Origin of the sequence: Sulfitobacter sp. TMED3 (genome assembly GCF_002167505.1) — a bacterium.
GTDB classification, from domain to species: Bacteria; Pseudomonadota; Alphaproteobacteria; order Rhodobacterales; family Rhodobacteraceae; genus Sulfitobacter; species Sulfitobacter pontiacus.
In genome coordinates this window covers 1-55392 of sequence record NZ_NHBI01000010.1, presented here as the reverse complement: position 1 = coordinate 55392, position 55392 = coordinate 1, and the positions used below count along the sequence as shown (strand labels likewise).

Below are 55392 nucleotides of genomic sequence, written 5' to 3'. Positions count from 1 at the left end.
CTGCGTGATGCCCTGCCGGGCAGTGGATATTGGCCAGCGTGACCAAATCAGACCGCTGCCTGCGGCTGGCTGGACGGCTACGATGCGCCCGCAAACCACGCGGGCTGACTGCCATAACCCGGCACATCAGATTGATGGAAAATGTTGTTCGGTGTTCTTCAATGAACTTAAACCTCACGGCTTTTGGCTCGCAAAGAACACCGTGGCCTTTTTTAACACTTCCCGCTCCTCCTTGAGAATGCGGTTCTCACGACGCAAACGGTCATTCTCTTCGGCAAGGCTAAGATCCTCTTTTGACACCACATCCGTGTCTCGATGTGCAGTGATCCATTTGTTCAGCGTCGACATGCCGACGCCCACCCTCTCGGGACATTGCTGCGCAATACNCTGCCGGGCAATGGATCATCAGCCACCTGTTTGCGCGTCAGTCCACTGGTTAGCGCGATACGCACCGCATCAGCGCGGAATTCATCTGTGCGTTTCAGTCCCATAGTTAGTCTCCTTTGTTGCAGTGGATGCTATCAAAGGAGCGGCATCAAACCGCGACAGGTCCACTGATCAGGATGCCTCAGCCCGCTCCCGTCTCCGGTGATCTGCGGGGGCCATAATCACCAGAACCCAATGAAAGGAACACATCATGACCACGAAAGAGCTCAAACCCGCCAAGATATGCAGGATGCTGCCACGGTACTGCACGGGTTGCTGCAAGGGCTGGAAATCTTGATCGATCAGACAACGGAATCCAGCCATCTGCACAACGCGATTTACACTCTCTGCGGTCAATCCGTGAAAGCCGCTGACGTCCTCGCCGGTGCGCTGGACAGCACGAATTTTGAACGGGGAGCCAACGCATGACACGTTCAATCTTAGACGCCGATTTGCCAGACACTCCAGACCGCCGCCTGCTAACGGGGATCAATAGCCTCTACTCTTTGGCCCGCGTGGGTATGGCAGCGAGCGATACGACAGTTGCCGTTGATTTGCAGAAGGTGGGCTACACCGAACTTTTCGGGGTGATGGGCAGTATTGCTGAAAGCCTATTTGATGATCTGGATAGGATTGAGCGTGCGGCAGGAGTTCGTGAGGTCTACGTTGATGCGGATAAAACAGTTGGCAGCCGCTTGGACCACTGGAAGGCTCTAAAAGGTCGGATCGCCAAGATTGAAGGTGACGACGACGCTGGCGAGTTCGCTGCGCTGGAAAGCGAGATTGAGGCCGTTGGCGTGGAGATTGCCAATAGCTACCCGTCTACCCACGAAGACGCCGCAGCAATGCTTGAGTGGGCCGAAATCGATAGCGCCGGTGGCGTTCAAAGTGAGCAATACACTCAGGCACGCCGAGCGGTTGCTGACTATCTGCGCAAGCGCAGCGAATACGTCGCTGCGAAGCCACGCGAAAGCTAACCTGAAATTTGAACCATACACTTTCGCCCGCGCTTCAATCACGAGGCGCGGGCATCGCGGTGGGGGCCGCAATGGAGACTGTGAAAGATGAACTGCTATGCCACCAACAGAAACTGGTCTGACAGGTTCTTGCCTGAAATAAAGCAGCTAATCGGCGGGCACCTCTTGGAAACCTCCCCAGATCCGTTTGACCACATGGAAGCCACGGACCTAATGATGCTGGATGCCCGTGACATGCGCGTAGCAGCCCGTGTGCGTCGTCCTGGCTATGCTCGCCGGTACCCCCATCAGTTCACCGTACGCTCGGCTGTAGCGTCTGGCAGACAGACCGAACTTTCCAAAATCGTGAACGGTAATGGCGACTGGATGTTTTACGGCCATTCAAGCGCTGATCAGTCATGCTTGGAACCGTGGTCACTGATCGACTTGAGGGCTTTTCGCGCTGGGCTTATTAGAAACAGCGCAAACCAAGCCCAGATTGTTATGGGTGATCAGAGGAACTCGGACGGGACAAGATTTAAGTGGTTTGATGTACGGTCGTTTCCCGCTGATCCACCTTTGGTGGTGGCCAGTTCTCCATAATTAATTTTTTCCGTCAGAAGATTTTCTTCGACAATAATGAAGCTGCAAGTACTTACAGAAAAGACTAAATCTTCATTTTCTAGCATGCTCGGCTAGCGGAGAAGTGTTGCAGATTTGACTCTTCCAATCTTGCTAGAATGGTGTGAAAACCTAAGTATCACCTCAATAGGGGTATAAATACTTCTGTAAAGTCAGCTGATAGGAGGCGAACCGATGACTGTGATTGACGGATTTATGGCCTTCTGGAACGGCCAGGCGCGGAAAAATGGCAAGCTGAAGTTTCGCAATCGAAGAGAGGCCTTTGAGTTTGTCCGTCGTGTCAAGAATCAAAGCGGTGGCCCAAACGCAAAAATCTTAGAGATGCGCCGAAACTATGAAGCTATTCAGAACTGCCGAAACCAAGCCGTTCAGGCTGGAGGCCGTGAGGCTTCACCCGTACAACTCTAAGTGTGTCGTAAACCGGTTTAACTGCGGGCAAGTTCCTCTCGACCGGTTTTTAAAGAATCGTGCTAAAAAGTCCGAAGCGCGATTGGAGCAGCGGGTAACCGTGGCAACAATTGATAGTTCGCCCAACTGCGTTGGTTACTTTGCCTTGCAGTTGGGTTCGGACACTGTGCCGAGTCTCCCGCGTGACAAGCTAAGGCATCTTCAAAACCACATCGCTTTTCCCGCGGTGCATCTTAGCTATTTAGCAGTCGACAAAACCTATCAGCGGCAAGGTCTTGGTCGCTATCTTTTGATGGAAGTCTTCGAAAAAGTTGCGCGCATTTCAGAACATGCTGGGTTCTATGCACTGACCCTCCAGTCGGTCGATAGTGAATCTACCGCTTTTTATAAAAGCTTGGGGTTCGAGGAATACTCAGAAGGCGGCAGTCAGCCCAAGATGCTCTATCCTATTGAGAATATCCTAGAAATCGTAAGGTCTTGAAGCTGGAAGTGTTGCGGCTTGCCGCGCACCCAAAGCCTAGCTAATTCCCCCTTAATCAGCCCAGTTGCGGTCGTGAGGTCAGTTTTAACCTAGCTAGCGTCGCTAGCTAGGCGCATCAGCCTAAGACAGATGTGTGACACACGGCGCGCGAATGCTCGGCGTCAGCTATGGCGAAGGTGCTGGTGCGGACGTAATGACACACTAACTCGCTGAACGATTTCCAAGCTGCAATCCCAACAATGAGCGCATATGCCGCGTCTAAAGGAGGCTGTGGGGTGGATTGCGGGGTGGATCTCTAATTGACTGATGTCAAAAAAACAAAATAGATCAAAGTCTTATCGGGGTTTAGTGGTGCCCAGGAGAGGACTCGAACCTCCACACCGTTGCCAGTACTAGCACCTGAAGCTAGCGCGTCTACCATTCCGCCACCTGGGCACAGGGGGGTTGTGAGGGAGCGTTTATTGTTGTGGGGCGGGGGTGTCAATTGGATTCTCGCAACAAAATGAAACGGCGTTAAAATAAATCCGGAAAACCGAGGTTTGGTGCGGTGGGTCGGGCTTTCGAGGNGATCTCTGCCGGAATTGCTGCTTGTTCCCGAGGGGGGCTGGATGTATCTGTAGCGCTAGATTTTCTGGTCAGGGGTATCATCATGGCAAAGCTGGTCACGGTTTACGGCGGCTCCGGGTTTGTGGGGCGGTATATCGTTCGTCGCATGGCGTTGGCGGGGTGGCGGGTGCGCGTCGCGGTGCGTCGCCCGAACGAGGCGCTGTTTGTGCGCACCTACGGCACTGTCGGCCAGGTCGAACCGGTCTTTTGCAACATCCGTGATGACGCTTCGGTACGCGATGCGCTGCAGGGCGCTGATGCGGTGGTGAACTGCGTCGGTATTCTGGCCGAGGCGGGGAAAAACACCTTTGACGCCATTCAGGCCGACGGCGCAGAACGCATTGCGCGCTTGGCCGCCGCCGAAGGGATCGCGCGTTTGGTGCAAATCTCTGCCATCGGGGCGGATGCCGAGGCGGATAGCGAATATGCCCAGACCAAGGCGATGGGGGAGGCCGGTGTGCTCAAGCATATGCCGCAGGCTGTTATCCTGCGCCCCTCGATCGTGTTCGGCCCCGAGGATGACTTCTTTAACCGTTTCGCCGGTATGACGCGGATCAGCCCCGCGATCCCTGCTGTGGGGGCGGATACGCTGTTCCAGCCCGTCTATGTAGATGACGTGGCCCACGCGGCGGAGCTTGCGGTGACAGGCAAGGCCCCTGCCGGTATTTACGAATTGGGTGGCCCCGAGGTCGAAAGCTTTCGCGGCCTGATGCAGCGTATGCTTGACGTGGTGAACCGTCGCCGCATGGTTGTCGCCTTGCCGACTTTCGTGGCGAAGGTGATCGCCTTTGGCCTTGATGTGTTGCAATCGGTGACGCTCGGCCTGGTCAAGAACAACACGCTGACCCGTGATCAGGTCAAGAACCTGGCGCATGATAATGTCGTGGGCGAGGGGGCGCAGGGCTTTGATGCTTTGGGGATCAGCCCCGTGTCCATGGGCTCCGTCCTGCCCGAGTACCTGTGGCGGTTCCGCCCCTCGGGCCAGTATGACGAGATCAAGCAATCCGCGAAGAACCTGCGGACCTAACGATTTCGATGTCGAATTTGGAAAGGCCCTGCCGGCGACGGCGGGGCCTTTTGCGTTAGCTGTAGGCGTATACCAACAGCGCTGCCCCCAGCAGGATGCGGTAGATCACATAAGGGGTGAAATTCACGCTGCGCAGCAGGCGCATCATCAGGAACAGTGCCAACAGTGCGGCGACGAAGGCGAAGCCCGCCGCGATCGACGCGTCGCGCGCGAGCTGGGCGTCGGCTTGCCCGATCACATCCAGTGACAAAAGCGCGCCAGAAGCGAGGATCGTGGGAATCGACATCAACATGGACAGCGTTGCGGCACTGGCGCGGTCATAGCCCAGTTTGCGGGCGGCGGTGATGGTGATGCCCGACCGCGATGTGCCGGGGATCAGCGCAAGCGCCTGCGCCAGACCCATCCAGACGGCACCTTTGATATCCCAGTCGCCAGTATCCCGATCGCTGCGCCCCGTGCGATCCGCCCAATAAAGCACGATACCGAAAAGCAGCATGGTCCAGCCGATCACCGCGACAGAGCGGAGCATTTCCTCAATCCCCAGCAGTTTGAACGCCAGCCCGACGACCAGCACCGGAAGTGTTGCGAGGATCAGCAGGGCGGCCAGCCTTGCGCCGGGGGTGTCCATCTTGCCGCGCAGCAGGCGACCAAGCCCGATTGTTGCTTCTGCGACCTCNGACCGGAAGTAGAGCACGACCGCAAGAAGCGTGCCCACATGCACCGCGACATCAATCGCAAGCCCCTGATCCGGCCCGCCGGTCAGCGTTGGCAGCAGGATCAAATGACCCGAGGAAGAGACAGGGAGAAACTCTGTCAGACCTTGAATGATTGCGACAAGCAGCAGTTGGAACAGGGTCATAAGGGGGGCGGCCTTTGGGTCATTGGCGATGGCATAGGCATATAACTTTGGCGGGCTGGAAGGGAAGCCCGTTGTTGGGTCCGAATCGGACATAAATATATGGTAAATTTGCGGAAATATCGGNGCTGATATGAAATAAACCGCATATAGGTCAGCAATNCTGCCTTTATAATCGTTTGGGGCCTGTGTATGAGGGGGCAGCAACGTGTTTCAGGCGGAGAGATCCAAGATGGCAAAGCAGCCAATGCTCAAGTTTACAACGGTNTCCCGGGATATGCCCGAAAAACGGATGCCGAATCTGCGTCGTGAAGACTTTAAAGAGATTTATGCGGANTACGCGGATGAGAAAGCGCAGGAGCAGTCCAGCCGCTGTAGCCAATGTGGCGTTCCCTATTGCCAGACCCATTGCCCGCTNCACAATAACATTCCTGACTGGCTGCGCCTGACCGCCGAAGGGCGTCTGCAAGAGGCCTATGAGGTCAGCCAGGCCACCAACACNTTCCCNGANATNTGCGGNCGNATCTGCCCGCAGGACCGTCTGTGCGAAGGNAACTGTGTGATNGAACANTCNGGCCACGGNACNGTGACCATNGGNTCGGTNGAGAAATACATCACCGATACCGCGTGGGAAAATGGCTGGGTGCAGCCGATCAAGCCCAAGACCGAACGCGCCGAATCCGTTGGCATCATCGGCGCGGGNCCCGGTGGTCTGGCCGCNGCNGACGTGCTGCGCCGCGCGGGTGTGCAGGTCACCATCTATGACCGCTATGACCGCGCGGGTGGTTTGCTGACCTACGGCATCCCCGGTTTNAAGCTGGAAAAAGATGTGGTCATGCGCCGCAACGACCAGCTGGCCGAAGGTGGCGTTAACTTTGAATTGAACTGCGATGTGGGCGTCGACATCAGCTTTGCCGATATCCGCGCCAAGCATGACGCCGTGATCATCGCGACGGGCGTCTATAAAACACGTGACATTCAGGCCCCCGGCGTGGGCGGCGTTGGCCTTGAGCGCGCGATTGATTTCCTGACCGTGAGCAACCGNAAAAGCTTTGGCGACAAGGTAGAGGAATTCGATTCCGGCCGTTTCAATGCCGAAGGGAAGCGTGTCGTCGTGATCGGCGGCGGNGATACCGCGATGGACTGTGTACGGACNTCGATCCGTCAGGGGGCGACCTCGGTCAAATGTCTGTACCGCCGTGACCGCGCCAACATGCCCGGCTCGCAACGCGAAGTGCAAAATGCCGAGGAAGANGGNGTGGTCTTCGAATGGCTGTCCGCGCCCAAAGGGTTCGTCGGTGATCCGGTCACCGGCGTCGTCGTGCAAAAGATGCGTCTTGGCGCGCCTGATGTCTCGGGTCGTCAGGCCCCCGAGGTGATCGAGGGTGCCGATTATGTCGAAGAGGCGGATCTTGTGATCATGGCGCTTGGCTTTGAACCCGAAGACCTGCCCACGCTGTGGAACACGCCCGAGCTGCCGGTCAACCGTTGGGGCACGGTCAAGGCCGACTATATCACNGGCGCGACCGAGCTGGATGGCGTCTATGCCGTGGGCGATATCGTGCGCGGTGCGTCGCTGGTGGTCTGGGCCATCAAGGACGGGCGCGACTGTGCGCAGGCGATCCTTGAAAAGATGGGGGCCAGCGTGGCCATCGCGGCCGAATAAGCGCCCCTTTCAACTGATATTTCGCGCCTCGGGCGCGCCCGATTTAGGAGATTCCAAATGACCAAATATGATGACGCCTGGGTAGCACGCGAAGAAGCAAAACGCGCCTTCATGGCAGAAAACGGTCTGTATTCCGAAGAAGAAGAGCATTCATCCTGCGGGGTGGGTCTTGTTGTGAACATCGACGGCTCCAGCAGCCGCGCGGTTGTCGAAAACGGGATCAAGGCGCTCAAGGCGATCTGGCACCGTGGTGCGGTGGATGCCGATGGCAAGACCGGCGACGGNGCGGGCATCCACGTGCAGATCCCCGTCAACTTTTTCTANGATCAGGTGCGTCGCACCGGTCACAGCCCCCGCGAAGGCGAATTGATCGCCATCGGTCAGGTCTTTCTGCCGCGCACCAACTTTGCCGCGCAGGAAACCTGCCGGACCATCGTTGAAACCGAAGTGCTGCGGATGGGCTACTATATCTACGGCTGGCGCCACGTGCCCGTNGANACCTCTGTTCTGGGGGAAAAGGCCAACGCGACCCGTCCCGAGATCGAACAAATCCTGATTTCCAACGCCAAGGGCGTGGACGAGGAAACATTCGAGCGCGANCTTTACGTCATCCGTCGCCGCATCGAGAAAGCCGCGCTGGCGGCTCAGGTGCCGACGCTTTACATCGCGTCGATGTCCTGCCGGTCGATCATCTACAAGGGCATGATGCTGGCGCAGGATGTTGCCAACTTCTACCCCGACCTGATGGACGAACGCTTTGAATCCGCGTTTGCGATCTATCACCAGCGCTATTCCACCAACACCTTCCCGCAGTGGTGGCTGGCGCAGCCCTTCCGCATGCTGGCCCANAACGGCGAGATCAACACGCTCAAGGGTAACGTCAACTGGATGAAAAGCCACGAGATCCGNATGGCCTCGGGCACCTTTGGCGACATGGCCGAAGATATCAAACCGATCGTCGCCGCGGGGTCGTCCGACTCTGCCGCGCTGGATTCGGTGTTCGAAGTCCTGGTGCGCGCGGGTCGTTCGGCCCCGATGGCGAAAACCATGCTGGTGCCTGAAAGCTGGTCAAAGCAGGCGGTCGAGCTGCCTCAGGCATGGCGCGACATGTATTCCTATTGCAACTCGGTGATGGAGCCTTGGGATGGTCCCGCAGCGCTGGCCATGACCGATGGCCGCTGGGTCTGCGCCGGTCTTGACCGGAACGGCCTGCGCCCCATGCGTTTCGTCGTCACCGGTGACGGCATGCTGATCGCGGGTTCCGAGGCGGGGATGGTCCCGCAGGACGAGGCGAATGTCGTGCGNAAAGGCGCGCTTGGCCCCGGTCAGCTGCTGGCGGTCGACATCGAAGAAGGCAAGATGTTCGGCGACACCGAGATCAAGGACAAGCTTGCCGCGTCGCGTCCCTTTGGTGAATGGGTCGGCAAGATCAACGAGCTGGACAAAGCGCTTGGCGATGTCGAGGAAAAGGCCCTGTTCTCGGGCGATGAGCTGCGNCGCCGTCAGGTGGCAGCGGGCTATACCATCGAAGACCTCGAGCAGATCCTCGCACCGATGGCCGAAGATGCGAAAGAGCCCTTGGCNTCCATGGGCGATGACACCCCGTCGGCGGTTCTGTCGAACCAGTACCGCCCGCTCAGCCACTTCTTCCGCCAGAACTTCAGCCAGGTCACCAACCCNCCCATCGACAGCCTGCGCGAATTCCGCGTCATGAGCCTGAAAACGCGGTTCGGGAACCTCAAGAACGTGCTGGATGAATCCAGCGCCCAGACCGAGATCCTCGTGCTCGACAGCCCGTTCCTCGCGAACGCGCAGTTCGATCAGNTGATGACCGAATTCAACGCGAATTCCGTCACCATCGACTGTACGTTCGAGCCGGGCGGCAACAACCTGAGCGAAAACCTGCGCCGCATCCGGGACGAGGCAGAAGACGCCGTGCGCTCNGGNGCTGGTCACATCGTGCTGACCGACCAGTTCAGCGATGCGACCCGCGTGGCGATGCCGATGATNCTTGCGACATCTGCCGTGCACAGCCAGCTGACCCGCAAGGGCCTGCGGACCTTTACCTCGCTCAANGTGCGCTCGGCCGAATGTGTGGACCCGCATTANTTTGCCGTNCTGATCGGCTGTGGTGCCACCGTGGTGAACGCNTNNCNTGCCGAGGATTCGCTGGCNGATCGTATCGGGCGTGGTCTGCTGGACATGNCNCTGACCACCGCAATGGCCCGCTACCGCGAGGCGATTGATCAGGGCCTGCTGAAAATCATGGCGAAGATGGGCATCAGCGTCATGTCCTCCTACCGTGGCGGCCTGAACTTCGAAGCCGTAGGGCTGAGCCGTGCGATGTGCGCGGAATACTTCCCCGGCATGACCAGCCGTATCAGCGGGATCGGTGTGACCGGTATCCAACGCAAGGCCGAAGCGGTCCACGACCGTGGTTGGCAGGGGGATGGCGTCGTCATGCCCATCGGCGGCTTCTACAAGGCGCGCAAATCCGGCGAGACCCACGCATGGGAAGCATCGTCGATGCACATGTTGCAAATGGCCTGCAACAAAGCGTCCTACCAGATGTGGAAGCAATATAGCGCCAAGATGCAAAGCAACCCGCCGATCCATCTGCGCGACCTGCTGGATATCAAGCCGCTGGGGGCTCCAGTGCCCATCGAAGAGGTCGAATCCATCACCTCTATCCGCAAGCGTTTCGTGACGCCGGGCATGTCCCTTGGCGCGCTGTCGCCCGAGGCACACAAGACCCTGAACGTCGCGATGAACCGCATCGGGGCCAAGTCCGACTCTGGCGANGGNGGCGAAGATCCGGCGCACTTCGTGCCCGAGGCCAACGGTGATAACCCGTCGGCCAAGATCAAACAGGTGGCGTCGGGNCGTTTCGGTGTGACTGCCGAATACCTGAACCAGTGTGAAGAGCTTGAAATCAAGGTCGCNCAAGGGGCCAAGCCNGGCGAGGGTGGTCAGCTTCCGGGCATGAAGGTCACCGACCTGATCGCCCGTCTGCGCCATTCGACCAAGGGCGTGACCCTGATCTCGCCCCCGCCGCACCACGATATNTANTCNATCGAAGACCTTGCGCAGCTGATCTATGACCTCAAGCAGATCAACCCGCGCTGNAAGGTGACCGTGAAGCTGGTGGCGTCCTCGGGCGTTGGCACGATTGCGGCCGGTGTGGCGAAAGCCAAGGCGGATATCATTCTGATCTCGGGCCACAATGGCGGCACGGGCGCATCGCCTGCGACCTCGATCAAATATGCGGGTCTGCCGTGGGAGATGGGCCTGACCGAAGCGCATCAGGTTCTGGCNATGAACAACCTGCGNGACCGCGTNACCNTGCGGACCGACGGNGGTTTGCGCACNGGGCGTGACATCGTGATGGCCGCGATGATGGGAGCCGAGGAATACGGNATCGGNACNGCCGCGCTNATCGCNATGGGTTGTATCATGGTGCGTCAGTGCCAGTCGAACACCTGCCCCGTCGGNGTCTGCACCCAAGACGAAGCGCTGCGTGGCAAGTTCACCGGCAANGCGGATAAGGTCGTGAACCTGATCACCTTCTACGCCACCGAAGTGCGCGAATTGCTCGCCTCCATCGGGGCGCGTAGCCTGGATGACGTGATTGGCCGTGCNGANCTNNTGGCNCAGGTCAGCCGTGGGTCTGCGCATCTTGACGATCTGGATCTCAACCCGCTGCTGATCACCGTCGATGGCGCGGCAGAGATNGTNTATGACCGCAACAAGCCACGCAACGCTGTGCTGGACACGCTGGACTCTGAAATCGTGCGCGACGCCGCGCGTTTCCTTGANGATGGCGAGAAGATGCAGCTCAGCTATGCGGTGCAGAACACGCACCGTACCGTGGGCACCCGCGTCTCAAGCCACATCATCCGCAACTTNGGCATGAACAACCAGCTGCAGCCCGATCACCTGACGGTCAAGCTGACCGGTTCGGCAGGGCAGTCGNTGGGGGCCTTCGCGGCACCGGGGCTCAAGCTTGAAGTGTCNGGCGATGCGAATGACTATGTCGGCAAGGGNCTGTCGGGCGGCACCATCGTCGTNCGNCCGTCTATGGCCAGCACCATCGTCGCCTCTGACAACACCATCATCGGNAACACGGTGCTTTATGGTGCGACCAAGGGNTTTTTGTTCGCAGCNGGCCGTGCCGGTGAACGTTTCGGCGTTCGGAACTCGGGCGCGCATGTGGTGATCGAAGGCTGCGGCAGCAACGGGTGTGAATACATGACCGGCGGTGTGGCCGTGATCCTGGGCGAGATCGGCGCGAACTTTGGCGCGGGTATGACGGGCGGTATGGCCTATCTCTACAACCCCGATGGCAAGGCCGACAAAATGCTGAACCGCGAAACGCTGGTGACCTGCCCTGTCACGGTCGAGCATTGGGAAAACCAGCTGAAGGGTCTGATTGAACGGCACCTGCAGGAAACCAACAGCCGCAAGGCCGAAGACATCCTGCAGCACTGGGACATTGAAAAGGATAACTTCCTGCAGATCTGCCCCAAAGAGATGCTGGTCCATCTGCCCGCCCCGCTGAGCGTCGAAGAACACGCGATCCCGGCGGAGTAAGCAAAACGGATAGATCGGGCGCGGGGGNAACCTCGCGCCCGATTTCTTTTGTGCGTCGCCCACGCTTTACCGGGGCCGCAACCGGCCTATAGTTACGGGATGATCANAACACTTACCTCTCGCGTCCGGCTGATGGCGCTTTTGCTGGTGGGGCTCGCGCTTGCGGCCTGTACNGATGCTGCGCCCAAGGGCGGCGGCGATATTCTGGTGATTGGCGATTCCGTCATGGCGTGGAACGGATCAAGCGATCAGGCGATCCCCGATGCGATGGCAGCNAGCCTNGGNCGCNANGTGGTCAGCAAGGCCGTCCCCGGTGCACAGTTCAGCAATGACAGCACGCTTTTATCCGCTGTCGGTTTCGATATTCAGGATCAGTACCCCGGCGGGCGGTGGAACTGGATCGTGGTGAACGGCGGGGCCAATGATCTGGGGNTCAACGACTGCAAATGCGCGGCCTGCACGCCTGTNGTCGACACGCTGATCGCNGCNGATGCCGCCACTGGGGAAATCCCCGCCTTCCTGNCGNGTTTGCGCAGCACGGGCGCGCAGGTGATGTGGATGGGGTATTACGCNGGCAANGGCAAAGGGTCATTCGAAGGCTGTCGCGATGATCTGGTGCTGCTGGAACGCCGTATCGCGCGGTTTGCGGCACAAACCCCGGGGGTGACATTCCTTGATTCAGAANCCGTCATCGACCGTCAGGATCCCAGCCTGTTTGCCAGCGATAACACCCACCCGTCNCCCAAGGCCTCTGCGCTGATCGGGGCCTATCTTGCAAAAGGGATTTCCGCCCGCAGTGCCCGTTCACAATAAGCCATTGCCACGATATAGCTGATGGCTATGGCAAAACGCGCATCCTCCAAATCCAAGGGCAAAGCCAAGTCCAAGACCCCGTCCCCTGCCGCGCAGCTGCGGTCGCTCAAGCGGCGTGTGGTTCGGGGCGCGTTCAAGNTGGTGCTCGCCGTGCTTGGCCTGTTGATCGCCCTGGTGTTGCTGTTCGCGGTGATCAACCCGCCGACGACCCCCTATATGTTCAGCGAAGGCCGCAGGCTGGGGGGCGTGGACCAGCAATGGGTCGCGCTGGAAGACNTGGCCCCTGTCATGGCGCGGTCTGTCGTGGCGGCGGAAGATGCGAATTTCTGCGANCACTGGGGCTTTGATCTGGCCGCGATCAAACGCGCCATCGCCGAAGGNTCAAACCGCGGGGCATCCACCCTGTCGCAGCAGACGGTCAAGAACGTCTATCTCTGGCATGGCCGCACATGGTTGCGCAAAGCGCTTGAGGCCGGGATCACGCCGCTGGTTGAAACCGTCTGGACCAAGCGGCGCATCATCGAGGTCTATCTGAATGTGGCCGAGTTCGANGAAGGCATCTTTGGTGTCGACGCCGCGGCGCAACATTACTTTGGGGTGATTCCCGCCAAGCTGACCGCAACCCAAGCGGCGCGGCTGGCCGCGATCCTGCCGTCGCCGAAAACCCGTTCGGCCGCGCGCCCCTCTGCCGCGGTGCGCAAGCGCAGTGCCCAGATCCGCGATGGTGCGGCGACAATCAGCAAGGACGGACGGGCAGCCTGTTTCGAGAGTTGAAAAACCCAACCAAGACGGGCATGAGGATGAAACCCCTGTTTGTTAGTACCGGAACCCCTTATGGCTCGCCTGTTTCACGTCCCGCTTTCGCCGTTCTGCCGCAAAGTCCGGCTGAGCCTCGCNGAAAAGAAGATCGAGGTTGAACGCGTCGAAGAGCGGTATTGGGAGCAAGACCCAGATTTCATGCGTCGCAATCCGGCGGGCAAGGTGCCCGTGTTGCAGCTTGACGGNATCATCATGTCCGAAAGCGCCGCGATCTGCGAATATATCGAAGAGACCCGCCCCGAACCGTCGCTGATGCCCTCTGATCCGGTCCAGCGGCTTGAAGTGCGTCGTCTGGTCAGCTGGTTCGACGACAAGTTCCACGACGAGGTNACCTCGAAGCTGCTNTANGAACGGGTCAACAAAAAGGTGATGAAGCAGGGNTTNCCNGACAGCCGCAANGTCAAGGACGGGGCCAAGGCGATCAAGTATCACATCGACTATATGGCATGGCTGCTGGACCACCGGCGCTGGCTGGCAGGCGACGTGATGACGCTGGCCGATTTCGCGGCGGCGGCGCATCTGTCCTCGCTCGATTATATCTCGGATGTGGACTGGAACCGGTCCGANGTGGTNAAGGACTGGTACGCCAAGATCAAGTCCCGCCCCGCGTTCCGGTCGTTGCTGGCCGATCAGGTGCCGGGTTTCCCGCCGCCGAAGCATTACAATGACCTTGATTTCTGATCCACGCCGCGCCCGATGTCTGTGACACCGGCTGCCGATACGGACNCCCTGCGGGGCCGGTTGGTGNCGCAGGCNCTGGACGAAGGCTTTGTCTCNTGCCGGATCTGCCGCCCCGACGCGGTGCCTGATGTGCCCGAACGGCTGCAGGCTTTCGTCGATGCAGGCTATCATGGGCAGATGGCGTGGATGGCCGACCGTATGGCGTGGCGCGGCAACCCTGCCGCCCTTTGGCCCGAGGCGCGGTCGGTGATCATGNTGGCCGAAAGCTACACCCCCGAATACGACCCGACCGAGGTGCTGAACCACCCCGACAAGGCGGGNGTGTCNGTCTATGCGCAGGGGCGNGANTACCACGACATCGTNAAGAAACGGCTNAAGCGGGTGGCGCGTTGGCTGGTGGCGCAGGAACCCTGCGAGGTGAAAGTCTTTGTCGNCACGGCCCCCGTGCCGGAAAAGGCGCTCGGGCAGGCGGCGGGGCTGGGCTGGCAGGGCAAGCACACCAATCTGCTAAGCCGCGACTGGGGGAACTGGGCCTTTCTGGGCGCGATTTTCACCACGTTGGATTTCACCCCCGACACGGCAGAGGTGGATCACTGCGGGTCGTGCCGGTCCTGCCTCACGGCNTGCCCGACCAATGCCTTCCCCGCGCCCTANCAGCTGGATGCGCGGCGCTGCATTTCNTATCTGACNATCGAACACAACGGGCCGGTCGACCTAGAGCTGCGCAGCAAGATGGGCAACCGCATCTACGGCTGTGANGATTGCCTTGCCGCCTGCCCGTGGAACAAATTCGCCGTCGCGGCGAGCGATTTGCGCTATCACGGCGGTGTCGGAGCCCCCGATCTGGCAGAGNTGGCGACGNTNGATGATGCGGCNTTTCGTCTGCGGTTCAGCGGGTCTCCGATCAAGCGGATCGGGCGCAACCGGTTCATTCGCAATGTGCTTTATGCCATNGNNAANTCCGGTCAGGCGCGNCTGACCCCTGTGGCNCAGGGNCTGTTGGACGATCCNGACGCGACTGTCGCCGACGCGGCGCAATGGGCCGTGGCCCGTCTGCGCGAAAACCANGGCTGACAGGGCTGGACCGCTGCGCCGGAACAGGTAAACCCTAGGAAAACGGTGCAAGGATAGTTGAATGGCGCTTTTGCTTGGGGTCGATACGGGCGGCACCTATACGGATGCGGTGCTGATCCGCGATGAAACCACGGTGATCGCATCGGCCAAGGCGCTGACCACCCGCGCCGATCTGGCCCTTGGTGTGGGGCAGGCCGTGCGCCGCGTGCTGGCGGCGGCNGATGTTTCAGCGGGTCAGGTGGCGATGGCGTCGCTGTCGACCACGCTGGCAACCAATGCGCTGGTCGAAGGGCAGGGCGGGCGCGTCGCGTTGATCTATGTCGGCTTCAAGGAACGGGATCTTGANACGCACGGGCTGGCAGGGGCGCTGAACGGTGACCCNTATCTGATCCTTGGCGGGGGGCATGACCACGCNGGCGCAGAGCGTGCCCCGCTGGACGAAGCCGCGCTGATCTCCTTTTTGACCGAGCAGCGTGAACAGGTCAGCGGTTTTGCNGTCGCCAGNCAGTTCGCCACGCGCAACCCCGCCCATGAACAACGCGTCGCCGCNTTGGTGACGCAGGTGACGGGGCGGCCCGTGTCGGCCTCGCATCAGCTNTCGGCCAAGCTCAACGGGCCGAAACGGGCGCTGACNGCGGTGCTGAACGCGCGGCTGATCGGGATGATCGACCGGTTGATCGGGCGGGCCGAGGATGTNTTGACCGACATTGGCNTCACNGCCCCGCTGATGGTGGTGCGGGGGGACGGGGCGCTGATCTCTGCCGCGCAGGCACGGGAACGGCCGATTGAAACGATCCTCAGCGGACCTGCGGCATCGATCGTGGGGGCGCGGTGGATGACCGGTGCGGCGCGTGCGTTGGTCAGCGATATTGGCGGCACCACCACCGATGTGGCCCTGTTACGCGATGGCCGGCCCGCGATCGATCCCGCAGGGGCCCGCGTCGGCAGCTACCGCACGATGGTAGAGGCCGTTGCCATGCGCACCACTGGTCTGGGGGGCGACAGCGAGGTGCATTTCCTGACCGAAGGCTTGCAGGGGGGTGTGACGCTGGGGCCCAAGCGGGTCTTGCCCATTGCCCTCATCGCGACGGAGGCANCCGAGGTGGTNCATGCCGCGCTTGATGCGCAGCTGCGCAGCACCACCCCCGGCGAATATGACGNNCGCTTTGTGCGTGCCGTGGCAGGTCAACCGCGCGAGGGGATCTCGGCGCGTGAACAAATGCTGCTGGACCGTATTGGTGACGGGCTGCACCCGATGGCCGACNTCCTGCGCGCACGNATAGAGACAGGCGCGCTGAAACGTCTGGTAGAGCGTGGCTTGNTNCAGCTGGCCGGCGTTACGCCATCGGACGCAAGCCATGTGCTGGGACGGGTNGCGNCGTGGGACGCAGAGGCCGCAGGCAAGGCGCTGCGGTTGTTTGGACGGCGACGCACNGGCGCGGGGCAGATGCTGGCCCCTGATCCCGNCGCTATGGCNCAGATCATNGTGGATCAACTGACCGAACAGACCGCGCTGGCCATGCTGGAAGCGGCGCTGGCGGAAGAAGAGCCNGCCTTTGATACAGAACCCGAAACGCTGGCCCGCCACGAGCTNTTGCAGCGCGGGTTGCGCGGGCACGCGGGGCTTGTGCGGATCGAGGCGGCGTTGAACNTGCCGGTGATCGGGCTGGGGGCCTCTGCCGCGGCCTATTATCCGGCGGTGGGGGAACGGCTNGGNACGCAGATGATCCTGCCCGAACACGCCGCAGTGGCCAATGCCATNGGTGCGGTNGTNGGGCGNGTGACNATGCGNGAAAGCGGCACGGTGACCTCGCCNGCAGAGGGGCGGTTCAGGGTGTATCTGGCCGNCGGNCCGCAGGATTTCACGGATCAGNCNNANGCGCTGGGCGCGCTTGAGGNAACCCTGCGCGACAAGGCAGAGGCGGCGGCGCGGGCGGCGGGGGTGGTCGATGTGCAGATCGACGTGCANCGCGACATCCGCCACGCNGAGGTCGAAAGNCGCAAGGTCTTTATCGAAGCGCTGCTGACGGTCGAAGCGACAGGCAGGCCAAGGGTCGCATCGGCCTGACGCCGCCCAAAAGAAAACGGCNCAAACCCGAAGGGGCTGCGCCGTTTTGCGTTTATTCNGCTGCCGCGCGTTTGGGCAGGACCCAATCGGGGCGCGGGAAGTGGCAGGTATAGCCGTTTGGAATACGCTCCAGATAATCCTGATGCTCGGGCTCTGCTTCCCAGAAATCGCTGACGGGTTCTACCTCTGTCACGACTTTGCCNGGCCAGATGCCCGATGCNTCNACATCGGCAATCGTGTCCAGCGCCGTGGCTTTCTGGTCNTCGTCGACATAGTAGATCGCCGAACGATAGCTCAGCCCGCGNTCATTGCCCTGACGGTTCAGCGTTGTCGGGTCGTGGATCTGGAAAAACAGCTCCAGCAGGTCACGATAGCTGATGACGTCGTCGTCAAACATCACCTCGATCGCCTCGGCATGGGTGCCGTGGTCGCGGTAGGTGGCATTGGGCACATCGCCGCCCGAATAGCCCACGCGGGTCGATAGAACCCCCTCGCGTTTGCGGATCAGGTCCTGCATGCCCCAAAAGCATCCTCCGGCCAGTACTGCGCGTTGTTCGCTCATGCTACATCCTCCACTTGGTTGATATAATCGCCATAGCCTGCGTCTTGCATGTCGTCACGATGAATNAAGCGCAANGAGGCGGAATTGATGCAATAGCGCAGCCCGCCACGATCCGCNGGACCNTCGGGGAANACGTGGCCCAGATGGCTGTCCCCATGGGCGCTGCGCACCTCGGTGCGGATCATCCCCAGCGACGCGTCACGCAGTTCGGCGACATGGGCCGGTTCGATGGGTTTGGTAAAGCTCGGCCAGCCGCAGCCGGANTCNTATTTGTCCGAGGACGCGAACAGCGGCTCGCCAGANACGATGTCTACGTAGATGCCTGGCTCTTTGTTATCGAGCAGCTTGCCCGTGCCCGGCCGTTCGGTGCCGTTCTGCTGGGTGACACGGAATTCTTCGGGGGACAGAGCGTTAATGGCGGCGTCGGTCTTTTCATAGGTCGGCATGCGAGGCTCCTTTGCGGTTTGATACATTAAATGGGGCCTGCGCGGGTTTTTCAAAGGGGTAATGCANCGACGCACCNATCTGTGACCGCCCGCCTNTCGNCCAACCCCTTGGCTTGCNGGTCAGGNCCTGCGCTGCCGCGAGACCTGAACCGCAAGAATACCCANGGCAATCACGGCGACNCCGATGATATCCTGAACCCCCAGCGGTTCNCCCAGCAACAGCCAGGCAATCGCCACCCCGAAAAACGGGTTGAGGAAATGGAAGGTCGCGGCGCGGGTGGCTCCGATACGGTTGACCAGCCAGAACCANACCACCGTCGCCAGCAGCCCCGGCACNAGACAGGTATAAAGGAACGCCAGCGCCAGCGGCCAGCTTGGGCTGATGTGCGGCGTCTCGAACAGCAAGGTCGCAATCGACAGCGCCACGCAGCCNACAAGCATCTGCAAGCCCACCACCATCAGGAAGTTCCCGCCAGAGGTCGCACCGCGCACCAGCAGGGTCGCCGCNGANAGCGCGACCACACCGACGCCGCANAGCAGCAGCCCNGTCAGATCGACGCCGCCGCTGATCCTTGCNCCCATAATGATGGCCACCCCGATCACACCNGCGATCAGCCCTNCAATGCCCAACGGCTTGAGCTTTTCCCCCAGAAACAGCCATGTCGCCAGACCGACCAGCAACGGCATGGTCGAGGCGATGATCGCCGCCAGTGACGCCTGTACGGTCTGCATCGCGACAAAGTTCATCCCCAGATAGACCGCGTTTTGCAGCACGCCGAAAATGATCGTNGCNCGCCATTGCGCNNGCGTCAGCCGCCACGTCTGNCCAAGCGCCAGCGCGACCCCCACGCCGATCAGGCCAGAGATCAGATACCGCGCCGACAAAGCCATCAAGGGGGACGCATCCGCGACGATAATCCGTGCCGATGTAAAGGCAGAGGACCACATGACGGCGAAGGCCAGCCCCATGAGAATTGCACGTATATCCATGAGGGGGCCTTTCAGGTTTTCCAGTGGGCGGAGACTTCCGCAGTTGCCCGACAGGGGCAAGCGCATTCAGCGCAACGNAGACCTGCGCCAAACGCAAAGGGCCGCCCGTGGGCGACCCTTTGTCAGAACAGACTGTGATCAGTCTTATTCGTTAACGCTGTCTTTCAGCGCTTTCGCGATGGTCATCTTAACAACCTTGTCCGCGTCTTTCTTGAACTGTTCGCCGGTGGCAGGGTTGCGCACCATACGCTCGGGGCGTTCGCGGCAGTAGATTTTGCCAATGCCGGGGAGTGTCACAGCGCCACCGCCGGAGACTTCTTTGGTGATCAACGCGCAAACCGCGTCCAGTGCCGCGCTTGCTGTTTTCTTGTCTTCGCCCATTTCCTCAGCCAAAGCCGCGACGAGCTGGGTTTTTGTCATTGGTTTAGTTGCCATCTTGTTTTTCTCCTTCGTCCGCCCGGATTAGGGCCTCACGCGCAGAATGTAACGGTATGTTGTGGCTGAACACAACGAATAGGTCGCAAGAAACCGCGAAAACATGCCATTTTCAGCCGATTTCGGCCTTTAGAGAAAGGCAGTTTCGTCAAACGAGCGCAATTTTCGGCTATGCAACCGCTCTAGCGGCATATCGCGCAGCTGTTCCATCGCGCGAATACCGATCATCAAGTGTCGTGCGACCTGCGTTTTGTAGAAATCGGACGCCATACCGGGCAGCTTCAATTCACCATGCAGGGGTTTGTCCGACACGCATAGAAGCGTGCCGTAAGGCACCCGGAAGCGGTAGCCGTTGGCCGCAATCGTTGCGCTTTCCATATCCAGCGCCACGGCGCGCGACTGGCTGAGCCGNTGCACCGGACCGGATTGATCGCGCAATTCCCAGTTGCGGTTGTCGATGGTGGCAACAGTGCCCGTGCGCATGATCCGCTTCAACTCGTAGCCTTCAAGCTGGGTGACCTGTTCAACGGCGTCCTCCAGCGCGATCTGGATCTCGGCCAGCGCGGGGATCGGAACCCAGACCGGCAGGTCGTCGTCCAGCACGTGNTCCTCGCGCAGATAGCCATGCGCCAGCACGAAATCNCCAAGCGCCTGTGTGTTGCGCAAACCGGCACAGTGGCCGACCATCAGCCACGCATGGGGCCGCAGCACGGCGATGTGGTCGGTCGCGGTTTTCGCGTTGGACGGACCGACGCCGATGTTGACCAGCGTGATCCCGGACCCGTTCGCGCGCTTGAGGTGGTAGGTCGGCATCTGCGGAGTCTTGACCGACGCAGGCAGCGGCGCGTCGCCGTCCGAAATCTCGACATTGCCGGTAGAGACGAAGGACGTGTAGCCGCTATCGGGGTCACGCAACATAGCGCGGGCGTATTCCTCGAACTCGGTGACGTAGAACTGGTAGTTGGTGAACAGCACGTGGCTTTGGAAATGTTCGGGATCGGTTGCGGTGTAATGCGTCAGCCGTGCCAGCGAATAATCGACGCGCTGCGCGGTGAAGGGGGCCAGCGGGCGCACGTTGTCCAGCGGCAGATAGGTGCCGTTNACGATGTCGTCATTGGTTGTGCTCAGGTCCGGCACGTCAAACACATCGCGCAGGGTGAAATCCGCGGCACCTTCCTGCGGGATCGTCACGCTGTCGTCATTGCTGACCGCGAAATGCACGGGGATCGGCGTGTCGGATACCGCGATGGTCACGGGCTGGCCGTGGTTTTCGATCAGCAGACGGATTTGTTGTGTCAGGTAATGTTTGAACAATTCCGGCCGCGTGATCGTGGCCGAGAAGGTGCCGGGGGACGACACATGGCCGAACGACAGCCGTGAATCCACCTGCGCATAGCTGGAGGTGGTAAACCGGATCTCGGGGTAGAAGGCTCTGATCCGCGTTTCCGGGGCGGCGCTGTCCATCGCCTTCTGGAAATGCGCGCTCAGGAAGCCTGTCGCTTGGCTGTATANCTCTATCAGCCGNGCAACGGCGGCAGCAGCATCGGTGAACTGTTCGGCGGGGCGGGCGTCTGGGGTCAGGATTCTGGTCATGAAACAGGCTCTAACAAAGGAATAAATTCAAAACTGCGCACATCAACCAAGCCGAGGTCAGAGATGCGCAATTCGGGAATGACAACAAGCGCNANNAGTGAATGCTGCATATAGGCGTTGTTCAGCGTGCAGCCACAGTCGCGCATCGCCTGCATCATGGCTTCGGTCTTGGCGGCGACGTCGGAGGCGGGGTTGTCGGACATCAGGCCAGCGATCGGCAGCTCGACCATGGCCAGCTCTGCCCCGTCCTTGAAGATGGTGATCCCGCCGCCAACCTCGCGCANNCGGTTCGCGGCCATCGCCATATGCTCGGTATCGGTGCCCACCACGATCATGTGGTGACTGTCATGCGCCACGGTGGACGCCATCGCCATCGGCCCCTGATAGCCAAAGCCAGACACCAGCGCGTTGACGACAGTGCCGGTNCCGCGGTGCCGTTCGACCAGNGCGATCTGGCACACTTCGCCCGTGGACTGCACGCGCCCTTCGGTCACCGGCAGCTCGAATTTCAGCGCGCGGGTGGGGGCCTGATTCTCGACCACGCCGATGACATTCGCGGTGACGGCATTGGCCCCCGCAGGTGCGGTGATCTGGAAATCATCCGCGCCAAGGGCTTTGCCCATGTTGACGGTCTGCCGCGCATGGGGCGGCCAATCGTAATGCGGGCAGTCTACCAGACACGCGCCATCCTCNGCCACGATCTGCCCCCGCGCGATCACCGTCTCGATGGGGAGCGTCTTAAGGTCAGAGGTCAGGATCACATCGGCCCGCCGCCCGGGCGTCAGCGACCCGATCTCGCGTTCCAGCCCAAAGTGGGTCGCGGTGTTGATCGTCGCCATTTGCAGCGCGACCAAAGGGTCGCAGCCGCAGTCGATGGCATGGCGCACCACGCGGTTCATATGACCGTCATTCACCAAGGTGCCGGAATGGCAGTCATCGGTGCACAGGATCATNTTGCGCGAATCCANNCCTTTTTCGGTGATCGCGGTGATCTGNGTTTCAACGTCATACCACGCGGACCCCAGCCGGATCATCGACCGCATCCCCTGACGCATCCGCGCAATGGCATCCGCCTCGCAGGTGCCCTCGTGATCATCCGCAGGGCCGCCCGCCACATAGGCCGCNAANGCGGGCCCCAGATCGGGGGAGGCATANTGCCCGCCCACGGTCTTGCCCGCGCGTTGCGTTGCGGCAATCTCGGCCAGCATCTTGGGGTCGCCCGCGGTCACACCGGGGAAGTTCATCATCTCGCCCAGACCGATGATACCGGGCCAGTGCATGGCCTCGGCGACATCCTCTGCCGTGATTTCAAAGCCGGTGGTTTCCAGACCGGGGGCGGATGGCGCACAGGACGGCATCTGGGTGAAGATGTTCACCGGCTGCATCAGGGCTTCGTCATGCATCATGCGCACGCCTTCCAGCCCCAGCACATTGGCGATCTCATGCGGGTCGGTGAACATCGACGTGGTGCCATGGGGGATCACNGCGCGGGCAAATTCCGCCGGCGTCAGCATNCCGCTTTCGATGTGCATATGCCCGTCACACAGGCCGGGNATCATATAGCGGCCCTTNGCCTCGATCACCTTGGTCGTGTNGCCTTTGCAATGGCTGGCGTCCGGCCCGACAAAGGCAATGCGCCCCGCCTTGATCGCGATATCATGGTCCGGCAGGGTTTCGCGCGTGTGNACGTTGACCCAGATACCGCCGGTGATAATCGTATCCGCAGCNCTGCGTCCTGCCGCAACAGCGACCAGTTGATCGGCCACATCGGGCCACGAGGGGAATGTGTGTTCTTTCATACCTGACGTTGACACGAAGATCGCCCGAGGTTCAAGCCAGAGCCGTCCAGCGCCGTGGCGTTTGCACTGTCCGTGCCGACTGGGCTAACTGTCTGCAACCGANAGGACATAAGGCGACCCCATGAAGATCATGTTTGTGCACCAGAATATGCCCGGCCAATACCGCGAGCTGGTGCAATGGCTGGCCGATCAACGCACACACCAGATCTATTTCCTGACCCAACGCAAAAATCCGCCCCGTTTTGATGGCGTCGAGACACGGGTCTACAAGGCGCATCACAGACCGGCAGAGACTGCCTATGGGCTGTCGAAGAACTGGGAGGAATCTACCGGCAACGGCTTGGGGGCCGCCCGCGCGGCCAAACAGATCGAGACCCGCGAAGGGTTCAANCCCNATATCGTGGTGGGGCATGTGGGCTGGGGGGAGCTGACGTTTTTCAAGCAGATCTGGCCCGATGTCCCGATCATCGGCTTCTTCGAGTATTACTACAGCGATACCGGCGGCCCTGTGGGGTTCGACCCCGAAGACCCCGTGACCGAGAATACCCCCTTTCTGTTGCACGCGCGCAATGCCGTGCCGCTGGCCAATATCGAAACCGTCGATGTCGGGCTCAGNCCGACCTACTGGCAGCGCGACCGTTTTCCGCAAAGCTTTCANCGCAAGCTNTATGTNTGTCACGACGGGATACGCACAGACCAGCTGCGCCCCGATCCGGCGGTGACGCTCAAACTGGGGCGGATGGATCGCGCCCTGACCAAGGATGACGAGGTGCTGACCTTTGTGTCNCGCAACCTTGAACGCACGCGGGGCTTTCATGTGTTTATGCGCGCATTGCCACGCATNCTGAAGCAACGCCCCNATGCGCGGGTGTTGGTGGTAGGGGGCAACGACACCTCTTATGGCGGCAAAAGCAAACACCCCGGGGGCCTCCGCGCCGAGATGGAGGCAGAGGTGGGCAAGCACGTCGATTGGTCGCGGGTGCATTTTCTGGGCAAGCTGTCCTACGAGGATTACCAGAAGGTGATACAGATCAGCCGCTGCCACCTTTATCTGACGATGCCATTTGTGCTGTCGTGGTCCCTGCTCGAGGCGATGGCGATGGGCGCGACGATTGTCGGCTCTGACGNGGCCCCCGTGCGCGAGGCGATTACCCATGGCGAAACCGGTCTGCTGTGCGATTTCTTCGATCCCGATGCGCTGGGCGATCAGGTGGCGGANGTNNTGGGCAATCCGGCGGCCTATGCGCATCTGGGNCCGGCGGCGCGGGCNCATGTGGTCAAAACCTATGACTTCCTGACCAAATGCCTGCCGGAACATATCGCGCAGATGAATGCATTGGTCCCCGAGGGGCAGCGGATCGCCTTGCCCCGGACCCCCACCACATAGAAAGGACGCCTCATGGAGAAAACGCTGCTGTCGATCGGGCATGGCTTTAGCGCGCGCGCCCTTGCCGCACGGCTGGTGCCGCAGGGCTGGCGCATCGTCGGCACCACGCGCAGTCCCGACAAGGCAGATGCCATCGCGGACACAGGCGTTGAACCCGTCGTCTGGCCGGGGGCCGATCTGGGGGCGTTGATCGCGCAGTTTCCCAATGTGCTCGTCTCGGCNGGNCCGGACAGCGCAGGCGATCCGGTNTTGAATGCGGTCGAGGATGCNGTCANNCGCGCCGCGCCCGATCTGCGGTGGGTCGGCTACCTGTCGACAACAGGGGTTTACGGCGACCACGACGGCGATTGGGTGGACGAGGACACGCCGCTGACGCCATCGACCAAACGCGGACGCGCCCGTGTCACGGCAGAGGCACGGTGGCAGGCGATCCCCGATCTGCCGCTGCATATCTTTCGCCTCGCAGGGATCTATGGCCCCGGACGCGGCCCCTTTGCCAAGGTGCGGGCCGGAACGGCGCGGCGGATCATCAAGCCGGGGCAGGTCTTCTCTCGTATCCATGTCGAGGATATTGCCCAAGCGCTTGAGCTGTCCTTGCAGCGGCCCGACCCGGGCGCGGTCTATAATCTGTGCGACGATGACCCCGCGCCACCGCAAGACGTGATCGCCCACGCGGCAGAGCTGCTTGGCCTGCCCGTGCCCCCCGCGATCTCCTTTGATCAGGCCGATATGACCCCCATGGCCCGCAGCTTTTACGCGGAAAGCAAGAAGGTTCGGAACGACCGTATCAAGCAGGCGTTAGGCTGGGCACCGCAGTTCCCCACCTATCGGGCCGGGCTGGCGGCATTGCTTGCACAAGACAGCTGACCTTTGGGGGGTATATGCACAATATCGAGGAGCGTAGCCTCACCCATCTGCTGGACGGGATGGAGCAAGCGGCCAGCCGCGAGACGGTCACGATCAACGATGTGCTGAACGAATTCGGAGAGCGGTCCCTGCTCCCGTTCATTCTGCTGGCCGCGCTGCTGTTGGTGTCGCCGCTGTCCGGTGTCTTTGGTGTGTCCAGTTTCATGGCGATGGTGATCATCGTGCTGTCGGCGCAGGCGGTCTATGGGCGCAAACGTCTGTGGTTGCCGCAGTTCCTGCTGCGCCGCGAGGTCAAGTCATCCCGGTTGCTGTTCTGCGTAAGGTGGCTGCGTAAGCCCGCGGCGTTCTTTGATCGCCACTCGGGCAAAAGGCTCCAGTTTCTAACGACAGGCCCGATGCGTCTGCTGACGTTGGTGACCTGCGTGATCCTGCCTGTGGGCTGGCCCTTGCTTGAATTCGTGCCCTTCGCGTCGTCCTTCGGGGGCGGAACGGTGGCGCTGTTTGCCTTTGGTCTGTTCACCCGCGACGGGCTTTATGTGCTGCTGGGATATCTGACGATCCTGCTGACATCGCTGACCTTTTACGCCATCATTTTCTGATTACCCCAGATAGGCGCGCAGCGCGTCGGGCGGGTTGTCCATCAGCGCTGCGGCAGGCTGCGGCGGATGCGCGGTGCCGCCTTCGACAAAGATCACCTGATCCGCGATGCGGCGCACGTCCTCGGGGGCATGGGTGACCATGATCAACGCGGCTTTGGTCTCTGCGGCGAGGGCGGCCACCAGATCCAGCATGTCGTTGCGCAGAGCGGGGCCAAGTGCGGCAAAGGGTTCGTCGAGCAGGACAAGCGGGCGGGCTTGCACCAGCACCCGTGCGAGGGCCACACGGCTTTGCTGCCCGCCGGAAAGCTCGGAGGGTTTGCGCCCGGCCATCCCCTGCAGCCCGACGCGATCGAGCGCCTCGTGTACACGGGTTTGTTCCGCAGGGCCGAGCCGCAGGTCGGGGCGCAGCCCCAGCCCCACATTCTGCATCACGCTGAGATGGGGAAAGAGGTTGTTGTCCTGAAAAAGCATCGTCATCGACCGCGCACCGGGGGCGGCTTGGGTGATGTCTTTGCCCTGCCACAGCAGCCTGCCGGACCTGAGCGGAATGAACCCGCAAAGCGCCCCCAGCAGGGTGGACTTCCCCGCACCCGAAGGGCCGATCACCGCATAGGTCTGCGCGGGCGCAAGAGTCAGGTCGGCGTGCAGGGTAAAGCTGCCTTGGGTGATCTGCGCGGTCTCAAGCGTCAGCATGCCAGCGCCCTCCCTTGTCGAATATCCAGAAAATCCCAAGCGACAGCGCCAGCAGGATCAGGGCCGCACCGGCCGCGGCCTCCATCCGGTAGGCCCCCATCAACCGGTACATCTGCAGTGGCAGGGTGGCACTGTCGGGGTCGGCAAACAAGGCGATGACCCCCAGATCCCCCATCGACAGGGCACCGGTCAGCCCCGCGGCAAAGCCGATCTGCGGGCGCAAGCGTGGCAGGATCAGCCAGCGCCAAAGCGGCCATCCGGTCAGCCCCAGCATCTGCGCCTGCCGGCCATAGATCTGCACCGTGTCGCGCAGCCGCGGCACCAGAATACGCAGGGCAAAGGGCAGGGCCATCAGCGCATTGACCAGCGCCGTGACGGGCAGGGCCAGCGCAAAGGGGCTGGCGACAGGGTTGATCAGAATGAACCAGCCGGTGCCGATCATCAGCGGAGAGGCCGCAAGCCCCAAGAGACCCACGGCCTCTACCCCGCCGCGGGCGCGGGTCGCAATCCATCCGGCAAGGGGCAGGGCCAAGGCCAGCAATACCACCACGCTGATCAGCGCCACGATGAGTGAGGTGCCCGCCGCCTGCCACACGCTGGCGGGCATTTGCGGCAGGCCGATCACCCCGCGCAGCACGACCGAGGGCAGGGGCAGCAGCAGAAACCCCGCTGCCAACGTGATGAACAGCGCGTCGAGCCACCGTTGCAGCCCACCACGTGCGTCCCAGCGGTGCAGGGGGCGGTCCTGCCCGCCGCCCAGACTGATCGCGGGGATGATCCACAGCGCCAGCGCGGCGGTGCTGCCGGCAAGCCCAAGCTGCACCAGCGACAGCAGCGCTGCACGGTTCAGGTCAAAGTCGAAACGGAACGCCTGATAGATCGCAAGCTCGATCGTCGTGGCGCGGGGACCGCCGCCGAGGGTCAGCGCCACGGCAAAGCTGGTCAGGCAGATCACAAAGATCAACGCCGCGGTGCCGGGCAGGATTTGCCGCAGGAGGGGAAGCTCGATGCTGCGGAATNCCGCGCGCGGGGTCAGGNCAAGCTGNGCGGCCAGCCGGAACCGTTCCGCGGGCACGGTCTGCCACGCCTGCAACAACAGCCGNGTGGCCAGCGGGAGGTTAAAGAAGACATGCGCCAGCACCACNCCGTGCAGCCCGTAGATCGTGATGCCGGGCAANCCGACCGCCGNCAGCGCCGNATTGAGCCAGCCNGCGCGGCCAAAGACCGCAAGCACCCCCAGCACGGCGACAATCACCGGCAGGATGAACGGTGCCCCCAGCAGCGTGACCAGCAGCCCGCGCCCGACAAAGCGCCGTCGCGCTAAGGCGCGGGCGACAGGGATCGCCAGCACGGTAGACAGCAGGGCGGAAAGCGCGGCCTGTAGNACGGTAAACCGGATCGCGGACCAATCGGCCGGGCCAAGCCCGCTGCCGAACTCGGCCCGCCACAGCACCGCCCCCACCGCNGCAAGGATCAGCGCNGCAACCAGAATGGCGGCGCTGATGCCGGATTTCGTGCTTATTGCGACAGCGCGGAGAGCCATTCGGCCAATGCTTCCTCGCGCAGGGCGGGCACGTCATCGTTCGGGATCAGCAACGCCTTGCCCGGTTCGATCAANTGTTCAAAGCCTTCGGGCAGCCCGCCTTGGGGCGTGACGGCAGGGTACATCCAGTTGGTCGTGGGCAGCACCGATTGCGCCGCGTCCGATACCATGAACTGCATGAACTGATCNGCCAGCTCGGGCTGGTCGCTGCCCGCCAGTTTGCCGACCACTTCGATCTGCATGTANTGGCCTTCGTCAAAGGCGGCGGCGGCTTTGGTCGCGTCCTCTTCGGCGATCAGGTGGTAAGCGGGGGATGTGGTATAGCTCAGCACCATGTCGGCCTCGCCCTCAAGAAACAGGCCGTAGGCTTCGGACCAGCCCTTGGTCACGGTCACGACGTTATCCGCCAGACCTTCCCAGATCGCAGGGGCCTCGTCGCCATAAGCGTCCTTGACCCACATCAGCAGGCCCAGNCCGGGGGTAGAGGACCGCGGGTCCTGGATCACGATCTTGAGGTCACTGTCGGCCAGAGCGCGAAAATTCGCGGGCGGGGTCAGATCGGCGTTATGGACAAAGGCGAAATAGCCCCAGTCATAGGGGGCAAAGCTGTCGTCTTCCCATGTGACCGGCAGGTCATAATCCGCGTTCACTGTGGCGGGCGCGAACAACCCTGTCTCCTTGGCCGCCGCGATCAGGCTGGTATCAAGCCCCAGCACCAGATCGGCGTCAGACCGCGCGCCCTCGAGCTTGAGCCGCGCCAGCAGCGCCGCGCCATCGCCCATACCGACGAATTTCAGATCGCAGGCGCATTCGGCCTCGAAGGCCGCTTCGATCACCGGGCCGGGGCCCCATTCGGCGACAAAGCTGTCGTAGGTATAGACCACCAGTTCGGGCGTCTCGGCCCATGCCTGCGTGGCGAAAAGCGTGGTGGCAGCAAGTGTAAGATACTTCATGGCATCCTCCAAAATGCGGCGTCAGAAAGCGTTGGAGGTGTATCCAGACCTTCCCTCCGCCGGTGTTAACCGGTTCAGGTTCAACGGGTCCGTGCGCGCACATCTCAGCCTGTCAGGCCCCCCGAGGTATCTTATCGGTAGAACGCCTGTCGTCCGCGCGCAAGGTGAAACCCCTTGAGGCATGGTGCAGCCCCCGTTAAGGATCACCGCCAAAGGAGCACCGCCCATGTCGATCAACAGCTTTGGCCATCTTTTCCGCGTGACCACCTGGGGCGAAAGCCACGGGCCTGCTTTGGGGGCCACGGTGGACGGCTGCCCTCCCGGTGTGACGATCACCGAAGAGATGATCCAGCACTGGATGGACAANCGCAANCCCGGCCAGAACAAATACACCACGCAGCGCCGCGAGGCGGATGAGGTGCGGATCCTGTCGGGCGTGTTNGAAGGTGTCACCACCGGCACGCCGATCCAGCTGATGATCGAGAACACCGACCAGCGGTCGAAGGACTACGGNGACATCAAGGACAAGTTCCGCCCCGGTCACGCCGACATCACCTATTTCCAGAAATACGGCATCCGCGATTATCGCGGGGGCGGGCGGTCCTCGGCACGTGAAACCGCGTCGCGTGTGGCGGCGGGNGGNCTTNNGCNCGAAGNGATCAAGGCGATTGCGCCGAATGTGCAGATCACCGGCTACATGGTGCAGATGGGCCCGCACAAGATCGACCGCGATGCGTTCGATTGGGACCAGATCGAACAGAACCCGTTCTGGGTGCCCGACGCCAAAGCGGCAGANGANTGGGCGGCGTATCTGGACGGNCTGCGCAAATCCGGATCNTCCGTCGGTGCGATCATCGAGGTGACAGCGCGCGGCGTGCCCGCCGGCCTTGGCGCGCCGGTCTATGGCAAGCTCGACACCGATCTTGCCGCCGCGATGATGAGCATCAACGCCGTCAAAGGCGTGGAGATNGGCGAAGGCATGTCCGCNGCCATGCTGACCGGAGAGCTGAACGCGGACGAGATCAGCATGGGCCCCGACGGCCCTGTCTATTCGTCGAACCACGCGGGCGGTATTCTGGGCGGCATCAGCACNGGTCAGGACATCGTGCTGCGTTTNGCGGTCAAGCCAACGTCAAGCATCCTGACCACGCGCAAGACAATCACCAAGACCGGCGAAGATACGCAGATCATCACCAAAGGCCGCCATGACCCCTGCGTCGGCATCCGCGCCGTGCCGGTGGGCGAAGCGATGATGGCCTGCGTCCTGCTTGACCATATGCTGCTGCACCGCGGTCAGGTCGGCGAAAACCGCGGCATCATCGGCTAAGTCACGCGGAACGCTTGGATTTTCCGCATGTTGGCGGGAATACGACGCGCAAGTTGACGCGGGGTCTTGCAACTTGAAACCTGCGGGCGCAAGCATGCGCCATGCAAAGCACCACGACAGAGCACCGCCCCGGCCGGGCCATCGCCCTTAAACTGGGGGCGGTCTTTCTGTTCTCGGTCATGGCGGCCCTCATCAAGATCGCGACGGCCACCGTGCCCGCCGCCCANGCCGTGTTNTACCGNTCGTTCTTTGCCTTCCCGATGATCATCCTGTGGCTATGGCAAAGCGGCGACCTGCGCNACGGGCTGAAGCCCAGCAATCTGATGGGCCACGTCTGGCGCGGCGTTTTCGGGACCACGGCGATGGCGCTGACCTTTGCCGGGCTTGGCCTGCTGCCCCTGCCAGAGGTCACCGCGATCGGCTATGCCACGCCGCTTTTCACGGTAATCTTCGCCGCGATATTTCTGGGCGAACAGGTGCGTGTGTTCCGNCTGTCNGCNGTGGCNNTNGGGNTGATCGGNGTGNTGATCGTTCTNTANCCCCGCTTTACCGTAGGCGGGGATAGCGTGTCGCAGCTTGCCATGCTGGGGGCGATGATGGTNGTTGCCGCGTCNATCATGCGCGCGCTTGTCCAGATCCACGTGCGCCGATTGGTGCAAACCGACAGCACGGCGGCCATCGTGTTCTATTTCTCGCTCACCGCGACCTGCCTGTCGTTCCTCACGCTGCCCGCAGGCATGGTGATCAACTGGGAGCCGCTTTGGTGGGTGAACCCCGGNTGGCAAGTCTCGGCACTATTGATCCTGTCGGGNATGATCGGCGGGGTATCACAGATCANGATCACGGCCTCTTACCGNTTTGGCCCGGTGTCAATGCTCGCNCCGTTCGACTATGCCTCTATGCTGTTCGCGGTGTTGATCGGCTGGGTGCTTTTCAGCGAAATCCCGACGCCTGCAATCCTGATCGGTGCCGGTCTGGTCATCGCCGGCGGTGCCGCGATCATCTGGNGGGAACGGCAGTTGGGNCTGGATCGNTCCAAATCCAAGGCCAGCAGCACGCCACAGGGGACGCCCAGCTGATCGGTTGAAATTACGTGCCCTGATTGAATTTCATGTTAGCCTAACCCTCTAGGGTGTGGAGCAGCGGNTATCCCGTCGGTGCTGCACCCTGTTTTCTGGGAGGGAAGAAAGATGAAATTTACCAAGATTATCGCAACTGCCNTGTCCATCGGTGTCGGGGCATCTGCNGCATGGGCGCAAGACTGTGACCATTCGCATTGGGGCCCTGACGACCAGCTGGGATCGGCGAACCTGATCTCGACCGAGCGCACGTTGGAGGCCGCCAAGCTGATCAAGCAGGGNAAATCGATGCCGCTCGGGATCGTGATCGGGCCGGATACACCNGCCTTCCCGCCCCGTTCGCTGAGCCTTCAGGTGGTNCAGCCGAACCAGCACGGCGGCCAAAAGCTGTCGTCCTTTGGCTANGANGGCAATTATAACGACGATCTGCTGCAAACCTGGATCGGTATCGGGTCGCAGTTGGACGGGCTTGGGCANNTGGGCGAAGACGGGATGTATTATAACTGCCTGGACGAAAAGGAAATCTCGGCGATCAGCGGCCTGACCAAATTGGGGACGCATGCCGTGCCGCCCTTGGTCGGGCGTGCCGTGATCATCGATATGGCCAAGCACATGGGCAANGATGTNTTGGCCGCCGGAGAGCATTTTGGCGAGGCAGAGATTACCGCCGCGATGGAGGCGCAGCAGATCACGGTAAACGAAGGNGATATCGTGCTGTTTCACACGGGCTGGACCGACGGCATGATGGAAAGCGACCCGACGGCCTGGGGGTCCACCGAACCGGGGCTGAACAACGAAGGCGCGGTGTTTATGGCGTCGATGAACCCGATGGCCGTGGGNGCAGANACATGGGGCCTAGAAGCGATTCCACCGAANGAGGGGGACAAGGTGTTCTATGGCCANGTCACGCTGCTCAAGGANAACGGCATCTATATTCTGGAGACGATGAACACAGGACCGCTGGTCGCTGAAGGCGTGCAAGAGTTCATGTTNGTGCTCGGGCAGCCGCTGATCAANGGCACGGTACAGGCGATGATCAATCCGGTCGCGCTTTACTAACACGACGTGCTGCACCGCAGGCGCGGGCACGAAAACGGCGCGGGGGGGAACCCCTCGCGCCGTTTGTTTTGATTGGGCAGTTCAGGACCGGACGAGCTTTTCGTAGTCTTCCGAAATCTCGCGGGTGAGCGCGCCGACCTCGAAGGTGTAGTCGCCGATCTGTCCGACGGGTGTGACCTCGGCCGCGGTGCCGGTCAGCCAGCATTGCTCGAAGCCTTCCAGCTCTTCCGGCATGATGTGGCGTTCGTGCACGGTCAGGCCCTTTTCCTTGAGCATCCCGATNACGGTCTGACGGGTCAGCCCGTTCAGGAAGCAATCGGCCAGTGGCGTNTGCACTTCGCCGTCCTTGACGAAAAAGATGTTCGCGCCGGTCGCTTCGGCCACATAGCCACGGTAGTCCATGAACAGCGCGTCGGAACAGCCNTTGGCCTCNGCCGCGTGTTTGGAGGTGGTGCAGATCATATACAGGCCCGCNGCTTTGGCGTGCACGGGGATCGTTTCGGGCGACGGGCGCTTCCACTTCGAGATGTCGAGCTTGGCGCCCTTCATCTTGGCGTCNCCGTAATAGTTGCCCCATTCCCAGCCCGCGATGGCCAGACGCACAGGGTTGCGCGCCGCCGAGACACCCATGTCGGGGCCGGCACCACGCCACGCGACCGCACGGACATAGGCATCGGTCCAGCCGTTCGCCTTGAGCATTTCGTATTTCGCGGCTTCGATCTCGTCCACGGAATACGGGATTTCGAAGTCGAGGTATTGCGCCGATTTGCGCAGCCGTTCCGAATGCTCGCGGCCTTTGAAAATCTTGCCATTGTAGCAGCGTTCGCCCTCGAACACCGATGACGCATAGTGCATGGCGTGGGTCAGGATGTGGACATTGGCGTCGCGCCAATCGACCATTTTACCGTCCAACCAGATTTTGCCGTCGCGATCGTCGTATGCGCCGTCCATGATGTATCCTTCCTCAAAGCACCTCGGGATTTATGAAAATTGCGTGAAACCCGCTGCGTGCAGACATATAATTACGCAAAACATGGGATTCGATAGCCTTTGACTCTTGGAAAGTCAATAACGCTGACGTAAGCTCTTGGCGCAGCAAGGGGAGAGTATAATGGCAGACGGACGCGGCCCATCATCACACACGGGCGAGAACCTGCTGTTCCTGACGGATGAACAGCTGCGGCAGGGGATCGAGGCGATGTTCTTTGCCTACCGCGGTTTTACAGCCGACCCTGACAAGATCCTTGTGGATATGGCCTATGGCCGTGCGCACCACCGTGCGATCCACTTTATCAACCGGGCNCCGGGCACGACGGTAAACAANCTTCTGGGGATTTTGGGTGTTACAAAACAATCCCTTAATCGTGTATTGCGCACGCTGATCGCCGATGGTCTTGTCAAAAGCCAAGTGGGAAAAGCAGACAAGCGGGAGCGGCACTTGTATCTGACTGACGCCGGGCGCGCGCTCGAACAGACATTGTCTGATGCACAACGGATGCGGATGCGCAGTGCGTTCCGCGACGCGGGCCCCGAGGCGGTCGCCGGTTTNCGCACCGTGCTAGAGGCGATGATGGACCCCGAAATGCACCATTGNTACACCCGTCTGAAGGAAAACGGCGCGTGAACGAGGCCGACGCACACCTGCTGATCGTCGATGACGACGAACGTATTCGCACGCTGCTGCAGAAGTTCCTGATGCGGCACGGGTTCCTTGTGACCTCGGCCCGCGATGCCGCCCATGCGCGGCGTATTCTGGCGGGGCTGGATTTTGACCTGATCGTGCTGGATGTGATGATGCCGGGCGAGGATGGTCTAAGCCTGACCCGCAGCCTGCGCGAAGACATGCAAACGCCGATCCTGCTGCTGACCGCCAAGGGCGAGACGGGCAACCGGATCGAAGGGCTGGAAGCGGGGGCGGATGATTACCTTGCCAAACCGTTTGAACCCAAAGAGCTGCTGTTGCGGATCAACGCGATCCTGCGGCGTATGCCCGACACCCGCGTGGCTGATACCGCGCCCAAGGTGCTGTCGATGGGGCCGATCCGCTATGACATCGAACGCGGAGAGCTGTGGCAGGGCGACGATCTGGTGCGGCTGACCGCCACCGAAATCCAGCTGATGCGCATTTTCGCGGCCCAACCGGGTGCCGCGCTGAGCCGGTCAAAACTGGTGGAGGAACTGGGCCGTGACCGCGGGCAGGCGCAGGAACGTGCTGTCGATGTGCAGATCACCCGTTTGCGCCGCAAGATCGAAGACAATCCCAAACAGCCCCGCTATCTGCAAACCGTGCGCGGCGCGGGCTATATGCTGGCCCCCGACTGATCACCCGCTGCCTTGGCGGTAAATGTGGTGTCGTGGCGTAAGAGAATTTGCGCCCAAGAAATCGGCACGGTCACTGGAAGCCATGGCGCGGGCGGGCTATGGTCAGGCCAAGTTTGATTGATGGGATTCACGGCAATGACGGATACTCCGGTAGAAGAGATGAGCTTTGAGGCAGCGATGGCCGAACTGGAAAAGGTTCTGGGCCAGCTGGAACGGGGCGATGTGGCGCTGGATGAAAGCATTTCGCTTTACGAACGCGGGGCCAAGCTCAAGAAGCGCTGCGAGACCAAGCTGAAGGAAGCCGAAGAGAAAGTCGCGCAGATCACGCTGGATGGCGACGGCAACCCTGTCGGAGTGGCTCCTGTTGGCGGGGTTTGACATCTCGCTTGAGACAGAGCTGACGCGCAAACCGTTTCATGNGGCCATGCCCCATGCTGCGGATCTGGCGATTGGCCAGATCCTGCACGGGCTTGGCGGGNTGGACGGCACNGTGGCCGAGGCGATGCGCTATGCCGTGACAGGCGGCAAGGGCCTGCGGGCCTTTCTGGTGATCGAAAGCGCGCGGCTGCACGGGGTGATGGACGCGCAGGCCGCCCCCGCCGCCGGCGCGATCGAGGCGCTGCACGCCTATTCGCTGGTGCATGATGACATGCCTTGCATGGATGATGACGCCCTGCGTCGGGGTCAACCCACGGTACATGTGAAATGGGACGAGGCGACGGCGGTTCTGGCGGGCGATGCGCTGCAGACATTGGCGTTTGAACTGGTCGCGGCAACGGGCTGCGGCGACGCTGAACGGGTTGCGCTGGTCACGGGGCTGGCGCGGGCTGCCGGAGTGCGCGGCATGGTGGGCGGGCAGGCGATGGACATCGCCGCCGAAACCGCGCGCCAACCGCTGACCCTTGACCAGATCACNACGCTNCAGGCCGGCAAGACCGGTGCGCTGATNGAATGGGCNGCGACNNCGGGGCCGGTGATGGCGGGCGATGATGCCGCCGCGCTGCGCAGCTATGCGCGCAACCTCGGGCTGGCGTTCCAGATCGCGGATGACATTCTTGACGTCGAAGGCGATGCCGCCACGGTGGGCAAGGCCGTNGGCAAGGATGCCGATGCGGGCAAGGCGACNTTTGTGTCGCTGCTGGGGTTGGACCCCGCCCGCGCCCGNGCCCGTGATCTTGTCGATGCTGCCTGTGATGCCCTGTCCCCCTACGGCAGTGACGCCGAAACCTTGCGAGACGCGGCCCGCTTCGTTATTNCCCGCAAAAGCTGATCCGGTGGAGAGCCAGATGACCGATAGACCAGATACGCCCCTTTTGGACCGGGTGAACCGCCCTGCCGATCTGAAGAATTTCTCGGATGCAGAGCTGGTGAAACTGTCCCATGAACTGCGGGCAGAGACGATTTCTGCCGTATCAGAGACGGGCGGCCATCTGGGCGCGGGTCTGGGCGTGGTTGAACTGACGGTCGCGATCCATTCGGTGTTCGATACGCCGAAGGACAAACTGATCTGGGATGTGAGCCACCAGTGCTACCCGCATAAGATCCTGACCGAACGCCGCGACCGTATCCGCACCCTGCGTATGAAAGATGGGTTGAGCGGATTTACCAAACGCAGTGAATCCCCCTACGACCCNTTTGGTGCGGCGCATTCGTCGACCTCTATCAGCGCGGCTTTGGGCTTTTCGGTNGCGCGTGATCTGGGCGGCAATGTCCCCGAAGGTCTGGGCGATGCGATTGCGGTGATCGGCGATGGGTCGATGTCGGCGGGCATGGCCTATGAGGCGATGAACAACGCGGGCCATCTGAAAAAACGGATGTTCGTCATCCTGAACGACAACGAGATGTCGATCGCGCCGCCGGTGGGGGCGATGTCGACCTACCTNAGCCGTCTTTATGCCGAAGAGCCGTTTCAGGATTTNAAAGCCGCGGCCAAGGGCGCTGTCAGCATGTTGCCCGGCCCGTTCCGCGAAGGGGCCAAGCGCGCCAAGGATATGCTCAAGGGCATGGCCGTAGGCGGTACGTTGTTCGAACAGCTTGGATTTTCCTATCTCGGGCCGATTGACGGGCATGACCTGAACCAATTGTTGCCGGTTTTGCGCACGGTCAAGGCGCGGGCGACGGGGCCGGTGCTGATCCATGTGATCACCAAAAAGGGCAAGGGNTATGGCCCCGCCGAAGCCGCCCGTGACAAGGGCCACGCGACCGCCAAGTTCAATGTGCTGACGGGCGAGCAGAAGAAAGCGCCGTCAAACGCGCCCAGCTATACCCGCGTCTTTGCGGACAGCCTGATCGCCGAGGCCGCAAAAGACGACAAGATCTGCGCCGTGACGGCCGCGATGCCGGATGGGACAGGGCTGAACCTTTTCGCCGAACGCTACCCCAGCCGGTGCTTTGACGTGGGCATCGCGGAACAGCACGGTGTGACATTCTCTGCCGGATTGGCGGCGGGCGGTATGAAGCCGTTCTGCACGATGTATTCGACCTTCCTGCAGCGCGGCTATGATCAGGTGGTGCATGACGTGGCGATCCAGCGCTTGCCGGTGCGCTTTGCGATTGATCGCGCGGGGTTGGTCGGGGCGGATGGCGCCACCCACGCTGGTGCCTTTGACGTGGCGTTTTTGGCGAACCTGCCCGATTTCGTCGTGATGGCNGCCGCGGATGAGGCAGAGCTGGTNCATATGGTNGCCACNGCNGCGGCCTATGACGACGGGCCGATTGCCTTCCGCTTCCCNCGNGGTGAAGGCGCGGGCGTGACCATGCCCGAACGCGGCGAACCGCTGGAGATCGGCAAGGGGCGCATCATCGCCGAGGGCAAGCGCGTGGCGCTGCTGTCCTTTGGCACGCGACTGTCAGAGGTGGAAAAAGCCGCCGAGGCGCTGCGGGCCAAGGGGATCACACCGACCATTGCTGACGCCCGCTTTGCCAAGCCACTGGACCGCGAGATGATCCTGTCACTGGCCGCCGATCACGAGGCGCTGATCACCATCGAAGAGGGTGCAGTCGGCGGTTTCGGCAGCCATGTGGCACAGCTTTTGGCGGACGAGGGCGTGTTCGACGCTGGTTTGAAATACCGGTCTATGGTGCTGCCCGATATCTTTATCGATCAGGCGAGCCCTGCGGATATGTATGCGGTCGCGGGGATGAACGCCGAACATATCGAGGCNAAAGTGCTGGATGTGCTGGGCATCGCCAGCATCGGGGCGCAGCGGGCCTGACGCACAGGCCCGCGCGTTAAACCNGTCTTANGCGTCAAGCAGTTGACGCGCCGCGACGATGCCAAGCGCTGCCGAAGCGGCCTCGCGGCCNTTTTCGACGAAATGCGCNCGGTAGATCGCATTGTGGTGGTCGGTTTCCTGATAATGGTGCGGCGTNAGCGANACNGANAGNACGGGCACGCCCGTATCAAGGCCTACGCGCATCAACCCGTCAACCACGGCTGTCGCCACGAAATCATGCCGATAGATGCCGCCATCGACCACGAAGGCCGCGCAGATCACCGCATCGTATTTGCCGGATTTGGCNANGGTCTGCGCCATCAGCGGCATNTCGAACGCGCCGGGGACATCGACAACATCGATCTGGCTNGCGGGGATGGTTTCGGAAAANCCGTCATAGGCACGATCTACAATATCGGCGTGCCAGCGTGCTTTTACAAAGGCGTAGCGGGTGTGTGTCATAGTGATCTCCTTTTTTACGTCAGCGACACAAGTCACCCAAGGCGATCACGATTGCGGACGGCCCNAAGGGGCCGCAACAAACGCATTCTCTTTCATCCGGACTATGACCGTCGGCTCTGGCATCTCACCAGATCTGCTGACCCGGCGCATCCCGAAGGGATGTCGCCAGCGCTCGCGGGCTCGTGGCACTGGGGCCACATACCGCCGGTGGGGAATTGCGCCCCGCCCTGAGAATAGGGATACGTTGCCAAGGCAGGGGCGCGTCTGCAATACCAAAAGCGCGTTTGCAGTTTGGACCNTACGTTATGCACCCGAATCCCGTTTACCACGACGCCGACACCGCCAAGAACATCGCCTTTGCCCGCGANCGCAGCTTTGGCGTGCTTGCAGCCANTGGCANCGACGGCCCGNTGATCAGCCATGTGCCGTTTNTGCTGAACGAAGCAGGGGATCAGGCGGATCTGCATCTGGTCCGGTCAAACCCGATTGCGCGGGTGCTCAAACCCGCGCTGCCGGTCAAGCTCGCCATCAGCGGGGGCGATAGCTATGTCTCGCCCGACTGGTACGACATCGACGATCAGGTGCCGACGTGGAACTATGTGGCGGTGCATCTGACCGGCACGCTAGAGCTGCGCCCGCAAGAAGAGCTGCTGGACCTGCTGGATCGCCAGTCTGCCTGGTTCGAGGATCGTCTGCTGCCCAAGCCGCCGTGGACCACCGCCAAGATGAACCCCGTGACCATGCAGAAAATGATGCGCATGATCGTGCCCTGCCGGATGCGGATCACCGGCGTCGACGGGACGTGGAAGCTGAGCCAGAATAAACCCGATGCGGTGCGACTGGCCGCTGCCGACGGGGTAGAGGCGCACGGCTTTGGCGCGGGAACAGGCAGTTTGGCCGACCAGATGCGCGCGGCAAAAGGTGCGTGATCAACAAGCGATTGCACCGCGCGCGGATGACGGTGATAGTTCGCCTGAACCCCGAGGAGGAGACACCCGTGAAACTATCCTATTCCCCGACATCACCCTATGTCCGCAAGGTCATGGTATTGCTGCATGAAACCGGCCAGATCGAAGATGTGACGCTTGAGAATATCTCGACCACGCCGCTGGCGCCTGATGCCGCGCTGCTGCCGAACAACCCGCTGGCCAAAGTACCGGCACTGGTGCGCGACGAGGGGCCCGCGCTGTATGATAGCCGTGTGATCTGCGCCTATCTGGATGATCGCGCGGGCGGCAAGCTTTATCCCACGGGCAGCCGCCGCTGGGACACGCTGACGCTTGAGGCAACGGCGGATGGTATGCTGGATGCGGCGCTATCGATGGTCTACGAGGGCCGGATGCGCCCCGAAGGCAAGCAGGTGCCGGAATGGGTCGAGGGTCAGTGGTCCAAGATCGAACGGGCCTGCGCGGCGCTGAATACACGCTGGATCAGCCAGCTTTCCGGTCCGCTGGATATGGGGCAGATCGCCGTCGGCTGTGCTTTGGGATACCTTGATTTCCGGCATGACGCGCGCAATTGGCGCAAGGGAAACGACGCCTTGGCCGATTGGGCGCGGCGCTTTGATTCGCGTGCGTCCATGCAGGCCACCGCCCCTCCGGCAGGATAAAAGCGCAAAAAATTCGACCTTCACCCTTGAAGGAATGCAACACTGCGACGGTTTGCGCGACAAAGGTATCTGGACGTGCGCGACGCAGCCCGCTAGTAACCAAAAGAATTGTGGGAGGTGCGTCAGCGCCGCCCCTTGATTTAATGGCCGTCAGGCCCTCGATTTGGAGTTAACCCGTGTCCCAAGCAGAAGATCACGCAGGCACCCGGAGGGATTTCCTCTATTACGCCACAGCTGGTACAGGTGCGGTCGCCGTCGGCGCGGCAGTCTGGCCTTTGGTCAATCAGATGAACCCATCCGCAGATGTGAAGGCGCTGTCGTCCATCCGCGTCGATGTGTCCGCTGTTGAGCCAGGTACACAGCTCACGGTCAAATGGTTGGGTAAGCCGGTGTTCATCCGCCGCCGTACCGAAGAAGAAATTGCCAAGGCACGTGACGTTGAAATGTCCGAGCTGCCCGATCCGGGCGCAGAAAACGCCAACATCGCAGCCGGTGCCCCCGCGACGGACGAAAACCGCGCGATGGTTGGCAAAGAAGACTGGCTGGTAATGATGGGCGTCTGTACCCACCTGGGCTGCGTGCCTTTGGGCGACGCAGGTGATTTTGGCGGCTGGTTCTGCCCCTGCCACGGATCGCACTATGACACTGCGGGCCGTATCCGCAAAGGGCCAGCACCGCGCAACCTGCCGGTGCCCGTCGCAGAATTCGTGGATGAAACCACGATCAAACTAGGTTAAGGGAGAACGGGAATGGCTGGAATTCCTCACGACCATTACGAGCCGAAATCTAACGGAGAGAAGTGGCTGCACACCCGTCTTCCCGTTGTTGGGCTGCTGTATGACACATTGATGATCCCGACACCGAAGAACCTGAACTGGATGTGGATCTGGGGCATTGTTCTGACGTTCTGTCTGGCACTGCAAATCGTGACCGGCATCGTGCTGGCGATGCACTACACCCCCCATGTCGATGTCGCGTTCTCGAGCGTTGAACACATCATGCGGAACGTGAACGGCGGCTACATGCTGCGCTATCTGCACATGAATGGCGCGTCCCTGTTCTTTGTTGCGGTCTACGCGCACATCTTCCGCGGTCTGTACTACGGGTCGTATAAAGCACCGCGCGAGATCACCTGGATCGTCGGCATGCTGATCTACCTTCTGATGATGGCAACCGGCTTTATGGGCTATGTTCTGCCTTGGGGTCAGATGTCGTTCTGGGGCGCTACGGTTATCACCGGTCTGTTCGGTGCGATCCCGTTCATCGGGGAAAGCCTGCAAACGCTTCTGCTGGGCGGGCCTGCGGTCGATAACGCCACGCTGAACCGTTTCTTCAGCTTGCACTACCTTCTGCCCTTCGTGATTGCCGGTCTGGTGATCGTACATATCTGGGCCTTCCACACCACCGGGAACAACAACCCCACAGGGGTCGAGGTCCGTCGCACCAGCAAAGAAGACGCAGAGAAAGACACGCTGCCCTTCTGGCCCTACTTCGTGATGAAAGACCTGTTCGCGCTGGCCGTGATCCTGGTTGTTTTCTTTGCGATCGTGGGTTTCATGCCGAACTATCTGGGCCACCCCGATAACTATATCGAGGCGAACCCGCTTTCGACGCCTGCGCACATTGTGCCTGAATGGTACTTCCTACCGTTTTACGCGATCTTGCGTGCCTTTACTGCCGAAGTCTGGGTTGTTCAGATTGCGTCCTTCGTGACCGGTGGCATTATCGACGCCAAGTTCTTTGGTGTTCTGGCGATGTTCGGTGCGATCGCGGTGATGGCACTGGTGCCTTGGCTGGACACATCCTCGGTGCGTTCGGGCCGCTATCGTCCCATGTTCAAGTGGTGGTTCGCGCTGCTGGTGATCGACTTCTTCGCGCTGATGTGGCTGGGTGCCATGCCTGCGGAAGAGCCCTATGCCAGCTTCTCGTTGATCGCTTCGGCCTATTGGTTCGCATACTTCCTGGTGATCCTGCCGCTTCTGGGTGTGATCGAGAAACCAGCGCCGCAGCCTGAAACCATCGAAGCCGACTTTGACGCGCATTACGCGCCAAAAACCGGCGGCACCAAGACGCTGGTCAAGCCAGCAGAGTAAGGACCATGACAATGATCAAGAAAACCTTCCTTTCGGCTGTTGTCGCCTTGGGCTTTGCAGGTTCCGCTGCTTTCGCCGCCGGTGGCGAAGCGCATGTCGAAGACTTTGACTTCTCTTTCGAAGGGCCTTTCGGGTCCTTCGATGCCAACCAGCTGCAACGCGGTCTGCAAATCTATACCGAGGTATGCTCTGCCTGCCACGGAATGAAGTTTGTGCCGATCCGTACACTTGCGGATGAAGGTGGCCCCCACCTTCCCGAAGATCAGGTCCGTGCCTATGCCGCGAACTTTGATATCTTCGACCCCGAGCTGGACGACACACGCCCCGGCACGCCGGTTGACCATTTCCCTGAGTCCGCGTTGGATACCGCGCCGGACCTCAGCTTGATGGCCAAAAAACGGGCCGGTTTCCACGGGCCTTATGGTCTGGGGATCAACCAGTTCTTCAAAGGCATGGGCGGACCCGAATATATCGCGTCGCTTTTGACTGGCTACGAAGAAGCCCCAGCCTGTGCCCCCGAAGATTTCCCCGGCCACTATAACACAGCCTTCGCGAGCGGCGGCTTCCCCGAGTCCTGTAAGGACGAAGAAGGCCACGCCACGGTTGGCGGCAGCTGGATCGCAATGGCACCCCCGCTGTACGGCGACGACGTGACCTATAACGACGGCCACGATTCTGATCTGCACCACGAAGCCGAAGACGTTGCGGCCTTCCTGATGTGGACAGCCGAGCCCAAGATGATGGCACGCAAGCAAGCCGGTTTTGCTGGCGTTCTGTTCCTGACGCTCTTGTCGGTACTGCTGTACCTGACCAACAAACGTCTGTGGGCTCCTGTGAAACACAAGGAAGACTGATCTTCCTTCACACGGCCAATGCCTGAATATAGCCCCCCGATCCATTGTGGTTCGGGGGGCTTTCTTTTTGGGGGTAATGGGCTGATTGCCAAACTCGCTGGTTAAATACCGCTACCGACGGTGCCCGTGGCTTAGCGGTGGAAGCCTGCCACGCGGTCCAGCCGCACACCGCCATAGCCTGCAAGCACGGACATCACCGCGGCGGTGGCAGGGCCGTAGACGGTTAAACGCACCGGCATAAACAGCTCTGTAAACCGGTCAGCAAAGCGGCCACCGAACTGCGCAAAATGCGCCATCACGGCTGCGTTGTCCGCATAACGTTCCAGCACAGTGCAGGTGCGTCGGTCGTCGGACATGTAGAATTCGCAATGCAGCGTACGCGGTTCGTCTGCCTCTGCAGCCTGTACCATTTCCTCAAGCAATGGTTGGACATTGTCGCCCTGACCATCCCGCACGTCCATCTCGAGGACCCATTCTATAATTTCGCTCATGTTAACCCTTTCTCGCTAGGGAATCACCCTAGAGGAGAAAGGTTTACAATCTGCAACGTCTCACACAGCCAGCAGATGCCCTGCGTTCTGGCCGGTGATCGTGGCCGAAATGATCGCGCCCTCGGTCTGGGGGGTGGCAAAATGGGTTTCGGTGAATTGTTCAGTCCGGCCCATGGTGGGGCTTTCCATCAACACCTGATGGGCGCGACCTTGTTGGGCCGCCAAATGGCGCGCGACCTGCGCGTCACCCGCAGCACGCAGCTGCGCCGCGCGTTCCTTGATGAGCGTGCCGTTCACTGCTGGCATCCTTGCAGCGGGTGTGCCTTCGCGCGCCGAATAGGGGAAGACATGCAGCCATGTCAGATCGCAGTCCGTCACCAGCTTGAGCGAGTTTTCGAACATCGCGTCGGTTTCGGTGGGGAAGCCGGCGATGATATCGGCCCCAAAGGTCATGTCGGGACGCAGTTTGCGAGCCTCTTGGGCAAAACGGATCGCATCGTCGCGCAGGTGACGGCGCTTCATCCGTTTCAGGATCATGTCATCGCCGTGCTGCAAGGACAGATGCAGGTGCGGCATCAGGCGGGGCTCGGTGGCGATGGCCTGCATCAGGTTCTCGTCCACCTCGATCGAATCGATGGAACTGATCCGCAGGCGCGGCAGGTCGGGCACCAGCCGCAGGATGCGCATCACCAGATCCCCCAGCTTGGGCGTCGCGGGAAGGTCCGTACCCCAACTGGTTAGATCGACGCCGGTCAGAACGACTTCGTTAAAGCCTTTGTCGACCAGCCGCTTGATCTGATCCACCACGACCCCCGCAGGAACCGAGCGGGAATTGCCGCGGCCATAGGGAATGATGCAGAATGTACAGCGGTGATCGCAGCCGTTCTGGACCTGCACATAGGCCCGGCTGCGCGTGCCGAACCCGTCGATCAGATGCCCCGCCGTTTCGGTCACCGACATGATGTCATCGACCTGAAGCGCCTCTGTCTCGCCGATGAAATCAGCCGCCAACCCCTGCCACGTCGCGCCCACCATCTTTTCGGTGTTGCCGATGACAGCATCGACCTCTGCCATCTTGGTGAAGGTCTCCGGTTCGGTCTGTGCGGCGCAGCCGGTGACGATCAAACGCGCGTCGGGGTTGGCCTTGCGCAGTTTGCGGATGTCCTGACGCGCCTTGCGCACGGCCTCGGCGGTGACGGCGCAGGTATTGACGATCACCGCGTCTTTCAGGCCAGCCTGTTCGGCCAGTTCCTTCATCGCCTCTGTCTCATAGGCGTTCAGGCGGCAGCCGTGATTCGAGAAGATCGGGGCGCTCATGTCAGGCTTTCCAGAAACGAAGGGGTCAGGACGCCGCTGAAGACATGGGCCGACGGGCCGGTCATCCAGACGCCATCCTCGCGCCAGTCGATGTGCAGCGTGCCACCGTCCAGATCAATACGCACGGCCCGGCCTGTCAGCCCTCTGCGTGCCGCTGCCACGGCCGTCGCACAGCTAGAGGAGCCGGAGGCCAGCGTGATGCCCACACCCCGTTCCCACACGCGCATACGGATGTGATCGGGGCCGATGATCTGGGCGATCTGCACATTGGTGCGTTCGGGGTAAAGCGCGTGATGCTCGATACCGGGGCCAAAACCGGCCAGATCAATCGCGTCGACATCATCGACAAAGAAGGTGCAATGTGGGTTGCCCATGCCGGTGGCTGTCGGCGCACCGTCGATCGGCAGCTCAAGCGTATCCATCTGGCGAGCAAGCGGAATTTCGTCCCAGCCAAGCTGCGGGTGACCCATGTTGACCGATGTCAGCCCATTGCCTGCATCCCGCGCCGCCAGATCGCCGCGGTCGGTGGTCAGGTGCAGCTGGGTTTTGCCTGTTTCCTCCATCAGGAACCGCGCGATGCAGCGCGTGGCATTGCCACAAGCGGCAGAGGTGGAGCCGTCGGCGTTGAAGAACGTCAGATGCGCATCAGCCGCGCCATTGGTGATCACAGCCAGCTGGTCGAAGCCCACGCCGAACTGGCGATGTCCGATGGCCTGCGCAAGGGCAGGGGTCACCTTCGNGAGCGCCGGGGTGCCGTCGGCACGCGCATCAGTTTGGCGCGCATCCAGCACGACCTTTTCGCGCGCATCCAGCACGACCTTTTCGCGCGCATCCAGCACGACCTTTTCGCGCGCCTCCAGCACATCTTTCTGGCGCGCATCCAGCACGACAAAATCATTGCCCAGCCCATGCATCTTCATGAAGGGCAAACCGTTGGTCAGATCACTATACATTCGGCGCATATAACGCGGCATTTGAAACTAATCCAGCGAGAGTGAAATTTTTCGTAAGTTTCCGCTTGACCCCAAGGCCGCACCTTTCTAGATACCCGCCTAGTGGGCCGTTAGCTCAGTTGGTAGAGCAACTGACTTTTAATCAGTAGGTCGATGGTTCGAACCCATCACGGCTCACCACTACTTTCCAGTCTGACTGGAACGGATAAAAACAGCGCCCCTCGNGGCGCTGTTTTTCGTTTCAGGTGTTGGGTTTAGGGCTTAGCCCGTATGGCCTTCAAAACATTTCAGCGCNATCCCTGCTTCTTGCAGTGATGATTTGACAGCGCGGGCAATATCGACGGCTTCGGGGGTGTCGCCGTGCAGNCAGATCGTATCGATCGCGGCAGGAATTGTTTGGCCGCCCTCGGTCAGAATCGCACCGGCTTTGACCATTTTGACCATCCGTTCGCCCGCCAGTGCCGCATCGTGAATCACCGCACCGGGTTTAGAGCGGTCGACCAGCGTCGCGTCGNCGTTATAGGCGCGGTCGGCAAAGATCTCTCCGGCCCATTTACAGCCAAGCGATTGCGCCGCGTCCTGCTGCGCCGTGGCGGCCAGCACCATGACGATCAGATCAGGCGCGACGCTGAGCGCGGCCTCATAAAGATCACGGGCCAGCATCTCGTCCTCTGACGCCATATTGGCGAGCGCGCCGTGCAGTTTCAGGTGCCGCACCGATGTGCCGAGGCTGCGGGCCATGCCGACGCTGGCGGCGACCTGATAGCGGACCTGATTTTGCAGCGTGCCCCGTGGCACCGACATGCGGTTGCGGCCAAAACCGGCCAGATCCATGAAACCGGGGTGCGCACCGATACCGACGCCACTGTCACGCGCCAGCGCCATTGTGGCAGACATCACATCGGCGTCGCCCGCGTGGCCGCCACAGGCGATGTTGGCAGAGCTGATGATTTGCAACAAAGCGGCGTCATCGCCCATTTTCCACGGGCCAAAGCTTTCGCCCATATCGGCATTCAGATCGACGGTCGGCATTTAATGCTCCTCTTCAAAGGGGTTGTCGGTGGCAGAGATCGCGCCCCCCACCAGTTGATAGGCCAGCAGGTTGCGGATTTTGGCAGGGTCGCGGACCAGCGGCGTGACCTTCCCGCCAAGCGCCTTGATGTCTTGGCGGTGCCGCGTCTCGAGCGTGATGGCCTGTTCCAGCTTGATGAATTCGAACCGGATCGCGGTGCCCGATGCGGCTTGCGCCACGCGGGGCAGGTCGCGGGGAATCACGGTCCCGATGCGGGGATAGCCGCCGGTGGTCTGGCATTCGCCCATCAGCACGAAGGGAGCGCCGTCGCCGGTGATCTGGATGTCGCCGGGCACGATGACCTCGGACAGGATGGACAGACCGCCCTCGGCGCTGAAACCGTCGCCGTCGTGGTCCATGCGCACGCCCATGCGGTTGGCACGCGGGTCGCGGGTAAAGGCGGTGGTTTCGAAGCGTTTGCGTTCATCAGCGGTAAAGTGGTCGGTCTGCATGCTGGCCACGACGCGCACGGTGCCGCCGTCAAAACGACTGTCGCGGGGCAGTTGCAGCCCCGTTTCGCGCGACTTGTCCGCCCCAAGGGGCAGCGCGTCGCCCGCAGCAAGCGGCTGGCCCAGACCTGCGCTTAGGTGGCTGGCTCGTGCCCCCAACAGTGTGTCAGAGGCGATGCCCCCGCCCACATGCAGATAGCCATAGGTGCCGCCCGTGGTGCCGCCAATGGTCAGCTTTGCCCCAGCGGGCAACATGTGGCTGGCGTTCCAGACGATGGCATCCCCGTCGATGCTGGCGGCCATGGTGGCCCCTGTCAGGGCGATACGGATGTCGGCGTCGGCCGTGAAGGTCCCGCCGGTGCCTGTCATCTCTATCACCGCAAGCTCGGGCGATTGGCCAAGCAGGGCGGCCCCTTCGAAAAGCGCCACGGGATCGGCGGCACCGCCCTTTGTTAGCCCTTGGGCACGCCAACCGGGACGGCCCATATCCTGTAGCGTCAGGGCGGGACCGGCTTGGGAAATGGTGAGGGTCGCGCTCATGCCAGCACCTCTGTCTCTGCGCCGCCCTGGCCTGTTTCATCTGTCGCGGTGATCTTGTCATATTCGGCGCGCGATACGGAGGGGAAGCACAGCTCGTCCCCCGGTGACAGGGCAAAGGGCGTGTCGCTGCGCGGGCGGAAGGTCTTGAACGCGGTCTGCCCGATATGGCGCCAGCCAGTGGGGGAGGCATTGGTGAAGATAATCAGCTGCCGGATCGCCACGATCAACGCGCCGGCGGGGACGGATTTTGTCAGCCCCTGCTGGCGCGGAATATCCCAGTTCTGCGGCAGTTCGCCCATATAGGGCTGGCCGGGGGCAAAGCCGATGGTCAGCACCCGTACGCGCGCNTGCGACAGCTGTNNAATCGCCGCATCGGGGTCCAGCCCCGCAAGCTCTGCCGCTTCTTCAAGCTGTGGCGCAAGNTCGGTGCCATAGACCGTTGGCACATGCCACAGCCTCCGCCCCGTCGGCAGGTCAGAGGTGTACCAGTCGCGCGTTGCCAGCAGGTCGTGCAGCCGGTCCAGCAGGNTGTCCACCGAAGCCGCCACCAGATCGATCTGCAGGAAGGTGGACACCAGCGAGGTGCTCGTCTCTGTCACCTCGGGCCAGTCGGCAGCATCCACGGCGGCGCGGAACGACAGGGCGGCGCGGTTCGCGGGCTCTGACATCGTGTCGGCAAAACGCACCAGCACGCCGGACAGGCCAACGGTCTGGATCAGGGGGAAGTCGGTCATTGGGGCACCTGCCTTAGATTTTCGGGCAGCCAGGTCGCGATGTCGGGGAANAAGATCAGGACAAAGACCATCACCACCATNATCAGGAACATCGGCAAGGCGGCTTTGGTGATATATCCCATCTCGTGATCCGTCATGCCTTGCAGCACGAACAGATTGAACCCGATCGGCGGCGTGATCTGCGCCATCTCGACCACGACCACAACAAAGATGCCGAACCAGATCAAGTCGATCCCCGCACCGCGCACCATCGGTTCAACCACAGCCATCGTCAGCACGACCGACGAAATACCATCAAGGAACATGCCCAGCACGATATAGAACACNAGCAGCGCCATCAGCAGTTGAAAGCGCGTCAGTTCAAGCGCTGCAATCCCGTCCGCCAGCGCACGGGGCAGGCCGGTAAAGCCCATCGACAGTTTAAGAAAGGCAGCACCCGCAAGGATCAATGCGATCATGGCAGAGGTGCGCATCGCCCCCATCAGGCTTTCCTGAAAGCTGGTCCAGTTCAGCGACCCCTGCATCAACGCCAGCGCCAGCGACCCTAGCACACCGATGGCAGCCGCCTCTGTCGCGGTGGCGTAGCCCAGATACATCGACCCGATCACCACCGTGATCANCCCGAAGACCGGCANCAGAAAGCGCGAGTTGCGCAGCTTGGCGGCAAAGCTCATCCCTGTCTCGACGCTGGGGTTCCAGTCCTTCGAGGTCAGCGCGATAAAGGCGACATAGGCCATGAACATCAGCGCCAGAATAAGCCCNGGCAGGACGCCGGCAAAGAACAGTTCGGTGATGCTTTCGTTCACGGTGACNCCNTANACGATCAGCGCGAGCGAGGGCGGGATCATCAGNCCCAGCGTNGCGGCACCGGCCAGCGTGCCGATGATCATCTTTTCGGGATAGTTGCGCGCCCGCAGTTCGGGGATCGACATTTTGCCCACGGTCGACAGCGTCGCGGCAGACGACCCTGAAACGGCGGCAAAGACGGTGCAGCCGACGATATTGGTATGCACCAGCCCGCCGGGCAATTTCGCCAGCCACGGCGACAGCCCTTTGAACATATCCTCGGATAGGCGTGTCCTGAACAGGATTTCCCCCATCCAGATGAACAGCGGCAGCGCGGTCAGCGTCCACGAGCTGGACGAGGCCCAGATCGTCGTGACCATAGCATCGCCAACCGGGCGGGTGGTAAACAGCTCCATCCCGAACCAGGCGACGCCCATCAGCGCCAGACCAACCCAGACGCCGGTGCCCAGCAGGAACAGCAGGACAGTGATAAACAGAATGATCGCGTAAAGTTCCGTCACAGCGTCACTCCCCAAAACTTTGATCGACAAGATCGCGGGTGAGACGGTGTTCGCCTTTTACGATCAGATAGAGCAGGTTATCGGTCAGCGCGATGGCAAGGATGCCGCCGCCCACAACGATCACCGACTGCGGAATCCACAAGGATGTGGCGTCTTGCGACTGGCTGACTTCGTTGAATTTCCACGACCAGTAGACGAACCAATAGGCGTAGTAGGTGAAATACCACGCAATCGCCGCGGCAAGGCCGAAGCACCATATTTCAAGCAGCCGTTTCGGGCCTGCGGGCAGGGCGTTCAGCAGCACCGATACGCGGATATGCGCGCCACGGTTCAGCGCGTTGGCGAAAGCGAGGAAGCTGGCGGCGGCCATCGCATAGCCGGCATAGCTTGCCGCACCGGGGAAAACCTCGCCGGTCCAGCGGGCAACCATCTGCACCACGATCAGCAGCAGGATCGCGACAAGACTGACGGCAGCCAAGGCGCCGGATGCGAAATAGATGAAATCAAGCAGGCGTCGCAGGATGTTCATGGGACAGGTCTCCGGATTGGCGGATCGAACGTCAAACGGCGGCACCTATGTGGGGGTGCCGCCGTTCGTTGATTTACTGCATGGATTTGTAGCTATCGACGATCGCCTGACCGTCCTCGCCCGCATTCTCCAGCCATTCGGAGGTCATGGTGCCGCCAATGTCGCGCAGGCCGGACATCAGCTCTTCGCTGGCGGGTTCCACGGTCATGCCGCCTTCGCGCAGCCCGTCATAGGTGAACTGCGTATAGTCCTTGGAGGCTTGCAGCCCGCGCGTTTCCGCNTCGCTGGNACAGGTGGTGATGATCGCCTTGTTCTCTTCCGAGACATCGTTCCANACGTCNTTGTTGANCATGATGTAGTTGCGCGGCAGCCAGGCGTCGACCTCGTAGAAATGGGTCAGGCTTTCCCAGACTTTCTGGTCATAGCCGGTCGCACCGGACGAGATCATCGATTCCGCAACGCCGGTGGCAAAAGCCTGGCTCAGCTCGGCGGCTTCGATGGTGACGGGCAGCATGCCTGTCAGCTCTGCCAGACGGCTGGTGGCGTTGTTGTAGGACCGGAACTTGACGCCCTTCATGTCCTCGATCGTGTTGACCTCTTTCTTGAAGTACAGNCCCTGTGGCGGCCATGGCACGTTATAAAGCAGCGTCAGGTTCTGCTCTGCCAACAGCTCTTCGATCTTGGGTTTCGCGGCTTTCCACAGCTTGTCGGACGCCTCGAAGGACGGCGCGAGGAAGGGGATGGAATCAAAGCCGAAGATCGCGTTTTCNTTCTGGTGCCCCGACAGGATGCGTTCGCCCAGCTGGACCTGACCGGTCTGGATNGCGCGTTTGATGTCGGCACCCGCGATCAGCGACCCGCCGGGGTGCACGGTGATCTCGATCTCGCCCGCGGTGCCTTCGGTCACGCAGTTNGCGAATTCAACGCCGTTCTCGGAATGGAAGTTCGACGCCGAATAGGCCATCGGCATGTCCCATTTTTCAGCCGCGAAAGCGGGNAGGGCGGTGGTGACCGTCAGGGCGGCGGTCGCGACGCCTGTCATCAATGTGGTGGTNCGTTTCATGTGGTTCTCTCCTTGTTGGTATGTCTTTGGTTTGCGGGGTTAGCCCCTGCTAAACCGTTGTGGTGCATAGGGCTGCAGGTCGGTGTTGACGGGTTGCCCCATAACCAATCCTGCGACGAGGCGGCCTGTTTTGGGCCCGCCTGTCAACCCGATGTGGTGATGCCCGAAGGCGGTAAAGACCCGGCTTGTGCCAACCTGTCCGATCAGGGGCAGGCTGTCGCTGGGGGCAGGTCGGTGCCCCAGCCATTCGATTTCNCGCGTGGCNNTNAGCTGTGGAAAGGCCGCCTTGGCCTGTCGCCGCAGCAGCGCCAGCGGTGCCTTGGACGGGGCTGCNTCAAGCCCGCCGAATTCCAGAATACCCGCGCAGCGTAGGCCCTGCGCCATGGGGGTGGCAACGAATTTCCCGCTGGCGATCATCACGGGGCGCGCGGGCCCGCCCGTCGCCCCCTCGAATATCACATGATAGCCGCGTTCGCTTTCCAGCGGGACGTTCAGCCCCAGCTTGGCCATCAGCGGTTTCGACCAGACGCCGGTGGCCAGCACGATATCGTCACAGGCCATGCGGCCTTGGGTCGTCTCTACCCCGGAAATCGCGCCGCCGGACAGGTCGAAATCCTTGACCTCGGCCTGCAGGATCGTGCCGCCGCCCTGTTCGAACGCCCGCGCCAGCGCGCCGACATAGCCGCCGGGGTCGCGGATAAAGCCGTGGTCCTTCATGGTGGCAAGCTAGGTGNATGTCCGGCCCGAGCGTCGGTTCATACTCGTGTANCTGCGGCCCCTCGATCAGCTCTGGNGCGAACCCCGCCTCCGCCCGCAGCGCCCAGGTGTAGGCTTCGGCGTCAAACGCGGCGCGGTTTCGNTAGGCGAAAACATAATCNCTGTCCCTCACCCAGTCGGACAGGCCCANATCAGCGGTCAGGCTTTTGTGTTGGTCCACACTGTCGCTGACAATAGGCGCNAGCCCCTGCGCAATCCGGCGGGTGTCACGGTCGTTCGCGACCCGCAGATACTTTGCCAACCACGGCAGCAGACGCGGCAGATAGGGCAGGCGCAGGTAAAGCGGCACATCCGGGTTCAGCAGCATCGCGGGGGCTTTGGCGANCAGGCCGGGGNCGGTGACGGGTGCCACGGCGCAGGCCGCCAGCACGCCCGCGTTCCCATGCGACGTGCCTGTCCCCGGTGCCGCGCGGTCAATGATCGTGACCTGCGCGCCTGCGCGTTGCAGCCAGATCGCCGATGACACACCGACNATACCCGCCCCCACGACGACNACATGGCGCGTCATGGGCGACCCTTNGGNTGAAANCAAAGACGGTTCGACATGGTTCTTGATTCCTTTCCGCTCACTTTGGCAGGGAAAAGCAATACGTCAACAAAATGTTTACAAATTGTCATCGTNGTTGCNNGCGCAGGCATGTACCGCCAATTCGTTCATCGAAACNGGGTGGGTTAACGAAGCCAGCCGTCTTCGAANGCGATCTGACTGACGCCTGCCAGACGGATGATGCGGGCCAGCTCTGCCTCGAAGGCGGCTTGTTTGCCTTTGCCCCAACGGCTGCCCGGCTCNGGCCANAGGGCGCGTACNACCAGCGTATCGCGGTCACGNTGNGCTTTCATATCCACCCGCGCGATGATGCTGTCGCCCTGCAGGATCGGAAAAACATAATAGCCATAGACCCGTTTGGGNGCGGGCACGAACATCTCTATCCGGTAGCGGAAGCCGAACAGACGTTCGGCGCGTTTGCGATCGCGCAAGGCCGGGTCAAAGGGGCTGAGCACGCGCAGCCGTGCGGTCGGAGCCATGTCTNTCGCNGGGTCGCTTGCCAGNCCGGGACGGGCAAAGCTGCGATGNACTNTGCCGTCNGCNCCCGCGATCTGCNCCTGCTCGACACGTCCGGCGGCCTGTTCACGCTGNACCCATGCCTTCGCCTCTGCCGGAGAGATATGCGCCCAGAATGCCGCCAGTTCCCCCGGCGTGGCAAAGCCCAAACGATCCAGCGCGCCGTTGCAGCACCAATCGATGGTCTGCGCCGCATCCGGTGCCTGCGACGGGTCGCATAGCGCCGCGTCAATCACCCGCTCTGTCAGGTCATAGCGTTTCTGGAAACCGTCCCGCCCCACGACGCAAAGCGCCCCTGCGCGCCACAGATATTCCAGCGCGGTTTTGGAGGGATGCCAATCCCACCACCCGCCATTCGAGCGCGGTTCATCCTGCCCGACATCAGACGACGACACCGGCCCCTGTGCGCGGATCTGGTCCAGCACACTCTGGAACCGCCCCTCGAAATCATGTTGGTGCCAGTTCTTGTACCGCTGGCGCAGCATCTGCGCGTCCCGCTGGCGGCGCAATTCCCAATGGGGGTAGTATCCCATCGGGATCACCGCGGCGTCATGGGTCCAGTGCTCGAACAGCGCCCCATCGCGTTCATACAGCGTCTTCAACGCTTGCGGGCGATAGCGTTGGCGGCGCGAGAACAGGATCAGGTCATGCGCCCGCGCCACGGTATTGATGCTGTCCAACTGCACAAAGCCCAGGCCCTGGATCAGCTGCAACAGGTCGTTCCCGCTGGCGGGCCCCTGGGGTGCATCGCTTAGTAGATGGCGATGCAGAAAGATGCGACGGGCGTCGCGGTTGCCGATCAGCGGCAGGGTCATACCTTGCGGTTGCGGCGCAGCGTGTCCCCCAGCGACAGGGTCGGTGTCAGGGTAATCTGCGTTTGCAGGTCGGGGTCCGGTTCATCCAATGTATCGTTCAGAATGATACGCGCCGCCGCCTGTCCGATCTCGAGCCGACAGGCGTCCATCGTGGCAAGCTGACGGGGCAAGCCCTGCAGCAGTTCGACGTTGTTGAAACCGGCAAGGCCGATCTGGCCCGGAATATCGATGCCCTGATCGATCAGATACAGCAATCCGCCCGCGCCGATCATGTCGTTTGAATAATACAGGAAATCCAGCTCGGGCGACCGCTCAAGCATGTCTTGCGTCATCTCGCGCCCCTTGGCCAGCGCAGAGCCGCCAGAGTAGAACGCGCGGTCCTCGATCTCTATCCCGGCTTTGGCCAGCCCTTCGGTAAACCCTTCGAACCGTTTGCGGGCGCGGTGGTCAAGCGGCATCTTGGTGCCCATGAAACCGATGTGTTCATAGCCTTCCTTGAGGATCGCCTTGGCCATTTCCTGCCCCGCACGGCGGTGCGAGATGCCGACCATCGCATCAATCGGACGTCCGTCAACATCCATGATCTCGACCACGGGGATGCCCGCATTCTTGAGCATGGCACGCGTTGCGTCGCTATGTTCCAGCCCCGCGATGATCACACCCGAGGGCCGCCACGACAGCATTTCGTACAAAACGCGCTCTTCTTTTTCGGGCATATAGTCCGTTACGCCCACGACCGGCTGCAGCGGCGTGTCTTCAAGCACCTGATTGACGCCGTTCAGCACCTCGGGAAAGACCATATTCGACAGCGACGGGATAATCACCGCGACAAGGTTCACCCGTTGGGACGCCAGCGATCCGGCAATCTGGTTGGGCACATACCCCAGCTCTTTCGCCGCAGCCAGCACCCGCCGGCGGGTTGCTTCGGACACGTCACCGCGTTTTCGCAGAACCCGGCTGACCGTCATTTCCGACACCCCGCAGGCATCGGATACATCACGAAGGGTCAACGGGCGTTTCGGAGGCTGTGTCAAAGGCGCTTGTCCTGCTTGAAAGTGGTATTCTATCAACAGCGTAGTGCGTCGGTCGGGCGCAGGCAATCACCATATCAAGCCCCCCATCACAGCGCCGCCATACCACCGTGCAGTGTGGCTGGATCACCACCCCGTTTTGCGCTAAGCCAAACCCGTGGCCCCGTGGCTCAACTGGATAGAGCAGCCCCCTCCTAAGGGGCAGGATGCAGGTTCGAATCCTGCCGGGGTCACCATTCCTGCCTGAGAGC

51 protein-coding genes, 3 tRNA genes, 3 pseudogenes and 2 riboswitches are annotated in these 55392 nt (G+C 61.4%); of the genes and pseudogenes, 30 read left to right on the top strand and 27 right to left on the bottom strand.

Features of this window, described 5'->3' with window-relative positions; all coding sequences use genetic code 11:
• Positions 1–491 (bottom strand): annotated as a pseudogene (locus CBB63_RS03845) (transposase); the annotation flags it as partial.
• Between the two features lie 178 nt (positions 492–669).
• On the opposite strand from CBB63_RS03845, the gene CBB63_RS03840 reads away from it, so the two are divergent.
• From CBB63_RS03840 to CBB63_RS03825, 4 genes are all read left to right on the top strand, one after another.
• Positions 670–855 carry a hypothetical protein gene (locus tag CBB63_RS03840; protein WP_286698221.1) on the top strand — a complete coding sequence of 62 codons (186 nt, stop codon included), beginning with the start codon at positions 670–672 and terminating at the stop codon, positions 853–855.
• Positions 852–1403 carry a hypothetical protein gene (locus CBB63_RS03835; RefSeq protein ID WP_286698220.1) on the top strand — a complete coding sequence of 184 codons (552 nt, stop codon included), beginning with the start codon at positions 852–854 and terminating at the stop codon, positions 1401–1403. The genes CBB63_RS03840 and CBB63_RS03835 overlap by 4 nt, the downstream gene beginning before the upstream one ends.
• A gap of 795 nt (positions 1404–2198) precedes the next feature.
• Positions 2199–2432, top strand: coding sequence for a hypothetical protein (locus CBB63_RS03830; protein WP_286698219.1), 234 nt, complete (start codon positions 2199–2201; stop codon positions 2430–2432).
• A gap of 100 nt (positions 2433–2532) precedes the next feature.
• The gene (locus tag CBB63_RS03825) at positions 2533–2913 is read left to right on the top strand and encodes a GNAT family N-acetyltransferase (protein ID WP_286698218.1); all 381 of its coding nucleotides are present in this window, start codon (positions 2533–2535) and stop codon (positions 2911–2913) included.
• Between the two features lie 349 nt (positions 2914–3262).
• On the opposite strand, the gene CBB63_RS03820 is transcribed toward CBB63_RS03825, so the two are convergent.
• Positions 3263–3348 (bottom strand) — tRNA-Leu (locus CBB63_RS03820).
• 214 nt (positions 3349–3562) lie between these two features.
• Here CBB63_RS03820 and CBB63_RS03815 point away from each other — a divergent pair.
• A complete protein-coding gene (locus tag CBB63_RS03815; protein WP_286698217.1) occupies positions 3563–4546 on the top strand; it encodes a complex I NDUFA9 subunit family protein in 984 nt (327 codons plus the stop codon).
• 55 nt (positions 4547–4601) lie between these two features.
• On the opposite strand, the gene CBB63_RS03810 is transcribed toward CBB63_RS03815, so the two are convergent.
• A complete protein-coding gene (locus tag CBB63_RS03810) occupies positions 4602–5405 on the bottom strand; it encodes an undecaprenyl-diphosphate phosphatase (RefSeq protein ID WP_286698216.1) in 804 nt (267 codons plus the stop codon).
• A 229-nt stretch (positions 5406–5634) separates the two neighbouring features.
• Between CBB63_RS03810 and CBB63_RS03805 the strand changes: the two genes are divergently transcribed.
• The 7 genes from CBB63_RS03805 (at position 5635) to CBB63_RS03775 (ending at position 17113) form a co-directional block, all read left to right on the top strand.
• Positions 5635–7068 carry an NAD(P)-dependent oxidoreductase gene (locus tag CBB63_RS03805; protein WP_286698215.1) on the top strand — a complete coding sequence of 478 codons (1434 nt, stop codon included), beginning with the start codon at positions 5635–5637 and terminating at the stop codon, positions 7066–7068.
• A 57-nt stretch (positions 7069–7125) separates the two neighbouring features.
• On the top strand, positions 7126–11658 hold the full coding sequence (gene gltB / locus CBB63_RS03800; protein ID WP_286698214.1) for a glutamate synthase large subunit: 4533 nt from the start codon (positions 7126–7128) through the stop codon (positions 11656–11658).
• Positions 11659–11757: 99 nt separating this feature from the next.
• Entirely contained in the window at positions 11758–12471 is a 714-nt protein-coding gene (locus CBB63_RS03795; RefSeq protein ID WP_286698213.1) for an SGNH/GDSL hydrolase family protein, read from the top strand.
• 27 nt (positions 12472–12498) lie between these two features.
• Complete coding sequence (gene mtgA / locus CBB63_RS03790; protein ID WP_286698212.1) at positions 12499–13245, top strand: monofunctional biosynthetic peptidoglycan transglycosylase; 747 nt, start codon at positions 12499–12501, stop codon at positions 13243–13245.
• 60 nt (positions 13246–13305) lie between these two features.
• A complete protein-coding gene (fzlA, locus tag CBB63_RS03785; protein WP_286698211.1) occupies positions 13306–13971 on the top strand; it encodes an FtsZ-binding protein FzlA in 666 nt (221 codons plus the stop codon).
• 15 nt (positions 13972–13986) lie between these two features.
• Positions 13987–15045 (top strand): tRNA epoxyqueuosine(34) reductase QueG, encoded by a 1059-nt coding sequence (queG, locus tag CBB63_RS03780; protein WP_286698210.1) that lies wholly within the window; start codon positions 13987–13989, stop codon positions 15043–15045.
• Positions 15046–15106: 61 nt separating this feature from the next.
• Positions 15107–17113, top strand: coding sequence for a hydantoinase/oxoprolinase N-terminal domain-containing protein (locus CBB63_RS03775; protein ID WP_286698209.1), 2007 nt, complete (start codon positions 15107–15109; stop codon positions 17111–17113).
• 52 nt (positions 17114–17165) lie between these two features.
• Here the strand turns inward: CBB63_RS03775 and msrA are convergent, their stop codons facing one another.
• The 6 genes from msrA to ade form a co-directional block, all read right to left on the bottom strand.
• A complete protein-coding gene (gene msrA / locus CBB63_RS03770; protein WP_286698208.1) occupies positions 17166–17675 on the bottom strand; it encodes a peptide-methionine (S)-S-oxide reductase MsrA in 510 nt (169 codons plus the stop codon).
• The gene (gene msrB / locus CBB63_RS03765; protein ID WP_286698207.1) at positions 17672–18121 is read right to left on the bottom strand and encodes a peptide-methionine (R)-S-oxide reductase MsrB; all 450 of its coding nucleotides are present in this window, start codon (positions 18119–18121) and stop codon (positions 17672–17674) included. The genes msrA and msrB overlap by 4 nt, the downstream gene beginning before the upstream one ends.
• A gap of 120 nt (positions 18122–18241) precedes the next feature.
• Positions 18242–19111, bottom strand: coding sequence for a DMT family transporter (locus CBB63_RS03760; RefSeq protein WP_286698206.1), 870 nt, complete (start codon positions 19109–19111; stop codon positions 18242–18244).
• 144 nt (positions 19112–19255) lie between these two features.
• Positions 19256–19546, bottom strand: coding sequence for an HU family DNA-binding protein (locus CBB63_RS03755; protein ID WP_235183739.1), 291 nt, complete (start codon positions 19544–19546; stop codon positions 19256–19258).
• Between the two features lie 129 nt (positions 19547–19675).
• Positions 19676–21139, bottom strand: coding sequence for an AMP nucleosidase (locus CBB63_RS03750; RefSeq protein ID WP_286698205.1), 1464 nt, complete (start codon positions 21137–21139; stop codon positions 19676–19678).
• Positions 21136–22938, bottom strand: a complete 1803-nt coding sequence (ade, locus tag CBB63_RS03745; protein ID WP_286698204.1) for an adenine deaminase — start codon at positions 22936–22938, stop codon at positions 21136–21138. The genes CBB63_RS03750 and ade overlap by 4 nt, the downstream gene beginning before the upstream one ends.
• Before the next feature lie 121 nt (positions 22939–23059).
• Here ade and CBB63_RS03740 point away from each other — a divergent pair, with 121 nt between their 5' ends.
• The 3 genes from CBB63_RS03740 to CBB63_RS03730 all read left to right on the top strand — a co-directional run bounded on the left by CBB63_RS03740 (position 23060) and on the right by CBB63_RS03730 (position 25791).
• On the top strand, positions 23060–24325 hold the full coding sequence (locus CBB63_RS03740) for a glycosyltransferase family 4 protein (protein ID WP_286698203.1): 1266 nt from the start codon (positions 23060–23062) through the stop codon (positions 24323–24325).
• A gap of 12 nt (positions 24326–24337) precedes the next feature.
• Positions 24338–25192 (top strand): SDR family oxidoreductase, encoded by an 855-nt coding sequence (locus tag CBB63_RS03735; RefSeq protein WP_286698202.1) that lies wholly within the window; start codon positions 24338–24340, stop codon positions 25190–25192.
• 14 nt (positions 25193–25206) lie between these two features.
• Positions 25207–25791, top strand: coding sequence for an exopolysaccharide biosynthesis protein (locus CBB63_RS03730; protein WP_286698201.1), 585 nt, complete (start codon positions 25207–25209; stop codon positions 25789–25791).
• On the opposite strand, the gene CBB63_RS03725 is transcribed toward CBB63_RS03730, so the two are convergent.
• The 3 genes from CBB63_RS03725 to thiB all read right to left on the bottom strand — a co-directional run bounded on the left by CBB63_RS03725 (position 25792) and on the right by thiB (position 28980).
• Positions 25792–26484 carry a thiamine ABC transporter ATP-binding protein gene (locus CBB63_RS03725; RefSeq protein WP_286698200.1) on the bottom strand — a complete coding sequence of 231 codons (693 nt, stop codon included), beginning with the start codon at positions 26482–26484 and terminating at the stop codon, positions 25792–25794. It abuts the gene before it with no gap.
• Positions 26471–28027, bottom strand: a complete 1557-nt coding sequence (locus CBB63_RS03720; RefSeq protein WP_286698199.1) for a thiamine/thiamine pyrophosphate ABC transporter permease ThiP — start codon at positions 28025–28027, stop codon at positions 26471–26473. Before CBB63_RS03720 ends, CBB63_RS03725 begins: the two co-directional genes overlap by 14 nt.
• Positions 28003–28980, bottom strand: a complete 978-nt coding sequence (gene thiB / locus CBB63_RS03715; RefSeq protein ID WP_286698198.1) for a thiamine ABC transporter substrate binding subunit — start codon at positions 28978–28980, stop codon at positions 28003–28005. Before thiB ends, CBB63_RS03720 begins: the two co-directional genes overlap by 25 nt.
• Before the next feature lie 34 nt (positions 28981–29014).
• Positions 29015–29114: riboswitch (TPP riboswitch) on the bottom strand.
• A 92-nt stretch (positions 29115–29206) separates the two neighbouring features.
• Between thiB and aroC the strand changes: the two genes are divergently transcribed.
• From aroC to CBB63_RS03700, 3 genes are all read left to right on the top strand, one after another.
• Entirely contained in the window at positions 29207–30307 is a 1101-nt protein-coding gene (gene aroC, locus CBB63_RS03710; RefSeq protein ID WP_286698197.1) for a chorismate synthase, read from the top strand.
• Positions 30308–30408: 101 nt separating this feature from the next.
• Positions 30409–31386, top strand: a complete 978-nt coding sequence (locus CBB63_RS03705) for a DMT family transporter (protein ID WP_286698196.1) — start codon at positions 30409–30411, stop codon at positions 31384–31386.
• A 111-nt stretch (positions 31387–31497) separates the two neighbouring features.
• Complete coding sequence (locus CBB63_RS03700; RefSeq protein ID WP_286698195.1) at positions 31498–32445, top strand: cyclase family protein; 948 nt, start codon at positions 31498–31500, stop codon at positions 32443–32445.
• An 81-nt stretch (positions 32446–32526) separates the two neighbouring features.
• Here CBB63_RS03700 and CBB63_RS03695 read toward each other — a convergent pair whose 3' ends face one another.
• Entirely contained in the window at positions 32527–33396 is an 870-nt protein-coding gene (locus CBB63_RS03695; protein ID WP_286698194.1) for a branched-chain amino acid aminotransferase, read from the bottom strand.
• Between the two features lie 160 nt (positions 33397–33556).
• Between CBB63_RS03695 and CBB63_RS03690 the strand changes: the two genes are divergently transcribed.
• The 5 genes from CBB63_RS03690 to dxs all read left to right on the top strand — a co-directional run bounded on the left by CBB63_RS03690 (position 33557) and on the right by dxs (position 37982).
• Positions 33557–34069, top strand: coding sequence for a MarR family winged helix-turn-helix transcriptional regulator (locus CBB63_RS03690; RefSeq protein ID WP_286698193.1), 513 nt, complete (start codon positions 33557–33559; stop codon positions 34067–34069).
• Positions 34066–34767 (top strand): response regulator, encoded by a 702-nt coding sequence (locus CBB63_RS03685; protein ID WP_005850956.1) that lies wholly within the window; start codon positions 34066–34068, stop codon positions 34765–34767. The genes CBB63_RS03690 and CBB63_RS03685 overlap by 4 nt, the downstream gene beginning before the upstream one ends.
• A gap of 135 nt (positions 34768–34902) precedes the next feature.
• Positions 34903–35145: an exodeoxyribonuclease VII small subunit gene (locus CBB63_RS03680; RefSeq protein WP_005850957.1), complete on the top strand. Its 243-nt coding sequence runs from the start codon at positions 34903–34905 to the stop codon at positions 35143–35145.
• The gene (locus CBB63_RS03675; protein WP_286698192.1) at positions 35099–36037 is read left to right on the top strand and encodes a polyprenyl synthetase family protein; all 939 of its coding nucleotides are present in this window, start codon (positions 35099–35101) and stop codon (positions 36035–36037) included. The genes CBB63_RS03680 and CBB63_RS03675 overlap by 47 nt, the downstream gene beginning before the upstream one ends.
• Positions 36038–36053: 16 nt before the next feature.
• Entirely contained in the window at positions 36054–37982 is a 1929-nt protein-coding gene (gene dxs / locus CBB63_RS03670; RefSeq protein WP_286698191.1) for a 1-deoxy-D-xylulose-5-phosphate synthase, read from the top strand.
• Positions 37983–38009: 27 nt separating this feature from the next.
• On the opposite strand, the gene CBB63_RS03665 is transcribed toward dxs, so the two are convergent.
• Entirely contained in the window at positions 38010–38444 is a 435-nt protein-coding gene (locus tag CBB63_RS03665) for a 6,7-dimethyl-8-ribityllumazine synthase (RefSeq protein WP_286698190.1), read from the bottom strand.
• Between the two features lie 80 nt (positions 38445–38524).
• Positions 38525–38683: riboswitch (FMN riboswitch) on the bottom strand.
• A 66-nt stretch (positions 38684–38749) separates the two neighbouring features.
• Between CBB63_RS03665 and CBB63_RS03660 the strand changes: the two genes are divergently transcribed.
• The 5 genes from CBB63_RS03660 to CBB63_RS03640 all read left to right on the top strand — a co-directional run bounded on the left by CBB63_RS03660 (position 38750) and on the right by CBB63_RS03640 (position 43000).
• On the top strand, positions 38750–39373 hold the full coding sequence (locus tag CBB63_RS03660; protein WP_286698189.1) for an FMN-binding negative transcriptional regulator: 624 nt from the start codon (positions 38750–38752) through the stop codon (positions 39371–39373).
• Between the two features lie 26 nt (positions 39374–39399).
• Positions 39400–40053 carry a glutathione S-transferase gene (locus tag CBB63_RS03655; protein WP_286698188.1) on the top strand — a complete coding sequence of 218 codons (654 nt, stop codon included), beginning with the start codon at positions 39400–39402 and terminating at the stop codon, positions 40051–40053.
• Positions 40054–40229: 176 nt separating this feature from the next.
• Complete coding sequence (petA, locus tag CBB63_RS03650; RefSeq protein WP_286698187.1) at positions 40230–40790, top strand: ubiquinol-cytochrome c reductase iron-sulfur subunit; 561 nt, start codon at positions 40230–40232, stop codon at positions 40788–40790.
• Between the two features lie 12 nt (positions 40791–40802).
• The gene (gene petB / locus CBB63_RS03645; RefSeq protein ID WP_005850964.1) at positions 40803–42146 is read left to right on the top strand and encodes a cytochrome b; all 1344 of its coding nucleotides are present in this window, start codon (positions 40803–40805) and stop codon (positions 42144–42146) included.
• Positions 42147–42151: 5 nt separating this feature from the next.
• Positions 42152–43000 (top strand): cytochrome c1, encoded by an 849-nt coding sequence (locus tag CBB63_RS03640; protein ID WP_286698186.1) that lies wholly within the window; start codon positions 42152–42154, stop codon positions 42998–43000.
• Positions 43001–43131: 131 nt separating this feature from the next.
• Here the strand turns inward: CBB63_RS03640 and CBB63_RS03635 are convergent, their stop codons facing one another.
• The 3 genes from CBB63_RS03635 to dapF are packed head-to-tail and all read right to left on the bottom strand — an operon-like array spanning position 43132 to position 45761.
• On the bottom strand, positions 43132–43491 hold the full coding sequence (locus CBB63_RS03635) for a putative quinol monooxygenase (protein WP_005850966.1): 360 nt from the start codon (positions 43489–43491) through the stop codon (positions 43132–43134).
• A gap of 60 nt (positions 43492–43551) precedes the next feature.
• The gene (mtaB, locus tag CBB63_RS03630; RefSeq protein ID WP_286698185.1) at positions 43552–44808 is read right to left on the bottom strand and encodes a tRNA (N(6)-L-threonylcarbamoyladenosine(37)-C(2))-methylthiotransferase MtaB; all 1257 of its coding nucleotides are present in this window, start codon (positions 44806–44808) and stop codon (positions 43552–43554) included.
• Positions 44805–45761 carry a diaminopimelate epimerase gene (gene dapF / locus CBB63_RS03625; protein WP_286698222.1) on the bottom strand — a complete coding sequence of 319 codons (957 nt, stop codon included), beginning with the start codon at positions 45759–45761 and terminating at the stop codon, positions 44805–44807. The genes mtaB and dapF overlap by 4 nt, the downstream gene beginning before the upstream one ends.
• 104 nt (positions 45762–45865) lie before the next feature.
• Here dapF and CBB63_RS03620 point away from each other — a divergent pair.
• Positions 45866–45941, top strand: a tRNA-Lys gene (locus CBB63_RS03620).
• An 81-nt stretch (positions 45942–46022) separates the two neighbouring features.
• Here CBB63_RS03620 and CBB63_RS03615 read toward each other — a convergent pair.
• The 10 genes and pseudogenes from CBB63_RS03615 to CBB63_RS03575 all read right to left on the bottom strand — a co-directional run bounded on the left by CBB63_RS03615 (position 46023) and on the right by CBB63_RS03575 (position 55144).
• Positions 46023–46793 carry a LamB/YcsF family protein gene (locus tag CBB63_RS03615; protein WP_286698184.1) on the bottom strand — a complete coding sequence of 257 codons (771 nt, stop codon included), beginning with the start codon at positions 46791–46793 and terminating at the stop codon, positions 46023–46025.
• Positions 46794–47822, bottom strand: coding sequence for a 5-oxoprolinase subunit C family protein (locus CBB63_RS03610; RefSeq protein ID WP_286698183.1), 1029 nt, complete (start codon positions 47820–47822; stop codon positions 46794–46796). It lies immediately after the preceding gene.
• A complete protein-coding gene (locus tag CBB63_RS03605; protein ID WP_286698182.1) occupies positions 47819–48556 on the bottom strand; it encodes a 5-oxoprolinase subunit B family protein in 738 nt (245 codons plus the stop codon). Before CBB63_RS03605 ends, CBB63_RS03610 begins: the two co-directional genes overlap by 4 nt.
• Positions 48553–49863 carry a TRAP transporter large permease gene (locus CBB63_RS03600; protein ID WP_286698181.1) on the bottom strand — a complete coding sequence of 437 codons (1311 nt, stop codon included), beginning with the start codon at positions 49861–49863 and terminating at the stop codon, positions 48553–48555. Before CBB63_RS03600 ends, CBB63_RS03605 begins: the two co-directional genes overlap by 4 nt.
• A gap of 4 nt (positions 49864–49867) precedes the next feature.
• On the bottom strand, positions 49868–50392 hold the full coding sequence (locus CBB63_RS03595) for a TRAP transporter small permease (RefSeq protein ID WP_286698180.1): 525 nt from the start codon (positions 50390–50392) through the stop codon (positions 49868–49870).
• Positions 50393–50465: 73 nt separating this feature from the next.
• The gene (locus tag CBB63_RS03590) at positions 50466–51455 is read right to left on the bottom strand and encodes a TRAP transporter substrate-binding protein (RefSeq protein ID WP_286698179.1); all 990 of its coding nucleotides are present in this window, start codon (positions 51453–51455) and stop codon (positions 50466–50468) included.
• Positions 51456–51494: 39 nt separating this feature from the next.
• Positions 51495–52680: pseudogene (locus CBB63_RS03585) on the bottom strand (NAD(P)/FAD-dependent oxidoreductase).
• Positions 52681–52740, bottom strand: a pseudogene (locus tag CBB63_RS16350) (hypothetical protein); the annotation flags it as partial.
• A gap of 164 nt (positions 52741–52904) precedes the next feature.
• Positions 52905–54110: a winged helix-turn-helix domain-containing protein gene (locus CBB63_RS03580; protein ID WP_286698178.1), complete on the bottom strand. Its 1206-nt coding sequence runs from the start codon at positions 54108–54110 to the stop codon at positions 52905–52907.
• The gene (locus CBB63_RS03575) at positions 54107–55144 is read right to left on the bottom strand and encodes a LacI family DNA-binding transcriptional regulator (protein ID WP_037942958.1); all 1038 of its coding nucleotides are present in this window, start codon (positions 55142–55144) and stop codon (positions 54107–54109) included. The genes CBB63_RS03580 and CBB63_RS03575 overlap by 4 nt, the downstream gene beginning before the upstream one ends.
• Positions 55145–55300: 156 nt before the next feature.
• Between CBB63_RS03575 and CBB63_RS03570 the strand changes: the two genes are divergently transcribed.
• Positions 55301–55377, top strand: a tRNA-Arg gene (locus CBB63_RS03570).
• Positions 55378–55392 lie beyond the last annotated feature (15 nt).

Bases quoted from the DNA above. Each gene is read 5' to 3' on its own strand.
- CBB63_RS03840 (WP_286698221.1), top strand. From the start codon at position 670: ATGCAGGATGCTGCCACGGTACTGCACGGGTTGCTGCAAGGGCTGGAA.
- CBB63_RS03835 (WP_286698220.1), top strand. From the start codon at position 852: ATGACACGTTCAATCTTAGACGCCGATTTGCCAGACACTCCAGACCGC.
- CBB63_RS03830 (WP_286698219.1), top strand. From the start codon at position 2,199: ATGACTGTGATTGACGGATTTATGGCCTTCTGGAACGGCCAGGCGCGG.
- CBB63_RS03815 (WP_286698217.1), top strand. From the start codon at position 3,563: ATGGCAAAGCTGGTCACGGTTTACGGCGGCTCCGGGTTTGTGGGGCGG.
- CBB63_RS03755 (WP_235183739.1), bottom strand. From the start codon at position 19,546: ATGGCAACTAAACCAATGACAAAAACCCAGCTCGTCGCGGCTTTGGCT.
- CBB63_RS03730 (WP_286698201.1), top strand. From the start codon at position 25,207: ATGCACAATATCGAGGAGCGTAGCCTCACCCATCTGCTGGACGGGATG.
- CBB63_RS03725 (WP_286698200.1), bottom strand. From the start codon at position 26,484: ATGCTGACGCTTGAGACCGCGCAGATCACCCAAGGCAGCTTTACCCTG.
- CBB63_RS03680 (WP_005850957.1), top strand. From the start codon at position 34,903: ATGACGGATACTCCGGTAGAAGAGATGAGCTTTGAGGCAGCGATGGCC.
- CBB63_RS03655 (WP_286698188.1), top strand. From the start codon at position 39,400: ATGACGGTGATAGTTCGCCTGAACCCCGAGGAGGAGACACCCGTGAAA.
- petB (WP_005850964.1), top strand. From the start codon at position 40,803: ATGGCTGGAATTCCTCACGACCATTACGAGCCGAAATCTAACGGAGAG.
- CBB63_RS03640 (WP_286698186.1), top strand. From the start codon at position 42,152: ATGACAATGATCAAGAAAACCTTCCTTTCGGCTGTTGTCGCCTTGGGC.
- CBB63_RS03635 (WP_005850966.1), bottom strand. From the start codon at position 43,491: ATGAGCGAAATTATAGAATGGGTCCTCGAGATGGACGTGCGGGATGGT.
- mtaB (WP_286698185.1), bottom strand. From the start codon at position 44,808: ATGAGCGCCCCGATCTTCTCGAATCACGGCTGCCGCCTGAACGCCTAT.
- CBB63_RS03610 (WP_286698183.1), bottom strand. From the start codon at position 47,822: ATGAGCGCGACCCTCACCATTTCCCAAGCCGGTCCCGCCCTGACGCTA.
- CBB63_RS03595 (WP_286698180.1), bottom strand. From the start codon at position 50,392: ATGAACATCCTGCGACGCCTGCTTGATTTCATCTATTTCGCATCCGGC.